The following is a 48548-nucleotide window of genomic DNA, read 5'->3' on the forward strand; positions in this document are numbered from 1 at the left end:
GATAGAACCAAAAGTTCGAACCTCACAAAACACCGAAAGCTGTCACATACCCAATTTGCTGAAGCGAGGCACATGCCGCGACTCAGTACCCGAATTTCTTGACGACCATAGAGCATTGGAACCACCTGATCCCATCCCGAACTCAGCAGTGAAACGATGCATCGCCGATGGTAGTGTGGGGTTTCCCCATGTGAGAGTAGGTCATCGTCAAGATTAAATTCCGAAACCCCGTTTGCGAAAGCAGATGGGGTTTTGTTTTGGGCGGGCGAAAAGTCCCGAAAAGCCCGGAGTGACCGCTTCCATAGGCGTTTTCAGCTCTGCATTAGTAAGGGTTTTTTATAAGGGGCAGCAGCGCAGGCACTCAAATACGCTGAGCGCTCTCCAGTAGCTTCTAGAGGCACATGGGCGCGCGATGAATGGTAAGCGAGCATTGCGCTGACAGGGCGCGTCAGAGCGCGCCTGGAGAGGGGCTTGGAATGGTGCACCGCTCACAAAAGAGCAACTTTGCAGGTGACGCACTTTTCTACAGACGAAAAAAAAGACCTTGAATTTCAAGGTCTTTTTTAAGATGGTGCCCCGAGGGAGACTCGAACTCCCACTCCTTTCGAAAACGGATTTTGAATCCGCCGCGTCTACCAATTCCGCCATCAGGGCTCAATGGCGGCGAAGTATAGAGATGAGATTACCGTTGGTCAATCACCTTTCATGGTCAATTTTCACTATTTCCGCTAGACTTCCCGGCCCTGCTAGACGAACTCCATCATGCGCGTTGCTGACTTTACTTTTGAACTCCCTGATTCGCTGATCGCTCGCCATCCTTTGGCCGAGCGTCGCGCCAGTCGACTGCTGACCCTGGACGGGGTGAGTGGCGCCCTCGCACACCGTCAATTCACTGATTTGCTTGAGCATTTGCGCCCAGGCGATCTGATGGTGTTCAACAATACCCGGGTGATTCCGGCGCGGCTGTTTGGCCAGAAAGCTTCCGGCGGCAAGCTGGAAATTCTGGTGGAGCGGGTGCTGGACAGTCATCGCGTACTGGCTCACGTGCGCTCCAGCAAGTCGCCGAAGCCGGGTTCCAGCATCCTCATCGATGGCGGTGGCGAAGCCGAGATGGTTGCGCGTCATGATGCGCTGTTCGAACTCAAGTTTGCCGAAGAGGTATTGCCGCTGCTGGAGCGCGTCGGCCATATGCCGTTGCCGCCCTATATAGACCGCCCCGACGAAGACTCGGACCGCGAACGCTATCAGACGGTGTACTCCCAGCGCCTCGGCGCCGTTGCCGCGCCGACTGCGGGCCTGCACTTCGATCAGCCGCTGCTGGATGCGATTGCCGCCAAGGGCGTCGAGACCGCCTATGTGACCCTGCACGTGGGGGCCGGTACGTTTCAGCCGGTACGTGTGGATAACATCGAAGACCACCATATGCACAGCGAGTGGTTGGAGGTCAGCCAGGACGTCGTGGACGCTGTCGCGGCGTGCAAGGCGCGTGGTGGGCGAGTAGTCGCCGTGGGAACCACCAGCGTGCGCTCGTTGGAAAGCGCGGCGCGTGACGGCGTGCTCAAGCCGTTCAGCGGCGACACCGATATCTTTATCTTCCCAGGCCGGCCCTTCCATGTGGTCGATTGCCTGGTGACCAACTTCCATTTGCCCGAATCTACGCTGTTGATGCTGGTGTCGGCATTTGCCGGTTACCCGGAAACCATGGCCGCTTATCAAGCCGCCATCGCCAACGAGTACCGTTTTTTCAGCTACGGTGATGCGATGTTTATCACCCGTAACCCGGCGCCACGCGGCCCAGAGGAACAATCATGAGTCGTATGTCGTTTGAACTGCTGGCCACTGACGGCAAGGCCCGACGCGGTCGCCTGACCTTCCCGCGCGGCACCGTCGAGACCCCGGCCTTCATGCCGGTTGGCACCTACGGCACCGTCAAGGGCATGCTGCCGCGCGACATCGTCGCCACCGGCGCCGAGATCATCCTCGGCAACACCTTCCACCTGTGGCTGCGCCCGGGCACGGAAGTGATCAAGAAGCACGGCGACCTGCATGACTTCATGAAGTGGCAAGGCCCGATCCTGACCGATTCGGGTGGTTTCCAGGTGTTCAGCCTGGGCGCCATGCGCAAGATCAAGGAGGAGGGCGTGACCTTCGCCTCGCCGGTGGACGGTTCCAAGGTGTTCATGGGGCCGGAAGAGTCGATGCAGGTGCAGCGCGACCTGGGTTCCGACATCGTGATGATTTTCGACGAGTGCACGCCTTACCCGGCTGACGAAGACGTCGCACGAATTTCCATGGAGTTGTCCCTGCGTTGGGCCCAGCGTTCGAAGAATGCCCACGGCGACAACACCGCTGCGCTGTTCGGTATTGTCCAGGGCGGCATGCACGAAAGCCTGCGCAAACGCTCGCTGGAAGGCCTCGACAAAATCGGCTTTGACGGCCTGGCCATCGGCGGTTTGTCGGTGGGCGAGCCCAAGCACGAAATGATCAAGGTGCTGGATTACCTGCCGGGCCTGATGCCGGCTGACAAACCTCGTTACCTTATGGGCGTTGGCAAACCGGAAGATCTCGTAGAGGGTGTGCGCCGCGGTGTGGACATGTTCGATTGCGTGATGCCAACCCGTAATGCCCGCAATGGGCATCTGTTCATCGATACAGGCGTGCTGAAGATCCGTAACGCGTTCCATCGCCATGATGATTCGCCGCTGGATCCCACCTGTGATTGCTACACCTGCCAGAACTTCTCCCGTGCTTATCTGCACCATCTGGACAAGTGTGGGGAAATGCTGGGTAGCATGTTGAATACCATCCACAATTTGCGTCACTACCAAGTCCTGATGGCTGGTTTGCGCGAGGCTATTCAACAGGGTACATTGGCCGCCTTCGTCGATGCCTTCTATGCCAAGCGCGGGCTTCCTGTGCCGCCCTTGGACTGAGTTTTCCGACCCTAAGATTCACTATTTGCAACTGGAGTGCTAAATGAGCTTTTTTATCTCTAACGCCATGGCTGATGCCGCTGCGCCTGCTGCCGCCGGCCCTATGGGCGGTGGTTTCGAGTGGATTTTCCTGGTCGGCTTCCTGGTCATCTTCTACCTGATGATCTGGCGCCCACAGGCCAAGCGTGCCAAAGAGCAGAAAAATCTGCTGGGCAGCCTGCAGAAAGGTGACGAAGTTGTGACCACCGGCGGCATCGCTGGCAAGATCACCAAGGTTTCCGATGCTTTCGTGGTACTGGAAGTTTCCGACACCGTAGAAATGAAGTTCCAGAAGGGCGCCATCGCCGCCACGCTGCCAAAAGGCACGCTCAAAGCGATCTGAGTAACAACCTTTACCAATCGACGGGGCGCGCAAGGCGCCCCGCGTTATAAGCGGGCGGCGTGATGCTGAACAAATACCCTCTGTGGAAATACGTACTGATCCTGGCGGTGCTGGCGATCGGTTTTATTTATTCCGCTCCCAATCTCTATCCTGATGACCCGGCGATCCAGATCACTGGCGCCAGTACTTCGCTGCAGGTCAATCAGGCCGATCTGGAACGCGCGAGCAAAGCGCTCACTGACGCGGGTATCCAGGTCAAGGCGGCAACATTGGCTGCTGATGCGAAAGGCGGTTTGTTGCGCCTGACCAAGCAAGAAGACCAATTGCCGGCCAAAGACGTCGTGCGCAAGGCCATGGGTGACGACTACGTCGTCGCACTCAACCTGGCACAGACCACGCCACAATGGCTGCGCAGCATTGGCGCGCACCCGATGAAGCTGGGTCTGGACTTGTCCGGTGGTGTGCACTTCCTGTTGGAAGTCGACATGGACAAAGCCCTCGACGCCCGCCTGAAAGTCTACGAAGGCGATGTGAAGAGCCTGCTGCGTAAAGAGCGCCTGCGTTATCGCAGCCTGCCGCAGCTCAACGGTGCCATTCAGTTGGGCTTCTCTGATGAGGCTTCTCGTGAACAGGCCCGTGCGCTGATCCGTAAAAATTTCAACGATTTCGATATCGTGCCGGCTGACCTGAATGGCCAGGCTGTGCTGCGTCTGGCGATGAGCCCGGCGAAGATTGCGGAAATCCGCGAATACTCCATCAAGCAGAACTTGACCACGGTCCGTAACCGCGTCAACGAACTGGGTGTAGCCGAGCCGATCGTTCAGCGCCAGGGTGCCAACCGCATCGTGGTTGAGCTGCCGGGCGTACAGGACACTGCTGAAGCCAAGCGTATCCTGGGTAAAACCGCCAACCTGGAATTCCGTCTGGCGGCTGAGCCGGGTGCTACCCGTGCGACTGCCGAAGAATTCGAGTTCCGTGAAGGCAACCGTCCTCCAGCGCTGATCGAGCGTGGCTTGATCATCACCGGTGACCAGGTGACTGACGCCAAGGCTGGTTTCGGCGAGCACGGTACCCCTGAAGTGAACATCCGCCTGGATGGTCATGGCGGCGAACTGATGAGCCGCGCCACGCGCAGCAACGTCGGTCGCAGCATGGCGGTGATCTTCATCGAGCAACGCCCGGTGACCACCTACACCAAGCAAATGGTCAACGGTGTCGAAAAAGACGTGCCGGTACAGACCTTCAAGGAAGAGAAGAAGATCATCAGCCTGGCGACCATCCAGTCGCCGCTCGGTGCTCAATTCCGTATCACCGGCCTGAACGGCCAGGGCGAATCCTCGGAACTGGCGCTGCTGCTGCGTGCCGGTGGCCTGGCTGCCCCGATGTACTTCGCTGAAGAGCGTACCATCGGTCCGAGCCTGGGCGCCGACAACATCACCAAGGGTATCGACGCGGCCTTGTGGGGCATGCTGTTCGTGTCCCTGTTCATCATCGCCATCTACCGCTTCTTCGGCATCATCGCCACCGTGGCCCTGGCGGGCAACATGGTCATGTTGCTGGCCCTGATGTCGCTGCTGGGCGCTACGCTGACCCTGCCAGGTATCGCCGGTATCGTACTCACCATGGGTATGGCGGTAGACGCCAACGTACTGATCTTCTCGCGGATCCGTGAAGAGATCGCGGCGGGCATGACCGTACAGCGTGCAATCAACGAAGGCTTCGGCCGGGCATTTACCGCGATTCTCGACTCCAACCTGACCACACTGTTGGTCGGCGGGATTCTCTTTGCCATGGGCACCGGCCCGGTCAAAGGTTTTGCGGTGACCATGTCCCTCGGTATCTTTACCTCGATGTTCACGGCCATCATGGTGACCCGCGCAATGGTCAACCTGATCTTTGGCGGGCGTGACTTCAAGAAGTTGTGGATTTAAGGGGCTGCCATGTTACGTACAATCAACTTCATGGGCGTTCGCAACGTTGCGTTCGGCGTCACCGTGCTCCTTACCGTTCTGGCGTTGTTCAGCTGGTTCCATAAGGGCCTGAACTACGGTCTGGACTTCACTGGCGGTACGCTCATCGAGCTGACCTACGAGAAGCCGGCCGATGTGACCCTGGTGCGCAATGAGCTGGTCAAGGCCGGCTATCACGAAGCCGTCGTGCAGAGTTTTGGTGCGACCACCGACCTGCTGGTGCGTATGCCAGGAGAAGACCCGCAACTGGGTCACCAGGTAGCCGAGGCCTTGCAGAAGGTCGGCGGCGACAACCCGGCATCGGTCAAGCGCGTCGAGTTCGTAGGCCCGCAGGTCGGTGAAGAGCTGCGCGACCAGGGCGGCCTCGGCATGCTTCTGGCGCTGGTCGGTATCATGATCTACCTGGCGTTCCGCTTTCAGTGGAAGTTCGGTGTCGGCGCCATCGTGTCGCTGATCCACGACGTGATCGTGACCGTGGGCATCCTGGCGTACTTCCAGGTGACCTTCGACCTGACCGTACTGGCGGCCGTGCTGGCGATCATTGGTTACTCCCTCAACGACACCATCGTGGTATTTGACCGGGTTCGCGAGAACTTCCGTGTACTGCGCAAGGCGTCGCTGATCGAGAACATCAACATCTCCACCACCCAGACTCTGCTGCGGACCATGGCCACATCGATCTCCACCTTGCTGGCGATCGCAGCGCTTATGATCTTCGGTGGTGACAACCTGTGGGGCTTCTCCCTGGCGCTGTTCATCGGCGTTCTGGCGGGTACCTACTCGTCGATCTACATCGCCAACGTGGTACTGATCTGGCTGAACCTGAACAGCGAAGACCTGATCCCTCCGGCCAGCACTGGCAAGGAGGTCGACGACCGTCCTTGATGGGCGTTTGTTGATCCGCTGAGACAAGAAAGGCGCGAGTATTGAACTCGCGCCTTTTTTTTTGCTCCAAGGCTGGGTATAGCGCGGACGTTTCGGTCCGCTTGTGATGGTCAGGAGGTTCACGTGAACAAGTCGTTGCTGGTTGGTGCGGTATTGGGTGCTGTCGGTGTGACTGCCGGGGGTGCTGTTGCCACCTACAGCCTGGTAAAAAGCGGCCCTGAGTATGCGCAAGTGCTGGCGGTGCAGCCGGTTAAAACCCAGATAAAAACTCCCCGTGAGGTCTGCAAGGACGTCACCGTGACCCGGCAGCGTCCGGTGCAGGATCAGCATCAAATCGCCGGTACGGTCGTAGGTGCCCTGGCGGGTGGCTTGCTGGGCAACCAGATCGGTGGTGGTAACGGTAAGAAGCTGGCCACAGTGGCCGGTGCTGTCGGTGGTGGTTATGCCGGTAACAAGGTTCAGGAAGGCATGCAGAACCGTGACACCTACACCACCACGCAAACCCGTTGTAACACCGTTAACGACATCAGTGACAAGGTGGTCGGGTATGACGTGCGTTACAACCTGGATGGCAAGGAAGGTTCGGTGCGTATGGAGCGCGACCCAGGCAGCCAGATTCCAGTCGACAAAGAAGGTCGTTTGATCCTGGGTCAGAACCAGCAGTAACCGGTTCTACAGGCATAAAAAAAGCACCCCTTGGGGTGCTTTTTTGTGCTCGCTCGCTTAGCGCTTCAGCGAAGCCGGCAGGTGCGGCTGGATCGCCGTCAGGACTGCCTTGAAGCATTTGGTGTTGCCCGCAACCACGTGGCCTTTCTCAAGGAAATCGTGACCGCCGGTGAAGTCGCTCACCAAACCGCCCGCTTCCTGGATCAGTAGCGCGCCCGCAGCCATGTCCCACTCGGACAGGCCCGACTCCCAGAACGCATCGAAGCGACCAGCGGCAACGTAAGCCAGGTCCAGGCTCGCTGCGCCCGCGCGACGGATGCCGGCAGTCTGGCCAACCAGGGCGCGGAACATGCCCAGGTAGTTTTCCAGGTTGTCCATCTGATCGTCCCGGAACGGGAAGCCGGTGCCCAGCAGGGCGCCGTCCAGGCTGGTGCGACCGCTGACGCGCAGGCGACGACCATTCAGCTGGGCGCCACGGCCACGGCTTGCGGTGAATTCTTCCTGGCGAACTGGGTCCAGAACCACGGCGTGTTCCAGGCGACCACGGTATTTGCACGCAATGCTCACGGCAAAGTGCGGGATGCCGCGCAGGAAGTTGGTGGTGCCATCCAGTGGGTCGATGATCCACAGATAGTCTTCGCCTTCACCGCTCCCTTTGTGCAAACCGGTTTCTTCGCCGAGGATGCCATGGGTAGGGTAGGCCTTGCGCAGCGCGTCGATGATTTTCTGTTCGGCGGCGCGATCCACCTCGGATACATAATCCTTGGCGTCTTTTTCGTCGACCTTGATGGTATCCAGGCGCTCGATGGAGCGGAAGATCAATTCACTGGCGCTGCGGGCGGCGCGCAGCGCGATATTCAGCATGGGCTGCATGGATGTGTCACCTAAGGTTGTTAAAGAAAGCCGAGCATTCTAGCAGAAACTTTCTTCAGGTGAAGGACGACGTTAGCTTTCATGGCATAACCTTAGGCTGTTCTGTAAGATTTGCTCCCCTTTCCCGTGTCCGAGAGCGCCTCCCTTGCTGCAAAACATTCGTGTCGTCTTGGTCAATACCAGTCATCCCGGCAACATCGGCGGGGTGGCGCGAGCCATGAAAAACATGGGGCTGACGCGTCTGGTGCTGGTAGACCCGCGCGTGTTCCCGCACCACGAGGCCGATGCCCGCGCATCCGGCGCCAATGACCTCCTTGAAAAAGCCCAGGTCGTCGCCACCCTGGAAGATGCCTTGGTCGGCTGCAACCTGGTGCTCGGCACCAGTGCCCGCGACCGTCGTATCCCCTGGCCCTTGCTGGATCCGCGTGAGTGCGGCACCAAAGTGGTCGAGGAGGCTGCCGGCGGCGCTGAAATCGCCTTGGTATTTGGCCGTGAAGACTCCGGCCTGACCAATGAAGAGCTGCAGCGATGTCATTACCACGTGCACATCCCATCAGACCCTGAATTCAGCTCGCTGAACCTCGGGGCGGCGGTGCAGGTATTGACCTACGAAGTGCGTATGGCTTGGCTGGCCGCTGCGGGTCAGCCGAGCAAGGTTGAGAAGGACGAGGTCGCGTCGACCAAAAGTGGCGAGTTGGCCACCATGGACGAGCTGGAGCGGTTTTATGAGCACCTGGAGCAAACCCTGGTGGCCATTGAGTTCCTCGATCCGGAAAAGCCACGGCACTTGATGGCACGCCTGCGTCGTCTTTACGGACGTAGCTCGGTCAGCCGGGCTGAAATGAATATATTGCGTGGCATCCTCACGGAAACCCAGAAAGCGGCCCGTGGCGAGCTTCTTAAGCGGAAGGATTAAAAATGTTCGAGCGTTTGCGAGAAGATATCCAGAGTGTTTTCCACCGTGACCCGGCGGCGCGCAACGCCTTTGAAGTGCTGACCTGCTACCCAGGCATGCACGCCATCTGGATCCATCGCCTGTCCGGTGCTTTGTGGGGCATGGGCTGGAAATGGCTGGCGCGGTTAGTGTCGAACTTCGGTCGCTGGCTGACTGGGATCGAGATTCATCCAGGCGCCAAGGTCGGCCGTCGCTTCTTCATCGACCATGGCATGGGCATCGTGATTGGCGAGACTGCCGAGATCGGCGATGACGTGACCCTTTACCAGGGCGTGACGCTTGGCGGCACCAGTTGGAACAAGGGCAAGCGCCACCCAACCTTGGGTGATGGCGTGGTGGTCGGGGCGGGGGCCAAGGTGCTTGGCCCGTTCACCGTCGGCGCGGGCGCCAAGGTCGGCTCCAATGCGGTAGTAACCAAAGCTGTGCCGCCGGGTGCAACCGTTGTGGGTATTCCTGGGCGGATCATCGTCAAGCCGGAAGTTGGCGACGAGCAGGAAGCCAAGCGCAAGGCCATGGCTGAGAAGATTGGCTTCGATGCCTATGGCGTCAGCGAAGACATGCCCGACCCCGTGGCGCGCGCCATTGGCCAGTTGCTGGATCACCTTCAGGCAGTAGATGGCAAGCTGGACGGCATGTGCGGCGCGTTGAAGGACTTGGGCAGCCCCTACTGTGCGAAAGATCTGCCGGAGCTTCGCGAAGAAGACTTCGCCGAAATCAAGGACGAAGCCTCCACCAAGGCAGGCTAAGTGTTTGCTGTTGATCGGCGCAGCCCCGGTTGCGCTGGTCGATCCCACCCCATCCTGCTATGATTCGCGCGCCCTTTTTACGGGTAATCCTGACTAAAGTACTAGGTCTTATAGTTGACTTAAATACTCGGGAATCGCATACTTGCCCCCATTCTGAAACACCTTGGTACTTGTCCATGAGACTGACTACAAAAGGCCGATACGCGGTGACTGCCATGCTCGACCTGGCTTTGCATGCGCAAACTGGGCCGGTGTCCCTGGCCGATATCTCCGAGCGCCAAGGCATTTCCCTGTCCTATCTCGAGCAACTGTTCGCCAAATTGCGTCGTAGCAACCTGGTTTCCAGTGTTCGCGGTCCAGGCGGCGGCTATCAGTTGTCCCGCGACATGCAGGGTATCCAAGTGGCTCAGGTGATCGATGCGGTCAACGAATCCGTCGACGCTACCAAATGCCAGGGCCTGGGTGACTGCCACGCCGGCGACACCTGCCTCACACACCACCTGTGGTGTGACTTGAGCCTGCAGATCCATGAGTTTTTGAGTGGTATCAGCTTGGCTGATCTTGTGACTCGCCGTGAGGTGCAAGAAGTAGCCCAGCGTCAGGACCAGCGCCGTTGCAACACCAAGGCGCCGCGTCTGGACAAGATCGAAGCGTCCGCCGTCGAGTGACAGCCGAAGAGCTAACGGCACGCCAGCCAGCCTGATTTAGGAGAAAGTCCATGAAATTGCCGATTTACCTTGATTACTCAGCGACCACCCCGGTTGATCCGCGTGTCGCGCAAAAGATGAGCGAATGCCTGCTGGTTGACGGAAACTTCGGTAACCCGGCCTCCCGTTCCCACGTATTCGGCTGGAAAGCCGAGGAAGCGGTCGAAAACGCTCGTCGCCAGGTCGCTGACCTGGTTGGCGCAGACCCGCGTGAAATCGTCTGGACCTCCGGTGCTACCGAGTCCGACAACCTGGCTATCAAGGGCGCGGCGCATTTCTACGCGACCAAGGGCAAACACCTGATCACCACCAAGATTGAGCACAAGGCTGTCCTCGACACCATGCGCCAACTGGAACGTGAAGGTTTCGAGGTCACCTACCTTGAGCCAACCACCGACGGTATCGTCACCCCGGCCATGATCGAAGCGGCCCTGCGTGAAGACACCATTCTGGTTTCCGTGATCCACGTGAACAACGAAATCGGCACCATCAACGACATCGCGGCCATCGGCGAGCTGACTCGCTCGAAGGGCATCCTGCTGCACGTCGACGCTGCTCAGTCCACCGGCAAGGTCGACATCGACCTGTCGAAGCTGAAAGTCGACCTGATGTCGTTCTCTGCCCACAAGACCTACGGCCCTAAAGGCATCGGCGCCCTGTACGTGAGCCGCAAGCCTCGCGTGCGCATCGAAGCCACCATGCACGGCGGCGGTCACGAGCGCGGCATGCGTTCGGGCACCCTGGCGACCCACCAGATCGTCGGCATGGGCGAAGCCTTCCGCGTAGCCAAGGAAGACATGGCTGCCGAAAACATCCGCATCAAAGCCCTGAGCGACCGCTTCTATAAGCAGGTCGAAGGCCTTGAAGAGCTGTACATCAACGGCAGCATGACCGCCCGTGTACCGCACAACCTGAATTTGAGCTTCAACTACGTTGAAGGCGAGTCGCTGATCATGGCGCTCAAGGACCTGGCGGTTTCGTCCGGTTCGGCCTGCACCTCGGCGTCCCTTGAGCCTTCGTACGTACTGCGCGCCCTGGGCCGCAACGACGAACTGGCGCACAGCTCGATCCGCTTTACGTTCGGCCGCTTCACCACCGAAGAACAAGTCGACTACGCCGCGCAAAAAGTCTGCGAAGCCGTCAACAAGCTGCGCGTTCTGTCGCCGCTGTGGGACATGTACAAAGACGGCGTCGATATTTCCAAGATCGAGTGGGCGGCACACTAACTATAGAAGCCGCCACCCCAGCTCTGTAGCAACGTGGCGGAAAACGCAGGCGTTTCTACAGGGTTCCAGAGCGGCCCTGATGAGTGAGGATTCAGTACCATGGCTTACAGCGAAAAGGTCATCGACCACTACGAAAACCCGCGCAACGTCGGCAAGATGGACGCGGAAGACCCAGATGTCGGCACCGGCATGGTCGGCGCCCCGGCGTGCGGCGATGTGATGCGCCTGCAGATCAAGGTCAACGACGCTGGCGTTATCGAAGATGCCAAGTTCAAGACCTACGGCTGCGGTTCCGCCATCGCCTCCAGCTCCCTGGCGACCGAATGGATGAAAGGCAAGACCCTGGATGAGGCTGTCACCATCAGCAACACCCAGCTGGCCGAAGAGCTGGCCCTGCCGCCAGTGAAAATCCACTGCTCGGTACTCGCAGAAGACGCCATCAAGGCGGCCGTTCGCGACTACAAGCAGAAGAAAGGCTTGATCTAAGCATTTGGCGACGAGTAAGGAGTCAACGATGGCTATCAGCATGACAGAAGCGGCTGCACAGCACATTCGCCGCTCCCTGAATGGGCGCGGTAAAGGTGAGGGGATTCGCCTGGGTGTTCGCACCACAGGCTGCTCCGGCCTTGCCTACGTGCTGGAGTTTGTCGACGAGGTGGTTGCGGAAGACCAGGTGTTCGAAAGTCACGGCGAGAAAGTGATCATCGACCCTAAAAGCCTGACTTACCTGGACGGCACCGAACTCGATTTCGTCAAGGAAGGGTTGAACGAAGGCTTCAAGTTCAACAACCCCAACGTGCGCGGTGAATGTGGCTGCGGCGAAAGCTTCAACATCTGAGGCTATTCGTGGGTACTCCTTGTCATTTCGCTTTATTCGAGCTGCAGCCGAGCTTTCGCCTGGACCTTGAGCAGCTTGCCACGCGCTACCGAGAATTGGCGCGTGGGGTGCATCCAGACCGTTTTGCTGACGCCTCCGAGCGCGAGCAACGCGTTGCTCTGGAGAAGTCGGCCAGCCTCAACGAGGCCTATCAGACCCTGAAAAATCCGCCCAAGCGCGCGCGTTATCTGCTCGCGATGAACGGTGGAGAGTTGCCGCTGGAAGTCACGGTTCACGATCCCGACTTCCTGATGCAACAGATGCAGTGGCGCGAAGAACTTGAAGACTTGCAGGACGAAGCCGATCTTGCTGGCGTCGCGGTCTTCAAGCGTCGTCTGAAAACGGCCCAGGATGAGCTCAACGAAAGCTTCGCAGCTTGTTGGGATGATGCAGCGCAACGTGAACAGGCCGAACGCCTGATGCGGCGCATGCAGTTCCTCGACAAGCTCACCTACGAAGTGCGCCAGCTAGAAGAGCGCCTCGACGATTAACCCCGTGTGCTGCCCGTGATGCACGCCTGATAGACAGATAAGACCTGATTACCATGGCCCTACTGCAAATCGCCGAACCCGGCCAAAGCCCTCAACCGCACCAGCGTCGCCTGGCGGTCGGGATTGACCTGGGCACCACCAATTCCCTGGTTGCTGCCTTGCGCAGCGGCCTGTCCGAGCCGTTGCCCGACGCTGACGGGCAGGTGATCCTGCCGTCTGCCGTGCGCTACCACGCTGATCGCACTGAAGTCGGTGAGTCGGCCAAGTTGGCGGCGTCTACCGATCCTCTGAATACCGTGTTGTCGGTCAAGCGCTTGATGGGTCGTGGTCTGTCCGACGTCAAGCAATTGGGCGACCAGCTGCCGTATCGCTTTGTCGGCGGTGAATCCCACATGCCGTTCATCGACACCATCCAGGGCCCGAAAAGCCCGGTGGAAGTGTCGGCCGATATCCTCAAGGTGCTGCGCCAGCGCGCGGAAAAAACCCTGGGTGGCGAACTGGTTGGTGCGGTGATCACCGTTCCGGCTTATTTCGACGACGCGCAGCGCCAAGCCACCAAGGATGCGGCGAAACTCGCCGGCCTGAATGTGCTGCGCCTGCTCAATGAGCCGACTGCGGCGGCCGTGGCTTATGGCCTCGACCAGCACGCAGAAGGCCTTGTCGCTATTTACGACCTAGGCGGCGGTACCTTTGATATTTCGATCCTGCGCCTGACCGGCGGCGTCTTCGAAGTGCTGGCCACCGGTGGCGACAGCGCCCTGGGCGGCGATGACTTCGACCACGCCATTGCGGGCTGGATCATCAGCAGCGCCGGTTTGTCGGCCGATCTGGATCCGGGCGCGCAGCGTAACCTGCTGCAAACCGCCTGCGCCGCCAAGGAAGCGCTGACGGAGGCTGCAACCGTTGGAGTTTCCTACGGCACCTGGTCGGCCCAACTGACGCGCGAAGCCTTTGATGCGTTGATCGAACCGATGGTTGCCCGCAGCCTGAAAGCTTGCCGCCGTGCCGTGCGTGACTCCGGTATCGAGTTGGAAGACGTCGGCGCCGTGGTCATGGTCGGTGGCTCCACCCGTGTGCCGCGCGTGCGTGAAGCCGTTGCTGAAGCGTTCGGTCGCCAGCCGCTGACTGAAATCGACCCGGATCAAGTGGTCGCCATTGGCGCTGCAATCCAGGCCGATACCCTGGCGGGCAACAAGCGCGACGGCGGCGAATTGCTGCTGCTCGACGTGATTCCGCTGTCCTTGGGACTGGAAACCATGGGCGGCTTGATGGAGAAGGTGATTCCACGCAACACCACCATCCCCGTCGCCCGCGCCCAGGACTTCACCACGTACAAAGATGGCCAGACGGCCATGATGATCCACGTGCTGCAAGGTGAGCGCGAGCTGATCAGCGACTGCCGCTCCCTGGCGCGTTTTGAATTGCGCGGTATCCCGGCGATGGTCGCGGGTGCGGCGAAGATCCGCGTGACCTTCCAGGTCGACGCCGATGGCCTGTTGAATGTGGCCGCGCGTGAGCTGGGTTCAGGCGTTGAGGCGAGCATCCAGGTCAAGCCGTCCTACGGCCTCACCGACGGTGAAATCGCCAAGATGCTCAAGGACTCGTTCCAATATGCCGGTGACGACAAGGTCGCCCGTGTATTGCGTGAGCAGCAAGTCGACGCCCAGCGCCTGCTCGAAGCGGTGCAGGGCGCCCTGGATGCTGACGGCGAGCGCCTGTTGGATGCCGAAGAGCGCATGGTCATTGACCTGCAGATGCAGGAACTGGCCGAACTGATGAAAGGCGACGATGGTTATGCCATCGAGCAACAGACCAAGCGCCTGTCGCAAGTGACCGATGCTTTTGCCGCCCGTCGTATGGACCAGACGGTCAAAGCCGCCCTGGCGGGACGCAACCTGAATGAAATCGAGGAATAATTAATGCCGCAGGTCATTTTTCTGCCACACGCCGAGCATTGCCCGGACGGTATGGTCGTGGAGGCTGAGACCGGCAAGTCCATCCTCGAAGTTGCCCATGACAACCACATCGAGATCGAAAGCGCCTGCGGCGGTGTGTGCGCTTGCACCACGTGCCACTGCGTCATCCGCGAGGGCTTCAACAGCCTTGAAGAGGCTGATGAGCTGGAGGAGGACTTTCTCGACCGCGCATGGGGCCTTGAGGCGACTTCGCGTCTAAGCTGTCAGGCAAAGGTCGGCACGGAAGACATCACTGTCGAAATTCCGAAATATTCCCTCAACCACGCCGCCGAAGCGCCGCATTGATTCAAGGAAGTGTCATGAGTCTTAAATGGGTTGATGTGCAAGAGATCGCTATCCTGTTGGCGGATGCCAACCCGGATCTGGATCCTTACTCCCTGAACTTTGTAGCTTTGCGTGACATGGTCATGGCGTTGCCAGGGTTCGAAGATGAGCGTGATCGCGGCGGTGAGAAGGTTCTGGAAGCTATCCAGACTGCCTGGAAAGAAGAACAGGACTGACGCCTCCCTTTACGCAGTTAGGCAATACCCAATAACCCGCGTATAATTCGCGGGTTTAATTTTTCGTAAATTACCGTTTCTGGAGTTACACCATGGCTGTTCAACGTACTTTCTCCATCATCAAGCCTGACGCTGTTGCAAAAAACGTCATCGGCGAGATCACCACTCGTTTCGAAAAAGCCGGCCTGAAGGTTGTAGCTTCGAAACTCAAGCAACTGTCCAAGGCTGAAGCTGAAGGCTTCTACGCTGAGCACAGCGCTCGTGGTTTCTTCGGCGACCTGGTTGCCTTCATGATCTCCGGTCCTGTTGTTGTTCAGGTTCTGGAAGGCGAAAACGCTATCGCTCTGAACCGTGAGCTGATGGGCGCTACCAACCCTAAAGAAGCGGCTGCCGGCACCATCCGTGCTGACTTCGCTGAATCCATCGACGCCAACGCTGTACACGGCTCGGACTCCGAAGCTGCCGCTGCTCGCGAAATCTCGTACTTTTTCGCTGCTACTGAAGTAACCGCTCGCTAAGCATCGGCTTAAAGAGTGAGGGTGAATCCATGACTACATCGACTGTTAAAACCAACCTGCTGGGTCTGACTCAGCCGGAAATGGAGAAATTCTTCGACTCAATCGGGGAGAAGCGTTTCCGTGCCGGTCAGGTAATGAAATGGATTCACCACTTTGGTGTCGATGATTTCGATGCCATGACGAACGTCAGCAAGGCCCTGCGCGACAAGCTCAAGGCCATTGCTGAAGTGCGTGGTCCCGAAGTGGTCAGCGAGGACATCTCCAGCGACGGCACCCGTAAGTGGGTGGTGCGCGTGGCGTCCGGCAGCTGCGTCGAGACCGTGTACATTCCCCAGGGCAAACGCGGCACCTTGTGCGTTTCGTCCCAGGCAGGCTGTGCCCTGGACTGCAGTTTCTGCTCCACCGGCAAGCAAGGCTTCAATAGCAACCTCACCGCCGCCGAAGTCATCGGCCAGGTGTGGATTGCCAACAAATCCTTTGGCAGTGTCCCGGCGACCGTCGACCGTGCCATCACCAACGTGGTGATGATGGGCATGGGTGAGCCGCTGCTGAACTTCGACAACGTCATTGCGGCCATGCACCTGATGATGGACGACCTGGGCTACGGCATCTCCAAGCGCCGTGTAACCCTGTCGACCTCCGGCGTGGTACCGATGATCGATGAGCTGGCCAAGCACATCGACGTCTCCCTGGCGTTGTCGCTGCATGCACCGAATGACGCATTGCGTAACCAATTGGTGCCAATCAACAAGAAGTATCCGCTTAAGATGCTGCTCGAATCTTGCCAGCGTTACATGGCAACCTTGGGCGAAAAACGCGTGTTGACCATTGAGTACACCATGCTCAAGGACATCAACGACAAGGTCGAACACGCGGTCGAGATGATCGAATTGCTCAAGAACACCCCGTGCAAGATCAACCTGATTCCGTTTAACCCGTTTCCACATTCTGGCTACGAGCGGCCGAGCAACAACGCAATCCGCCGTTTCCAGGATCAACTGCACCAGGCCGGCTACAACGTCACCGTCCGCACCACCCGTGGTGAAGACATCGATGCCGCCTGTGGTCAATTGGTCGGGCAGGTGATGGACCGTACCCGCCGCAGCGAACGTTATATCGCCGGGCGTGAGTTGAAAGCCGTTGACGATTTACCGCTGATTGCTGTGAATCGAATCTGAGAGAGGATCTCTATGCCCTTGCGCCTTGCGCTGCTCTTGCTTGTTACCGGTCTTGCGGCCGGTTGTGTTTCATCGGGCCATGAGAGCCCTTTGCAAACCGGTAAAGGCCGTGACGAGGCGCGGGTTGCCTATGTGCAACTGGGCTTGGGTTACCTGCAACAAGGCATGAGCGAGCAAGCCAAGGTGCCGTTGAAAAAGGCGCTGGAGCTGGACGGCGACGATGCCGACGCCAATGGCGCACTGGCCCTGGTGTTTCAGGCCCAGGCCGAGCCTGAACTGGCCGAACAGTATTTCCACAAGGCCCTGGCCTCCCGTCCTGCCGACCCGCGGCTGCTGAACAATTACGGCAGCTTTCTGTTCGAGCAGAAACGTTATGACCAGGCTGCCCTTTATTTCCAGCAAGCCAGCGCCGATACCCTCTATCCTGAGCGTTCACGGGTGTTCGAGAACCTTGGGGTGACCTCGATGCGCCTCGGTCAGCGCGACAGCGCCCGCCAGCAACTGGAAAAAGCCCTGCATTTGAACGGTCGCCAGCCTCGGGCGTTGCTCGAAATGGCTGAGTTATCCTTTGATGACAGGCATTATGTGCCGGCACGTGACTATTACGAGCGTTTTAGCCTGCTCAGCGGGCAAAATGCACGTAGTCTATTGCTCGGTGTGCGCCTGGCGACGGTTCATGAAGAACGCGACACGGCCGCACGTTTTGGCCAGCAACTCGAACGACTCTATCCCGGTACGCCGGAATATCAGCAATACCTGTCGGAGCAATGATGAAAGCGGCGCACCCGGAAGTTGTAGCAGCTAATCGCGTAAACCCAGGCGACACCTTGCGTCAGGCCCGCGAAAGCAATGGTTGGTCGCTGGCGGAAGTGGCCCTCAAGCTCAATTTGACCACGACGTCCCTGGGCAACCTGGAAGCTGGCGCGTTCGATAAGCTGCCTGGGCACACCTTTGCCCGCGGCTATATCCGCGCCTACGCCAAATTGCTGGGGATCGACCAGGCCATACTGGTCCAGGAGTTCGACCAATTCACCGGCACCGACTCCCAGGGCAGCAATGTCCACGGCCTGGGGCGTATCGAAGAGCCAGTGCGGGTTTCCCACACGATTTTGCGCATTGTCAGCCTGTTGCTGCTGATCGCGGTCATTGGTGGCGGTTTCGTCTGGTGGCAAGACCAGACCTCCCAGCGCACCAAGGACCTGACCAGCAACGCCATGGAGCACGTTGAGGTCGAAAGCGCTGACGGCACCACCCAGATTCATCCGCTGGACGAGCCGGAAGACCAGGCTGTTGCCGAAAGCCAGGCTGCGCCTGAAGCACCGGCGGCCACCGATCAGCCAGCACCGGAAACTGCGCCAGCCGCGACTGCTGCGGTACCGGCCCCTGCGACACCCGCTACGCCGGTCCACACTCCGGCTGCCCCGGTTGCTCAGGCCCATACCCCGGGCGCACCCGTGCAGGCGCCGACAACTACGCCGACAGCCCCTGCGATTTCCCCGCCCACCACCCCTGCGTTGATCGCCGGTGATGGCCGTGTACAGATTACCTTCGTCGCTGACTGCTGGACGCAAGTCACCGATGGCAACGGCAAAGTGCTGTTCAGCGGTCTGAAGCGTAAGGGAGATACGCTCGACCAGGGCGGCAAGCCTCCTTTGACGCTGCGTCTGGGCTTTGCCCGTGGCGCGCAAGTGGCCTACAACGGCCAGCCTGTGGACGTGGCGCCGTTCACCAGTGGCGAGACCGCTCGCCTGAAGTTGGGACAATAGTCATGCACGGCGAATCTCCAATCAAACGTCGCGTATCGCGCAAGATCTGGGTCGGCTCGGTGCCGGTGGGTGGCGATGCCCCCATCGCGGTACAAAGCATGACCAACAGCGACACCAATGACGTGGCCGCCACCGTTGCCCAGATCAACCGTCTGGAAGCTGCGGGCGTGGACATCGTGCGCGTCTCCGTGCCGGACATGGACGCTGCCGAAGCCTTTGGCCGCATCAAGCAGCTGGTCAAGGTGCCATTGGTTGCCGACATTCACTTCGACTACAAGATCGCTTTGCGCGTGGCCGAACTGGGTGTGGACTGCCTGCGTATCAACCCGGGCAATATCGGTCGTGAAGACCGTGTGCGTGCGGTGGTTGATGCTGCCCGCGACCGTGGCATTCCAATCCGTATCGGCGTCAACGCCGGTTCCCTGGAAAAAGACCTGCAAAAGAAATACGGCGAACCGACTCCGGCGGCGCTGGTTGAATCGGCGCTGCGCCATGTTGAACACCTTGAACGCCTGAATTTCCAGGACTTCAAGGTCAGCGTAAAGGCCTCCGACGTGTTCATGGCAGTAGAAGCCTACCGCCTGTTGGCCAAGGAAATCGTGCAGCCGCTGCACCTGGGTATCACTGAAGCAGGCGGTTTACGCTCAGGCACAGTGAAATCTGCGGTGGGTCTCGGTATGCTGCTCGCCGAAGGGATTGGCGATACCATCCGCATCTCGCTGGCAGCAGACCCTGTAGAGGAAGTGAAAGTCGGTTACGACATTCTCAAATCCCTGCGTTTGCGTTCCCGTGGCATCAATTTCATTGCCTGCCCGAGCTGCTCGCGGCAGAACTTCGACGTGGTGAAAACCATGAACGATCTGGAATTGCGCCTTGAAGACCTGCTGGTGCCGCTGGATGTTGCGGTGATCGGCTGTGTGGTCAACGGGCCGGGTGAGGCCAAAGAGGCCCATGTGGGCCTGACCGGTGGTACGCCGAACCTGATCTACATCGACGGCAAGCCGTCGCAGAAGTTGACGAATGACAATCTGGTGGATGAGCTGGAAAAGCTGATCCGCGAGAAAGCGGCCGAAAAGGTCGCGGCTGACGCAGCGCTGATCGCGCGCGGCTGATTGAACGAATTTAAGGATTTGATGTGAGCAAGTCTCTGCAAGCCATTCGTGGCATGAACGACATCCTGCCGGAACAGACGCCTCTGTGGCGCTATTTCGAGGGCACTGTCGCGCGTCTGCTGGATAACTACGGTTACAAGCAGATCCGCATGCCGATCGTCGAGTTCACCGAGCTGTTCAAACGCTCCATCGGTGAAGTGACAGACATCGTCGAAAAAGAGATGTACACCTTTGAAGACCGCAACGGCGACTCCCTGACCCTGCGTCCGGAAGGCACCGCTGCGTGCGTGCGTGCCGTGCTTGAGCATGGCCTCACCGGTGCAGGCCAGCCGCAGAAATTGTGGTACATCGGCCCGATGTTCCGTCACGAACGCCCACAGAAAGGCCGTTATCGCCAGTTTCACCAGATCGGCCTGGAAGTGTTCAACATCGACGGCCCGGACATCGACGCCGAGCTGATCGTGCTGACCTGGCGCCTTTGGGGCCTGCTGGGCATCCGCGACGCGGTCAAGCTTGAACTCAACAGCCTGGGCACCAGCGAATCCCGTGGTCGCTACAAAGTGGCCCTGGTCGAGTACCTGTCCGCCCACCTGGACAAGTTGGACGAAGACAGCCAGCGCCGTCTGAAGACCAACCCGTTGCGCGTCCTCGATACCAAGAACGCCGACACCCAGGCCGTGCTGGTCAACGCGCCGAAAATGGCTGATTACCTGGACGACGAGTCCCGTATCCACTTCGAGGGCCTCAAGGCTCGTCTGGAAGCGGCCGGTATTCCGTTTGTGATCAACACCAAGCTGGTGCGTGGCCTCGATTACTACAGCAAGACCGTATTCGAATGGGTCACCGATAAACTCGGCGCCCAGGGCACCGTGTGTGCCGGTGGCCGTTACGACGGCCTGGTCGAGCAGATGGGCGGCAAACCGACCACCGGCGTGGGCTTCGCCATGGGCATCGAGCGGCTGATCCTGCTGCTGGAAACCCTGGAGCAGGTCCCGGAAGAGATCGCCCGTCAGGTGGACGTTTACCTCTGCGCCTTTGGCGAGGCCGCCGAACTGGCTGCCCTGGCCCTGAGCGAAAAGGTCCGCGACCAACTGCCAAACCTGCGCCTGCAGGTCAATGCCGGTGCCGGCAGCTTCAAGAGCCAGTTCAAGAAGGCCGACAAGAGCGGTGCGCTGTATGCGCTGATCCTCGGCGAAGACGAACTGGCCCAGCAAGTGATAGGTTTCAAACCCCTGCGTGGCCAGGGCGAGCAACAGAACATTGCCTTTGATGCGCTCGCTGCGCACTTGGCCACCTGCGTTGTGCAGGGTTGAAGCTGTCGAACAGCCGAATTTAGCGATTAAGGAGTATTGGGGTGTCGAGTTCTGATGATGATCAACTGGCCGAGTTCAAGGACTGGTGGCAGCGTAACGGCAAGCCCCTGGTTACTGGCGGTCTGCTGGCTTTAGTGGTGGTGTTCGGCTGGCAAGCCTGGACCAAGTATCAGGCCAACCAGTCCCAAGGCGCCTCGATCCTCTATCAGCAATTGCTGGAAACCACCCTGACGCCGGACGGTAAGCCCGATCCTGCGCAGGTTGCAGACCTGGCCGGCAAGCTGAAGAACGAATTCGGCGGTAGCACCTACGCCCAATACGGCAGCCTGTTCGTCGCGAAAGTCGCGGTCGACACCGGCAAGCTGGACGACGCCGCTGCAGAGCTGAAGGCTATCGCCGACAAGCCGACCAACCCGACCCTGGGTGAAATCGCACGTCAGCGCCTGGCTCAGGTACTGGCGGCACAGAACAAGGCTGACGAAGCACTCAAACTGCTCGACGGCGATGCTGACAAGGCATTTGTAGCCACTCGCGAAGAGCTCAAGGGCGACCTGTTGGTCCAATTGGGTCGTACCGACGAAGCCAATGCTGCGTACCAAAAAGCCAAGGCGGCGCTGTCTGATGAAGCGGCGGTCGGTGGCTTACAAATCAAGCTGGACGACTTGGCCAAAGGGGATGCGTGACGTGATCCGTTGGAAACATGCAGCATTGCTGGCTCTGGCCGTTCTGGCCGCGGGTTGCAGCAGCAACAGTAAAAAAGAACTGCCTCCGGCCGAGCTGACCAGCTTCAAGGAAGAAGTGATCCTGCAAAAGCAGTGGAGCCGCTCCATCGGTGACGGTCAGGGCGAAACCTACAACATGTTGGTCCCGGCAATCGACGGTGACAACATTGTGGCCGCTGACGTGACTGGCGTGGTGATCTCCATGGATCGCATGAACGGTGACGTGAAGTGGAAGAAAGACCTCGAATTGCCAGTCTCCGGCGCCGTCGGCGTGGGTTACGGCATGGTGATGCTCGGCACGCTGAAAGGCGAAGTCGTGGCCCTGGACTCCAGCACCGGTGAAGAGAAATGGCGCGCTCGCGTGACCAGTGAAGTCCTCGCACCGCCTGCTACCAACGGCGATATCGTCGTGGTGCAAACCCAGGACGATCGTGTAATCGGCCTCGACGCCGGCACCGGCGAACAGCGTTGGTTGTATGACAGCACTCCAGCGGTGCTGACCTTGCGCGGTACCAGTGGTCCGATTGTGACCAACAATCTGGCCGTTGCAGGTCTGTCGACCGGTAAAGTGGTCGCCCTGGATACCCAGAACGGCGTGCCGGCCTGGGAAACCCGTGTGGCCATCCCGCAAGGTCGTTCCGAGCTGGACCGTGTAGTGGACATCGACGGCGGCCTGCTGCTCTCCGGTGAAACCCTCTACGTCGCTACCTACCAGGGCCGTGTTGCGGCACTGGACCTGCAGAGCGGCCGTGTGAACTGGCAGCGTGATGCTTCCAGCTACGCCGGTGTCGCCCAAGGGTTTGGCAGCGTCTATGTAAGCCTGGCGTCCGGCACCGTTGAAAGTGTCGACGAACGCTCCACTACCGCGCTGTGGAGCAACGACTCCCTGGCTCGCCGTCAACTGTCGGCACCGGAAGTGTTCTCCAGCTACGTCGCAGTCGGTGACTTCGAAGGCTACCTGCACCTGCTGAGCCAGGTGGACGGTCGCTTCGTAGGTCGCGAGCGTATCGACAGCGACGGCCTGCGTGCGCGTCCGCTGGTCGTGGGTAACATGCTTTATGTGTTTGGCAACAGCGGCAAGCTGGAAGCCCTGACCATCAAGTAAGAACTATGCTTGGGGTAACACCCAGGCGGCCCCGCTTCGGCGGGGCATGCGGCATTTGATTATGCTGCCCCGAGCACCAGCCGCTGCCCTGCAGCGGCTTTTGTATTTTCTGAAATAACGAAGTGGAGAGCCGCATGGTTCCCGTAATCGCCCTGGTGGGCCGACCTAACGTCGGCAAGTCCACCTTGTTCAACCGCCTGACCAGGACTCGCGACGCCATCGTCGGCGACTTGTCCGGTCTGACCCGTGATCGCCAATACGGTGAGGCAAAGTGGCAAGGGCGCTCCTACATTATTGTCGACACCGGTGGTATCTCCGGTGACGAGCATGGCATGGACGAAAAGATGGCCGAGCAGTCGCTGCTGGCCATTGAAGAAGCCGATGTCGTGTTGTTCCTGGTGGATGCCCGTGCGGGCTACACCGCTGCTGACCAAATGATTGGCGAGCACCTGCGCAAGCGCAACAAGCGTTCCTATCTGGTCGCGAACAAGATCGACAACATCGATCCTGAAGCGGCCCGTGCCGAATTCAGCCCGATGGGCCTGGGCGATGCGATTCCGGTCGCCGGTGCCCACGGTCGCGGTATCACCCAGATGCTGGAAATTGCCCTGCGCGATTTCCCTAAGGATGATGTCGAGGAAGAAGAGGGCGAAGAGGAAATCGTTGCCGAAGGTGAGGAAGCCAAGCGCATTCCTGGCCCGAGCGAAAAAGACGGTATCAAGATCGCCATCATCGGCCGCCCTAACGTCGGCAAGTCGACCCTGGTCAACCGCATGCTCGGTGAAGACCGGGTTATCGTGTACGACCAACCCGGCACCACCCGCGACAGCATCTACATCCCGTTCGAACGCAACGAGGAAAAGTACACGCTGATCGACACCGCTGGTGTGCGCAAGCGCGGCAAGATCCACGAGGAAGTTGAAAAGTTCTCGGTGGTGAAAACCCTGCAGGCGATCAAAGACGCCAACGTGGTGATCTTCGTGATGGACGCCCGCGAAGGCGTGGTGGACCACGACCTCAACCTGCTGGGCTTTGCCCTGGAGGCCGGTCGGGCACTGGTGATCGCGATCAACAAGTGGGACGGCATGACGCCAAGCGAGCGCGATTTCGTCAAGATCGAGCTGCAACGTCGCCTGTTCTTCGTCGAGTTCGCCGATATCCACTTTATCTCGGCACTGCACGGCACCGGCGTGGGCAACCTCTACGCGTCCGTCCAGAACTCGTTCAAGTCCGCGGTCACCCGCTGGCCGACCAACCGTCTCACCCAGATCCTGGAAGACGCTGTTGGCGAGCACGCGCCGCCGATGGTCAACAACCGCCGGATCAAACTGCGTTACGCCCACTTGGGTGGTGCCAACCCGCCGATTATCGTGATCCACGGTAACCAGATCGAGAAGGTGCCGAAGTCCTATGTGCGTTACCTGGAAAACACCTACCGCCGTGTCTTGAAACTGGTCGGTACGCCGATCCGTATCGAGTTCAAGGGTGGTGAGAACCCATACGAAGGCAACAAGAACACACTGACTGACCGTCAGGTGAACAAGAAGCGTCGTTTGATGACTCACCACAAGAAGGCCGACAAGAAGCGCCGTGACAAGAAATAACGGCGGCTTCGAGTTGTGAGAGAGGGCTCCTTTGGAGCCCTTTTTTGTGCGCGGTGGTTTGTGCCTTGACCCGGTGCAGTTGGCAGCTTAAAACTTGGGGCTCACCTGCAGGGGCCTTTCGATGATCACCAGTAAGCTGCCGAATGTCGGCACGACCATTTTCACCACCATGTCGCAACTCGCTGCTGAAACCGGCGCGCTCAACCTGTCCCAGGGCTTCCCGGACTTCAATGGCCCCCAGGCTTTGCTCGACGCGGTGGGCAAGCACATCGCCCTCGGTCACAACCAATATGCCCCTATGACCGGTCTGCCGGTGCTGCGTCAGCAGGTGGCCGCCAAGATTGCCCGCAGTTACGGCGCCACGGTCAATGCCGACAGTGAAGTGACCATCACCCCTGGCGCCACCGAAGCGATCTTCTGCGCGATCCAGGCAGTGATTCGCACGGGCGATGAAGTGATCGTGTTCGACCCCAGCTACGACAGCTATGAGCCTTCGGTGGAGCTGGCGGGCGGTTGCTGCGTGCATGTGCAACTGAGCCTGAACGGCTTTACCCTCGACTTCGAGAAGGTCAAGGCGGCGCTGTCACCGCGCACGCGCATGATCATTCTCAATACCCCGCACAACCCTACAGGTGCCTTGATCAGCCGCGCCGAGCTGGACCAATTGGCCGAACTGATCCGTGACCGTGATATCTATCTGGTCAGCGACGAAGTCTACGAACATCTGGTCTTTGACGGCGTGGCCCATGTCAGCGTGTTGGCCCATGAAGAGCTTTATCAGCGCGCGTTCGTGGTCAGCTCTTTCGGCAAGACCTACCACGTCACCGGCTGGAAAACCGGCTATGTCGTCGCACCGCCAGCCCTCACCGCCGAATTGCGTAAAGTGCACCAATACGTCAATTTCTGCGGCGTGACCCCACTGCAATACGCGCTGGCCGACTTCATGGCCGAACACCCGGAACACGTCGACGAATTACCGGCGTTCTACCAGGCCAAGCGTGACCTGTTCTGCGACCTGTTGGCGCCGTCCCGTTTCAGCTTTACCCGAGTGACCGGTACCTACTTCCAACTGGTGGATTACTCACAGATCCGCCCGGACCTGGATGACGTCGCCATGTCCTTGTGGATGACCCGCGAACACGGTGTGGCCACCATCCCGGTTTCGGTGTTTTACCAGACCCCACCCCAAGGCCAGCGCCTGGTGCGCCTGTGCTTTGCCAAACGCGAGGAAACGCTGCGCCAAGCGGCGGAAAAACTATGCGTGATCTGAGTGCACTGCCGAACCTGAACATCGCCCTGGTCCAGACCAGCCTGGCCTGGCATGACCGCCAGGCCAACCTCGAACATTTCGAACTGCTGTTGGAGCAAGCCAAAGGCGCCGACCTGATTGTGTTGCCCGAGATGTTCACCACAGGCTTCTCGATGGAGTCGCAAGCCCTTGCAGAGCCTGAAAACGGCCCGACCCATCATTGGCTCCAGGCCCAGGCGGCGAAGTACAACGCGGTGATTACCGGCAGTGTGATCATCCAGGCCGCCGACAGCAGCCACCGCAACCGCCTGCTGTGGGCGCGGCCGGATGGCGAGGTGCTGCATTACGACAAGCGCCATCTGTTCCGCATGGCGGGTGAGCATAATCACTACACGCCGGGCGAACGCCAGGTGCAGTTCGAATTGAAGGGTTGGCGTATTCGCCCGTTGATTTGCTACGACCTGCGTTTCCCGGTATGGAGCCGCGACGCCCAGGACACCGACCTGCTGCTGTACACCGCCAACTGGCCGGGTGCGCGGCGTTCACACTGGAACCGGCTGCTGCCGGCGCGGGCTATTGAAAACCTGTGCTACGTGGCGGCAGTGAATCGGGTGGGCACGGATGGGAAGGGCTTTGCTTACACTGGGGACAGCCAGGTGTTGGACTTCCAGGGTGAGACCTTGTTGAGTGCGGGGGAGGCGGATGGGGTGTTTCAGGTGAGCCTGGATGCGGCGGAACTGGCTGCGTATCGCAGCCGGTTTCCAGCCAACCTGGATGCCGATATTTTTCAGTTTGTCTGAAGCACCGCCTTCGCGAGCAAGCCCGCTCCCACACTCGACCGCGTTTATCCTGTAGGAATGCGGTCAAAATGTGGGAGCGGGCTTGCCCGCGAAGAGGCCATCAGCATCACCCACAACCCAAAGCAAAAAAGGCCCCAGGATTCTCATCCAGGGGCCTTTCGCATTTCAGCAGCCAGTTACGCCGCTTTGGCTTCCTGCTGGCTCAACGACCGGTTCAGCGCACTGAACAGCGCCTTGAAGCTGGCCGTGGTGATGTTTTCATCAATACCCACGCCATGCACCGGACGCTCACCGTTCACACGCAGCTCGATGTAGGCCGCTGCCTTGGCGTTGGTACCTGCACCGATTGCATGTTCGTTGTAGTCCATGATTTCCACGCCAATCGGCAGGCCAGCCACCAGCGCTTCCAGCGCACCGTTGCCTTTGCCTTTCCAGTGCAGATTGGTTTCGCCCTGGCCCTTGCCCGAGACTTCCACCTCGACAAAGCTGTTGCCGTTTTCTTCCTGCAGACGATGGCTGACCAGCGCGTACGGGGTGTTGGCTTGCAGGTATTCACGCTGCAGCAAGGCGTAGATCTGCGGCGCCGTCATCTCCAGGCCCACGCGGTCGGTTTCGGCCTGTACTACCTGGCTGAATTCGATCTGCATGCGCCGCGGCAAGCTGATGTCGTATTCCTGCTCCAGCAGGTAGGCGATGCCGCCTTTGCCCGACTGGCTGTTCACGCGAATCACCGCCTCGTAGCTGCGGCCGATGTCGGCCGGGTCAATCGGCAAGTACGGTACTTCCCACAGTGCGTCGTCTTTCTGCTGGCTGAAGCCCTTGCGGATGGCGTCTTGGTGGGAGCCAGAGAACGCGGTGTGCACCAGGTCGCCAACGTACGGGTGACGCGGGTGAACCTGGATCTGGTTGCACTCCTCGACGACCTTGCGCACGCCGTCGATGTCGGAGAAGTCCAGCTGCGGGTCGAGGCCCTGGGTGTACATGTTCAGGGCCACGGTGACCAGGTCGACGTTACCGGTACGCTCGCCGTTGCCGAACAGGCAACCTTCGACACGGTCGGCGCCGGCCATCAGGCCCAGCTCGGTGGCGGCTACGCCAGTGCCACGGTCGTTGTGGGTGTGCAGGCTGATGATCACGCTGTCACGACGGTTGATATGGCGACCGAACCACTCGATCTGGTCGGCATAGATGTTCGGCGTGGCGCATTCCACGGTAGCCGGCAGGTTGAGGATCATCTTGTGCTCAGGCGTCGGGTTCCACACCTCGATCACCGCGTCACACACTTCCTTGGCGAACTCCAGCTCAGTGGCGCTGAAGGTCTCCGGAGAGTATTCGAAGGTCCACTGGGTTTCCGGCTGCTGGGCGGCGTACTTGACGAACAGCTTGGCCGCGTTGACCGCGATGGCCTTGATGCCGTCCTTGTCCTGGTTGAACACGATGCGGCGGAAGGACGGCGAGGTCGCGTTGTACAGGTGCACGATGGCCTTCTTGGCGCCGCGCAGGGATTCGAAGGTGCGTGCGATCAAGTCTTCACGGCCCTGGGTCAGCACCTGGATGGTGGTGTCCTCGGGGATATGGTTGTCTTCGATCAGGGTACGTACGAAGTCGAAGTCGGTTTGCGAGGCGGCTGGGAACGACGCTTCGATTTCCTTCACGCCGACGGCAACCAGGGTCTTCCAGAAACGCAGCTTTTTCACCGCATCCATCGGCTCGATCAGCGACTGGTTGCCATCACGCAGGTCGGAACTGCACCAGATCGGCGCTTCGGTGATGGTCTTCGACGGCCAGGTGCGGTCCGGGATGTCGATGGTCGGGAACGCGCGGTACTTCGAAGACGGGTCTTTGAGCATGCTCATCGGGAAATCCTTTGTTGTAGGGGCCGAGAAAAGGCGGCCTGCCGTAGAACTGTTTTTGGGGATAAAACGTAAAGACGAGGCAGATCGATTCAGCCTGGCAGTCGTGCGCTGACAAGGCACAGGCTGCGGTGCTGGCGGAGCTGAATGAGGGTGTGAGAGGTTTTCATAAGCCCAACCCTAACCGTCGGGGTGAAAGATGGCAAGCAGTCGCTAAAAATTGAGAGAAGTTCTGCTATCTACGTAGGAAACGAGATTTTGTGCCTAAGGATGTGTCGAGGGCTTGTTTTAATTGCGCGCCCATTATCAGGCGCGCAATCGAGCGTTTCAGGGTTGGAATGCGCCGATAAAGATCGCCGGGTCGACCCGTGCGTCGTTCAGGCTGACGTTCCAGTGCATGTGCGGCCCGGTCGCGCGGCCCGTGGCACCGACTTTACCCACCACCGCGCCACGCGTGAGCTGGTCACCGACTTTCACGTCGATCTTCGACATGTGGCAGAACATGCTGATAAAGCCCTGGCCGTGGTCGACGAACACGGTATTGCCGTTGAAGAAGTAGTTGCCCACCAGAATCACTTTGCCGTTGGCCGGCGTCTTGATCGGCGTACCGGCCGGCACGGCAAAGTCCAGGCCCGAATGGGGATTGCGCTCTTCACCGTTGAAGAACCGTCGCACGCCGAACTTGCTCGACAGCGGCCCGTTTACCGGTTTGTCCAACACCAGGTTGCTCGGCAGGTTAGGGCTGAAACTGCGGTAAGCCTTGATCTGCACCGCCAGCTCCGCCTCGATGCGTTTCAGCTGTGCCGGGTCGGGGTTGACCTGGCTTTTGTTTTTCAGGGTGATGCGCTGTTCCGGGTACTTCTTGTAGCCGACGATAAACGGCAGGTTGCGCCCGCCGCTGCTGATGCGTTCGTTGCCGGGCTTGACCGTCAACGGGATGCCAACAATCGCCAGCCAGGTGTTCGCTTCCTTCACCACCAGCACTGGCTTGCCCAGGTACGTGGCCTTGGGCGCGGCGGCGGAAGGGCCCAGTTCGACCACGGCAACGCCGCCCGGCACCGGCTTGTTCAAGGTGCGGGTGATGTAGCTATCGGCATGGGCATTAAAGGCAAGGCACAGCAGCATCAACACACTAAAGAGACGTGGCATCAATCAATCCAATAACGAAAGGGTGACGGGTGTCAGGTGGTTGTCTTCCACCCGCACTTGCAATTGGCCCTCACCGAGACGCGCGGTGAGGCGCTGGCCGGTGTGGGTCTGCGCGGCGTTGCGAATGGCCTGGCCACGCTCGTCGAGCAAGATGCTATAGCCACGGCCCAGGGTCGCCAATGGGCTGACCACGTGCAGCGTCTGCATCTGGCTTTGCAGTTGCAGGCGTCGCGCCTTGAGGCCTTCGCGCATGGCACGGGGCAGACGTTCGGCAAGGCTGTCCAGGCGTTGGCGCAGCAGCGCCAGTTGGCGGCCGGGGTGTTGGCCGGCGAGGCGGGTTTCCAGGCGGATAAGGCGCTCGCGGCGGGTATTGAGGCTACGTTCGAAGGCGCGGCGCAGGCGCATGTCCAGGTCGTCCAGGCGCTGGGCTTGCTGGCGCAGACGTTCGCCAGGATGACGCAGACGTCGCGCCATGCCTTCCAGGCGCAGGCGGTCATGGCTCAGGCGATTGCGCATCAGCATCACCAGGCGGCGGTGCAGGTTTTCAACCTGACGCACCAGATGACTGGCGTCCGGCGCGAGCAATTCGGCTGCGGCGGAGGGCGTAGGGGCGCGCACGTCGGCCACGAAGTCGCTGATGGACACATCGGTCTCATGCCCGACGGCGCTGACGATTGGCGTGACGCACGCATCCACCGCACGGGCCACGGCTTCTTCGTTGAAGCACCAGAGGTCTTCAAGCGAACCGCCGCCACGGGCCAGGATCAGCGCATCGAAGCCGCGTGCATCGGCCAGTTTCAGTGCGCGCACAATCTGTGGGATGGCTTCGCGGCCTTGCACGGCGGTGGGGATGAGGGTCAGTTCAATGTTTGGCGCGCGGCGACGGAACACGCTGATGATGTCGCGGATCACCGCGCCGGTCGGCGAACTGATGATGCCGATGCGCCGAGGGTGCGCTGGAAGTGGCACTTTGCGTTCAGCGCTGAACAGGCCTTCGGCGCTGAGCTTTTCCTTCAGCGCGTCGAACGCCAGGCGCAACGCGCCATCACCGGCCGGCTCCACGGTATCGAGGATCAGTTGGTAATCACCACGCCCTTCGAATAGCGAAACCTTGCCGCGTACCTTCACCGCCAAGCCATCTTTCAATGCCTGCCGTACTCGCGCGGCGTTGTTGCGAAACAGCGCGCAACGCACTTGGGCGCCGCTGTCCTTGAGGGTGAAATACACATGGCCGGAGGCCGGGCGGGCGAGGTTGGAGATCTCGCCTTCGACCCAGATATTGGTGAACACGTCTTCCAGCAACACCCGCGCACGGCCGTTGAGCTGGCTGACAGTCAGGACTTCGCGGTCCAGGCCCAGACGGGCAAAAGGATCTTTAATCATGGCGGCAGTTTATAGGCATTCGTGCAAGGTTTGGCAGAATTGCTCCACCAGCGCGCTCGGCTTCTGCGCGCAGGCCAGGGCCACGGTGCTGAGGCAGTCCGGGTCGGCCAGGGGCAAAAAGTGCACAGTGGCAGGGGCGATGTCCTGCATGGATTTTGGTAACAAGGCAATACCAAAGCCGGCCTGGATCAACTGCAACTGGGTGGTCTTGCGCGACATCACCCGCGCGGCCTTGGGGAAAAATCCTGCTCGCATGCACAGCTCGGCTGAAAGATAACTCAAGCCGCCCCGCTGGGGATGGGGGATCGAGATAAACGCTTCGTCCTTCAATTGCCCCAGTTCGACAGGCGCATTGCTGCGCGCCAGCCCATGATTCGGCGGCACCGCCAGCAACAATTGCTCGCGATATAAAGGCACGACTCGCACGCCCTCGCGCTGGCGCAACACGGGCAAGCGCAACAGCCCGACTTCCAGCCGACCGTCGGCGATTTCTTCCAACTGCGCTTCGGAGGACAGTTTGACGATGTCCATCGACACCCCAGGGCAGCGTTCCAGCCAGGTGCTGATGCCTTGCAGCAACGGGCCGCTCATCGGCACAGTGCTTGAATGGCTCAGGCGCAGCGTGCCCAATTCGCCGTTGCCCACTTGCGTTGCCATTTCACTGGCCCTGAGCAGCTCGTTCAGCAGGTTGCGCGCTCGCGGGTAGAAGGCTTCTCCCGCGGCGGTGAGTCGGGGTTGGCGTGCGGTGCGTTCGAACAGGAGCGTTTGCAACTGGGTTTCCAGCTCCTTGATCTGTCGGCTCAAGGCGGACTGCGCCACAAACAGGCGCTCGGCGGCGGCACTGAAGCTGCCGCTGTCGGCGATTTCGACGAAGTAACGCAGTTGGCGAGTGGAAATCACACGTCATGCCTTTTCGAGATGGGTGGAGGGCTTTGAAGATATTAGTCGCATCCCTCGCCGCTGGCTAAAGTGATGGCTATCTCTAATAAGGAATCACCCATGAGCCCGGTTGAGCTGATGAGTCAATGGTCGTTTGGTGGTGTGGATTGGCTGGTGATCGGCCTGGGCGTCGTCGTGGCCTATATCGTGTTCGGTATTGCGGGCTTTGGTACCGCGTTGGTGGCGGGGCCGCTGCTGATCCTGTTCATGCCGCTGTCGAAGATCATCCCACTGCTGGTGTTGCTGGATTTTGTCGCGGCCTTTGGCAACCTGCTGCAATCGCGACGCGATGTGAACAAGCTCGAGCTGCTGAGATTGCTGCCGTGCATGGCCATCGGTTGCACCCTGGGCGTGGTGTTTTTGCTCAACCTGCATTCGGATTTGTTGCTGTTGCTGATGGGCTTGTTCATCAGTGCCTACGCCCTCTACAGCCTGGCGGTAAAGGCTCGGCCGACGCAGATGGCGGCGGGTTGGTCGGTTCCCATGGGCACCGTCGGTGGTTTATTCGGCGCATTGTTTGGCAGTGGCGGCTTTCTCTATGCGATCTATCTGAACAGCCGCCTGCCCAAGGACGCGGCGCGCGCCACCCAAAGTGCGTTGATCAGTTGCAGCACGGTGGTGCGCCTGAGCCTGTTTTTGATCGCTGGGGTGTATGCGGATTTGCCGTTGTTGATGTTGGCGCTGTGTCTGTTGCCGGCGATGGCCCTCGGGCTGTGGTGTGGGCGCAGGCTGACGATGCGCATGTCCCGTGAGGCGTTTGTAAGGTTGGTGACGTGGTTGGTGCTGGCGAGTGGGATTGCGTTGATTGGGCGTTACTTGAGCACTTGACCTGATTTCTTCAGGGATTAAGCTGCCAGCCTTCAGGGCCTCTTCGCGAGCAAGCCCGCTCCCACATTCGAGCGCATTTCTCCTGTAGGAATGCGGTCACCTGTGGGAGCGGGCTTGCCCGCGAAGGCGTCAGACGCCACACCGCAGGACTCTCATGAACTCCCAAAGCATCCTTGTCCCGAAAATCTCCACCTTGCCCGTCCACGAACCCCGCGCCCGGGCGATCGTGCGTTGGCTGGTGCGCAAGAACATCATCAAGGAAGAACTCACCACCTGCGGTCGCACCGGCAACCGCATGGGCTATGCCCTGGCCGATGGCGCCCGCGCCGTGGTGTTGTACCCCGAGGCGCTGCCGTTCAATGAGCCGATCAACGGCCTTGAGATCATCTACAAACGCTGCATCTACACACCCGCCAAGGGCTTTCTCGAAGAAGCCGGTTGCCCGGAATGCCGCAAGGAAGTCGGCGAAGCCCTGTTCGAAAGCCTCGAAGACTGGATGCCTGGCCACACCGACAACTTCACCTGCCCGCTGTGTGGGCATGAAGACGACATCAACGGGTTCCTGTTCCTACAGGAATGCGGGTTTTCCAACCTGGGATTCATCTTCAACAACTGGGCTGAGGCCGGGTTCAAGCAGGGTTTTATCGACGAATTTGCCGATTGGCTGGACCAGAAGATGAGTTGGGTCAAAGTCGAACTCTAATCCATCTATCAGTATTACCAAGTTTGTCAGAGTTTTACATTGAGCCCGGCAGGGTGCATGTATATAATGGCGCGCTTCCATTTTCCCGCTCGGGAGCCCCCGCGATGCTGCGTATCAGCCAAGAAGCTCTGACATTCGACGACATTCTCCTAGTGCCCGGTTATTCCGAGGTGCTTCCTAACGAAGTCAGTCTCAAGACCCGCCTAACCCGTGGCATCGAGCTGAATATTCCCCTTGTTTCCGCTGCCATGGACACTGTCACTGAAGCCCGTCTGGCCATCGCCATGGCTCAGGAAGGCGGCATCGGCATCATCCACAAGAACATGACCATCGAGCAGCAAGCTGCCGAAGTGCGCAAGGTCAAGCGTTACGAAGCCGGTGTGGTGAAAGATCCGATCACCATCGAAGCCGACGCCACCGTGCGTGACCTGTTCGACCTGACCCGCCTGCACAACATCTCCGGCGTTCCGGTGCTGCACGATGGCGACCTGGTCGGCATCGTCACTTCCCGTGACGTGCGTTTCGAGAACCGTCTTGAAGTTACCGTCCGTGAAGTGATGACGCCCAAAGAGCGTCTGGTCACTGTCAAGGAAGGCGCCGACAAGAACGATGTGCGCGAACTGCTGCACAAGCACCGTATCGAGCGCGTGCTGATCGTCGACGACAAATTCGCCCTCAAAGGCATGATGACCGTCAACGACATCGAAAAAGCCAAGGCTTACCCGCTGGCCAGCAAGGATGACCAAGGTCGTCTGCGTGTTGGCGCGGCAGTCGGCACCGGTAAAGACACCGGCGACCGTGTTTCGGCCCTGGTCGCTGCCGGCGTTGACGTGGTGGTGGTCGATACCGCCCACGGTCACTCCAAAGGCGTGATCGACCGCGTGCGTTGGGTCAAACAGAATTTCCCTGACGTGCAAGTGATCGGCGGCAACATCGCCACCGGCGCTGCGGCCAAGGCCTTGGCCGAAGCGGGCGCGGATGCGGTCAAGGTCGGTATCGGCCCTGGCTCGATCTGCACCACCCGTATCGTTGCCGGTGTGGGCGTGCCGCAAATCAGCGCCATCGCCAACGTCGCCGCTGCCCTTGAAGGCACGGGTGTTCCGTTGATCGCCGATGGTGGCATCCGTTTCTCCGGTGACCTGTCCAAGGCCATCGTCGCCGGTGCTTCCTGCGTGATGATGGGCTCGATGTTCGCCGGTACTGAAGAAGCGCCAGGCGAGATCGAACTGTTCCAGGGCCGTTCCTACAAGGCTTACCGCGGCATGGGTTCGCTGGGCGCCATGTCCCAGGCGCAAGGTTCTTCCGACCGTTACTTCCAGGACTCCTCGGCAGGCGCCGAGAAGCTCGTTCCGGAAGGCATCGAAGGCCGTGTGCCGTACAAAGGCACCCTGAGCGCGATCATCCATCAACTGATGGGCGGCCTGCGTTCCTCGATGGGCTACACCGGCAGCGCCGACATCGAAGAAATGCGCACCAAGCCAGAGTTCGTACGGATCACCGGCGCCGGCATGGCTGAATCCCATGTCCACGACGTGCAGATCACCAAGGAAGCGCCAAACTACCGCGTAGGTTGATGCTTCCAGCAAACTGTTAAGTAACCGGGGCTGTTCTTCAGCCCCGAGTTGTTTCTGATTCATTAGACGAGACTGACTTCATGGCCCTCGACATTCACGCCCACCGTATCCTGATCCTCGATTTCGGTTCCCAGTACACCCAGCTGATCGCCCGCCGCGTGCGTGAAATCGGCGTGTACTGCGAACTGCATCCGTTCGACATGGACGACGAAGCGATCCGCGAATTCGCACCGAAAGGCGTCATCCTCGCCGGTGGCCCAGAGTCCGTGCACGAAGCCAACAGCCCGCGCTGCCCACAAGCCGTATTCGACCTGGGCGTCCCGGTCTTCGGCATCTGCTACGGCATGCAGACCATGGCCGAGCAACTGGGCGGCAAGGTTGAAGGTTCCGAGTTGCGTGAATTCGGTTATGCCCGTGTGGATGTGGTCGGCAAGAGCCGCCTGCTGGACGGCATCGAAGACCACGTCGACGCCGACGGCCTGTTCGGCCTCGACGTGTGGATGAGCCACGGTGACAAGGTCACCAAGATGCCGGAAGACTTCCACATCCTGGCCAGCACCCCGAGCTGCCCGATCGCCGGCATGTTCAGCGACGAGCGTCGTTACTACGGCGTGCAGTTCCACCCGGAAGTGACCCACACCAAGCAAGGCGGCCGCATCCTGTCGCGCTTCATCCTCGACATCTGCGAGTGTGAAGCCCTGTGGACCCCGTCGAAAATCGCTGAAGACGCCATCGCCCAGGTGCGCGCCCAGGTCGGCACCGACAACGTACTGCTCGGCCTGTCCGGCGGCGTTGACTCCTCCGTGGTAGCGGCCCTGCTGCACAAAGCCATCGGCGACCAACTGACCTGCGTCTTCGTCGACAACGGCCTGCTGCGCCTGCACGAAGGGGAGCAAGTGATGGCCATGTTCGCCGAGAACATGGGCGTCAAGGTGATCCGCGCCAACGCTGAAGATCAGTTCCTGAACAACCTGGCCGGCGAGTCCGACCCAGAGAAGAAGCGCAAGATCATCGGCCGCACCTTCATCGACGTGTTCGATGCCCAGTCCAACAAACTGGACAACATCAAGTACCTCGCCCAGGGCACCATCTACCCTGACGTGATCGAGTCGGCTGGCGCCAAGAGCGGCAAGGCCCACGTGATCAAGTCCCACCACAACGTGGGTGGCCTGCCTGAGGAAATGAACCTCAAGCTGGTAGAACCGCTGCGCGAACTGTTCAAGGACGAAGTCCGCCGCCTGGGCCTGGAGCTCGGCCTGCCGTACGACATGGTCTACCGCCACCCATTCCCAGGCCCAGGCCTGGGCGTGCGGATCCTGGGTGAAGTGAAGAAGGAATACGCCGACCTGCTGCGTCGCGCCGACCACATCTTCATCGAAGAACTGCGCAAGGCCGACTGGTACCACAAAGTCAGCCAGGCATTCGTGGTATTCCAACCGGTGAAATCGGTGGGCGTGGTTGGCGATGGCCGTCGTTACGCCTGGGTTGTGGCCCTGCGTGCGGTAGAAACCATCGACTTCATGACTGCCCGCTGGGCGCACCTGCCGTACGAGCTGCTGGAAACCGTCAGCGGTCGTATCATCAATGAAATCGAAGGTATCTCGCGCGTTACTTACGACGTGTCGAGCAAGCCGCCGGCGACGATTGAGTGGGAGTGATCCCGCAGCGCTGTATGAAAAAACCGGCCTAGGCCGGTTTTTTCATTTCAGGCGAAGGCGTTGATCAGAAGTCGTAACGCACGTTCGCGGTGAAGGTGTCGGCGTCGAAACCGCTGCTGGTCAGGTAGTTGTACGACCCTCCCACGCTCCAGGCGCCGACGCGGTAGTTAGCGCCCAGTCCCAGCTCGTAGCTATCGCGCGCCGGCGTTGCGCCGGTGGTGGTGAAGGGGGTGCCGCCTAGCACAAAGGTGGAGGTGGTGCTGGCCTTGTCGCCGATGAAGTCGTGCCAGGCCATCAGCTTGGCTTCCGGTTCGAAGCTGCCCACACCCACATCGAAAGCGGCCGCCAGACGGGCGCCCAGGCCCATTTCGCCGATTTCATAGCGCTGGCTGCCGACCTTGAGGGCCGCCGAGCTGCCTTTTTCACGGTACGAATCAATCGAGATGTTGGCATAGCGCGCACCGACCTGCGGTTCCAGCAGCCACTGCTTGTCGAGCTGGAACGTATAGCCTGCCAGGGCGTTGACGCCGAAGATCTCGCTGTCGTAGTCGGCCTTGGCACGGGTGCCGGCGATGTAGCGTTTGGACTCGTTGTCGTTCCAGCCGTACATCAGCGAGGTGTCGACAAAGAAGTTGTCGCGGGCCCAGTTGCCGTACAGGGTCAGTGCATGGCCGTTGACGTCGGTCTTGCTACCCAGGTCGGATTTGACGTCGCTGGTCATGTAGCTGTAAGCCAGGCCCACGGTTGTCTGGGCATTGAGCTTGCCGTCGGCACCCACGGCAATGCCGTTGGTGTTGGCGTCGTAGCCGTCGACACCGTGGCGGCTGTCTTGGTTGGCATCGCTGGACAGCGCTTGCAGCCATACGCCTTGTTCTGCCAGGACGTCACCGGAGGACAGGCCGCTACGCGCTTTGCTGGCGCGGCGGTTGATGGCACCTGCGACCAGGTTCTGGCTATTGGTGGCGGCGTTGATCGCTCCGCGGCTGACGTCCGGGGTCAGGCTTTCGGCCAGTTTGGCCAGCTCTTCACTGGTGGCGGCGTTGGCGAACTGCTGGAATACCGGGTCGCTTTCGTCCATCAGGCCCATGACCGTGTTCTTGAACGGCTTGATGGTGTTCACCGCGTTGCGCGAGCCACTGGCACCCAGCAGGTCTTGCGTGATCACCTCATCACTGCGGGTGGCCACCAGTGCTTTCACGTCCTGGCCTTCAATGCCGAAGTTCTTTACCTCGAGCAGCGCCGAGGAGGACACCACGGACAGGTTCTGCGGGTCTTCCCAGGTACCGGAGTTGATGAGGGTGTAGCGGGTGCCCCCGGCCGATGTGCGGAAGTCGTCGGAGCGCGCCTGCAGTTCGATCTGGCTGCCGGGAGAGAAGAAGGTGTTGCCAGTGACTTTCAGGATCGGCGTGTTGGGCAGTGTGTTGTTATCTAGCAGCAGGCGCAGGCGCGCAGTGTCGCTGTCCATGTCGAGGTCGCCCACAATCGTGGTCTGCGGGCGAAGGAGGGTCAAGCGGCCGCCGTCGATATCGACGAAACCGGCGCGGATGGTCGAGCCATCGAACATCGCGTCCCCTTGCACCAGCACACCGCTGAGGCCCAGCAGGTCACCCTTGACCTGGCCACCCTGCCAGTAGAAATACGACGGGGAGCTATTGTCGTCCGCCAGAATGGCGGCGGTGCCGCCTTCGATCAGGCCACCTGTCTGCCTGACCGAGAAGATCCTGAAGCCGTCGGAGGTGTCGAGACTGCGAAAGCGGATACCGATCCCGTCGGCGGAGATAGTCCCGCTGTTGTTGATATCACTCAGGAAGGGCGCGCCTGTCATCTGACCCGTAAAGACTGCCTTCTCGATGTCGATCCCCTCAGAGTCGATACCCCGCGCGATGATAGTGCCCGAGTTATTGATGCGCGCCTGGGTCGAGGTGATCAGCATGCCTTCGGCATTTGCGCCCGTCACAGTGATGTTGCCGTTATTGCTCACTTCACCCGCGATCTTCGCCTGGTACAGGTCCAGCCCGACGACGGCGTTGCCGCTCACCGTAATGTCGCCGTTATTGATCAGGTCGCCACCGACGTTGGAGTTGAGGGTCATGGCGATACCCGACGGGAACTCGGTGGGGTTCGCAGCCGTTCGGTTGATTTGGCCCTGGTTGATCAGGTTGCCCGCCAAGGTCACGTTGGTCAGCTCTACACCTGCGTTTTGCGACGTTCCGGTGAAGGTGGCGTTATTGAACACATCACCGAAGCTGCTGTAGGCCCCTGTGCTCAGGTCGTAGTTGAAGTCGGGTGCGGGTGCGGCATGGGCCGCGGCAGTGGTCGCCGCGACGGACAGCGCCAACAACGAGCGGCGCAGGTGGGAAGTGTTCAAGGCAGTATCCTTACAGGGCAGAAACTGGCAGGGAACAACCCACGCGTCAGCGTCTGTTTTAGGCATCCCTGCCAGCTTGTCAGTGAATGGCTGATTCAAGCGCGTGCGAATCTACACGATGCTTGTAGGACAATTCATCATAAAAAGCGTCGCTGAAGATAAAAAAGCTAAGAAATGCGACGTTGCCGTTATTTTTTGCGGTTATACGAGGCTGATCAGCAATAAATGGAACTTTTAGCTCGTCGTTGTGGTCACGCAAGGATTGGGCGCTAGTGGGAAAGGTATTCGGATGTTTTCAAGCGGCCCTGCTTGTCCTCAATCTCAGTATTTTCATGGATCAATGGGGTTTTAACCCATCGACTCCAAGCCGCTTCCCACCCTTTATCATGGCTTGCTCCCCGTATATGCACGTATTCGGAGAAGGGCGAATCAAGCGCCTGTTGGTATCTATCCGCGAGCCCACTTGGAATAATCGGGTCTGCTTCGCCGATGAGGTGACGCTGGGGTAACAAGGCGAGCCGCTCACGGTAGTCCAGCGGATCCAGTGAACCGTCGAGTGGCGACAGCCCTTTCATTGTCGCCCACAGACGTGGACTGAGATTGCCAGCCAGGGTTTGCACCTGGGTCACATCATTGCGTTGCGCCGCTAACAATAGGGCGAGAGCGGCGCCACCTGAATACCCCACCAGTTCGAACTCGCTATTCCCGTACCGTTGTTTTAATTGGTCCAGCGCCTGGCTGAGGCGAGTGACCACTTCCTGAGAAAATCGGCGATGGGTCCAGAGTGCCGACTGACAGGCTGCAGCCATGACGAACTGGCAGGGGCGTGCCAGGTACGCATTCGGTGTCGGGTCATCGACTGCCAGCCGTGGTACCAACAGATTGTGCGGGCTCGGATCCAGGCTGGGTTGGGTGGCCGTCGACCAGGCATGGCCATCACCCTCCAGATAGACCCGCAGGCGAGTTGTCTTTTCTGCGGTTTGCGGCGCAAGTATGAGGAGGGGAAAGTCCTGCCCCGGCAGGGCCTCCACTTGCCGGCCGTGCGCTTGCGCCAGTTGTTGCAGTGCCTCGCGCGGCGACTGGCAGGCGACAAGAAGCGCACAGACCATCACCACCCAGGCTTTGTAGAAACCAGCCAATATCTGTCGATAGCGCAAGTGTCTACTCATCATAGGGAGCTGTCGGCATTGGCGGCGTAGTTCCAGGTTAAGTCTGAGCGGAGACGGCAGCAGGTTTGTATTTCTGGTGTGTGAACGCTCAGCTAAGAACCACGTGCGCATAAAGCGCTATTCACAATGAAGTGCATCATATATGGTGCATTTGTGCGGAATTATTAATTTTTGCATTGTATTGGATGCAATTTGGTATGAACGATTTAGGATTGCTGATCAAAAGCCTCCGCAAAGCCGCAGGCCTCTCACAAACCCAGCTCGCGCTACGGCATGGTATGAGTCGCGCCACTATCTCCGGGATTGAGAACAATACCATCCCGGAAGTGGGACTTCGCAAGGTCGCAGCCATTCTTGAGGGCTTGGGATATGAGTTGACCGCCATTCCCAAACGTCGGCGCATGACCCTTGATGAGCTGAAATCGGAGAACATCCATGACCCGTCAAAGTGAGCGGCTCTATATCGGTGCTGGCGGCGTGCCTGCTGGGACGCTCGGGCGGGGCGGGGAGAACCGGCGCGATACGGTTTTCTCGTATAACGAAACGGTCGGCGAAGAGAATGCCGTATCCCTGACGATGCCGGTGCGCCTGGAGAGTTACAACTGGGAGTACGGGATCCATCCTCTGTTCGAGATGCACATCCCCGAGGGGTATCTCAAGGATGAGCTGGTGCGACGCTTCAGCAAGTCAGTGCGCGGCTTTGACGACTTCGCTTTGCTGGGGATTGTAGGTCCACACCAGTTGGGACGTATCAGCGTTGCTCATGACGCGGGTGGTGAGTCATTGCCTGAGGTCAAGCTCTCCGAGCTGTTGGTCTATGACGGGGCGAAAGACCTGTTTGACGACCTTCTGAAAACCTACGCAGCCTACTCGGGAGTGTCGGGTGTTCAACCCAAGGTTTTGGTGCGCGATGTTGACGACATGGCCCCCGGTATTGAGCGTCTCACCCATCGGGGCGCGACTCACCTAGTGAAGGCGTTCAATGAATCTGACTTTCCACAATTGGCGGCCAATGAGTTTTTCTGCATGCGTGCGGCATTCCATTGTGGCCTCGACGTGCCTGAGTTTCAGCTCAGCCAGCACGGGAAATTCCTGGTGGTAAAACGGTTCGACATCAGTGAAAGCGCCTACCTCGGGTTTGAGGACATGTGCGTTTTATCGGGATGGGGAACTGCCAAAAAGTACGACGGAAGCTACCAGGGATGCGCGAAGCTGATCAGGTCATTTGTTACGCCCAGCCGTGTCGCCAGAACGCTGGAAGACTTCTTCTTGATGGTGGCGCTTTCTGCCGGCATCCAGAACGGTGACGCACACCTGAAAAACTACGGCTTGTTGTACGAGAATTGCGCAGAGGACGCGGACGTTTGGCTGGCACCTGCTTACGATCTGGTGACCACTACCGTGTACAGCAGCAATGACATCATGGGCTTGCTGCTCGGCGGTTCGAAGGCCTGGCCGAAGCGCAAGATGCTGGTCCAGTTCGGACGCAGTGCGTGCAGCTTTACTGAATCGCGCTGCAACGAACTGCTTGCCAGAGTGCAAGACGGCATGACCCGCGCGATGACGGAGCTTTCAGAATACCGAAGCACTCACCCAGAGTTCGAGGTGGTTGGGGAGAAGATGACCGCAGCCTGGTCGGCAGGGCTGGCGAAAAGCATCGCAGTACAATGATCTTCCCGACGGATGCTTACCGTCGCGCAATATCCGAAAAGTAAAACTTATCCAACGTATGCCGCGACTCGGTGTACTCGAACTGCCGCCCATCCTGCAAGAATGTCTGGTTACTCACCACGATCACATGGCTCTGACCTTCGAGGTCGAGGTGTGTCTGGTCGTCCTTGCCGCGTGGCAGGGCTTCGATGGTGCGTTGGGCGTAGGCGATTTGCAGTTGCAACGTCTGTTCGATAAACGCGTAGATCGACTGTTCGGCGATGTCGCGGTCCAACCCCGGAATCACCTCGGCAACGAAATGGTTGATGTCGAGGATCACGCGCTTGCCGCCGATGCGCCGTACCCGTTTGATGCGGGTGATCAGGGTGCCGGGTTCGGCTTCGATGTGTTGCAGCAGCGAACCTTCCAGCGGGAACTGCGTGAATTCGACCACTTCGGTGCGTACGTCATCGCCCAGGTCGGCGTGGGTTTCGTGGAAGCTGACGATGCCGCCCAGTTGGAACTCGATCGGGTTGGGCGACAACACGAAGGTGCCCTTGCCGTGGATCTTTTGCGCAAACCCACGCTCCTGCAACTGCTCGATGGCCCGGCGCACGGTGCCTCGGCTGGCCTGGTAGCTGTCCATCAATTCGGTTTCGGAGGGAAGGCGTGTGCCGCGCTGCAGGCGTTCGGTGGTGATGCTGGCAAGCAGATCCGTGTAGATCTGGTTGTATTTGCTCATGGGGATGGCTCTGTGCCGGGGTTGCGGTCAAGGCAGGAACCTTAGTGGCAGAGCGGCTGTTTGTCCATTAGACCCTTGGATTTATGCGGGTTGTAGGGATGCGCTTGCCTACAAAAAATAAACAATGTGTAACTCGTACAGACGAGTTGTTGCTTTAACTCGTACAGACGAGTACTTTTGCCCTCGGCGTGCTGCCAATGACTGCCCCCCAAATAAAAAAATCAAAGTGGAAACCAAGCATGAGCCACGACTATTCGACTATCGCCCGCGAGATTCTCGAGAACCTCGGGGGCACAGACAACCTTGAGCAAGCTGCCCACTGCGTCACCCGCCTGCGCCTGGCGCTCAAGGACCCGAGCCTGGTCAACGGCAGCGCGTTGAACCAGGTGGATCTGGTCAAGGGCTCGTTCTTTACCGGCGGCCTGTTCCAGGTGGTGATCGGCCCCGGTGAAGTGGAGAAGGTCTACGCCGCCCTGCGCGAGCAGACCGGCCTCGCCGCCGCCACCATCGCCGACGTGAAGAAGAAGGGCGCCGACAAGACCAACGCCATGCAGCGTCTGGTGCGGGTGTTCTCCGACGTGTTCATGCCGATCCTGCCCGCGCTGATCATCGCCGGCCTGTTGATGGGCGTGAACAACCTGATGGGCGCCAAGGGCATGTTCATCGAAGGCAAGACGCTGCTGGAGGCCTATCCGAACCTGGATGGCCTGTGGAGCCTGATCAACCTGATGGCCAACACCTCGTTCGTGTTCCTGCCGGCGCTGGTGGGTTGGTCGGCGGCCAAGCGCTTTGGCGGCAGTGAAATCCTCGGCATCGTGCTTGGCCTGATGCTGGTGCATCCAGACCTGCTCAACGCCTGGAACTACGGCAAGGCGGTCGCCGGTCTCGACGGCCAGAGCCTGCCGTACTTCGATATTTTCGGTTGGTTCAAGATTGAAAAAGTGGGTTACCAGGGGCAGATCCTGCCGATCCTGATGGCCGCCTATGTGATGAGCGTGATCGAGAAATGGTTGCGGGCGCGAGTGCCCAATGCGATTCAATTGCTGGTCGTGCCGATCACCACCATCGTCGTTACCGGCGTGCTCGCCCTGGCGATCATCGGCCCGGTGACCCGTCACCTGGGCATCCTGATCACTGAAGGCGTGGTCACCTTGTTCGACCTGGCCCCCATGGTCGGCGGCGCGATTTTCGGCCTGCTGTATGCACCGTTGGTCATCACCGGCATGCACCACATGTTCCTCGCCGTGGACCTTCAGCTTATTTCTACTCAGGGCGGCACTTTCATCTGGCCGATGATCGTCATGTCCAACCTGGCCCAGGGCAGCGCCGCGCTTGGCGTGTTCTACATGACCCGCAATGCGCGGGACAAAAGCATGGCGTCCACTTCCGCGATTTCTGCGTACTTCGGCATCACCGAGCCGGCGATGTTCGGCGTGAACCTGCGCTTCAAGTTCCCGTTCTATGCCGCGCTGCTGGGCTCGGCACTGGGCAGCATTTTCCTCTCGCTGAACAAGGTGCAGGCGTCGGCAATCGGCGTCGGTGGCTTGCCTGGCTTCATCTCGATCATTCCGCAGTACATCCCGAGTTTTGTGATCGGGATGGTCATCGCGATCGTGGTGCCGTTTGTTCTGACCTGTGCGTTGAGCATGAAGATCGTGCGGCCTGGGTACAGGGTTGCCTGATCCATCACATTCGCGAGCAAGCCCGCTCCCACATGGGAATGCATTTCAAATGTGGGAGCGGGCTTGCTCGCGAAGAGGCCCGCAAAGCCAGCACAAAACATTATTGAAGGAATCCCCATGCAAAACTGGCAACACTCGGTGATCTACCAGATCTACCCCAAAAGCTTCCACAGCCACGCGGGTAACGCCACCGGTGACCTGCTGGGCATCGTGGACAAACTCGACTACCTCAAATGGCTGGGCGTCGACTGCCTGTGGATCACCCCGTTCCTGCGCTCGCCGCAACGCGACAACGGCTACGACATCAGCGACTACTACGCCATCGACCCCAGTTACGGGACCATGGCCCATTGCGACCTGCTGATCAGCGAAGCCGGCAAGCGCGGCATCAAGTTGATGCTGGATATCGTGGTCAACCACACGTCCATCGAACACGAATGGTTCCAGCAGGCACGCAGCAGCCTCGACAACCCCTACCGCGACTTCTACATCTGGCGCGACCAGCCCAACAACTGGGAATCCAAGTTCGGCGGTTCGGCCTGGGAGTACGAGGCGCAAACCGGTCAGTACTTCCTGCACCTGTTCGACCACACCCAGGCCGACCTCAATTGGGACAACCCCAAGGTGCGCGCCGAAGTGTTCAAGCTGATGCGCTTCTGGCGTGACAAGGGCGTGGGCGGTTTCCGCCTGGATGTGATCAACCTGATCTCCAAACCCGCCGATTTTCCCGAGGACAACACCGACGGCCGCCGCTTCTACACCGACGGCCCGAACGTGCACGAATACCTGCAGGAAATGCACCGTGAAGTCTTCGAAGGGCATGACCTGATCAACGTCGGCGAGATGTCGTCCACCAGCCTGGAACACTGCATTCGCTACTCGCGGCCGGAGTCGAAAGAACTGTCGATGACCTTCAACTTTCATCACCTGAAAGTCGATTACCCGAACCTGCAGAAGTGGGTGAAAGCCGATTTCGACTTCCTGCAACTCAAGCAGATCTTCTCTGACTGGCAGTTGGGCATGCAGGCCGGTGGCGGCTGGAATGCGCTGTTCTGGTGTAACCACGACCAGCCACGGGTGGTCTCGCGTTTCGGCAATGACGGCGAGCATCGGGTGGTCTCGGCCAAGATGCTCGCGACGGCGCTGCACTTTCTCCAGGGCACACCGTATGTGTACCAGGGCGAAGAGCTGGGCATGACCAATCCGGGCTTCGACAGCATCTCGCAGTATCGCGATGTGGAGACCTTGAACATCTTCCGCCTCAAGCGCGATGCGGGGGAGTCCGAGGCGTCTAGCATGGCGGCGATCATGCAGAAGTCCCGCGACAACGGCCGTACGCCGATGCAGTGGAGTGCCGGGGAACACGCCGGTTTCAGCAGCGGTGAACCGTGGATCGGCATTCCGGCCAACGCGGCGCAGATCAACGTCGAAAGCCAATTGGATGACCCGGATTCAGTGCTGCATCACTACCGCGCGCTGATCGCCTTGCGTCGTCACGAACCGCTGATCCAGGAAGGCGTGTATCGCCAACTGTTGCAAGACCATTTGCAAGTCTGGGCCTACCTGCGCGAGGGCCATGGCGAACGCCTGCTGGTGCTGAACAACTTCTACGGCACACCGTGCGAAATCCAGCTGCCGGACAACCTGATCAACCCGGCCAGCGAACAGCGCCTGCTGATGAGCAACTACCCCGACTGCCCGCAACGCACCGCCACGGTAACGCTGCGCCCCTACGAATCGTTTGTGCTGCACCTCAAGGACTGAGACCTGCTGCAACCCCGTGTGGGAGCACGGGGCGCTTCAAAAACCATAATAAAAATATCGGAGTGCTTCATGAAAACAACTATAAAGCTGGGCCTCGTTGCGTCTTGTCTAAGCCTGCCGTTTGGCGCTCAAGCCCTGGAATTTGCCGGTTACCTGCGCAGCGGCGCAGGCACCTCGACGGGCAGCGGTCCACAGCAATGTTTCCAATTGCCGGGGGCGCAATCCAAATACCGCCTGGGTAACGAATGCGAACAGTACGCCGAGCTGGAGCTGCGCCAGGACTTGCTCACCCTGGATGACGGTTCGGTACTCAGCGTCGATGCCATGGCGTCGCTCTACAACAAGTACGACCGCGCGCTGAAGTTCCAGGGCGAGAACAACGGCTCGGCGCGCATGCCGCAGATGTATGCGCAGTGGTCCAACCTGCCCAGCCTCAATGGCGGTTCGCTGTGGGCCGGCCGGCGTTACTACAAACGAAACGACATCCATATCTCCGACTTCTACTACTGGAACCAGAGCGCCACGGGCGGCGGTATCGAGGACGTGCTGATCGGCGACCTCAAGTACAGCTACGCGATTTCCCGCAAGGACAACCTGTACCAGAAAGAATACGCCACCCGTCACGACTTCAACGTCGCGGGCTTCAAGACCAACCCCGGCGGCGAGCTGGAACTGGGCTTGAGCTATATCGAAAAAGCCGGCGGGCGCGACACCAACAGCGGTTGGGCGATCACCGCGCAGCACGTGCAAAAACCTTTCCTCGGCGGCAAGAACAAGTTCGCCTTGCAGTACGGCGAAGGCCCCGGCACCGGCCTGGGCTACACCGGCAACACCTTTCTCGACAACAGCAGCAAGAGTTACCGCGCCGTGGAGTTTTTCGACTGGCAGGTGACTCCGCGTTTTGGCGGCCAGGTCGAAGCGGTGTACCAGAAGGACATCCGTCCTGGCAGCCAGGACCAGACCTGGATGTCCATCGGCGTGCGCCCGGCGTACGCCATCAGCGAGCAATTCAAACTGGTCACCGAGCTTGGGCATGATCAGGTCGATGCCACGGGCGGAACGCGCAAGCTGAGCAAATTTACCTTCGCTCCCACATGGTCGCCCAAAGGCCCGGATTTCTGGGCGCGGCCGGAAGTGCGCTTGTACTACACCTATGCAACCTGGAACGAAGCGGCCAAGCGTGCGGCGAATGAATTGGCGGCGGGGTCGGCGTTGTCCGATACCGGCTCCTATGGCACGGCGCGGCATGGGTCGAACGTTGGTGTGCAGGTTGAGTACTGGTGGAAGTAATCCTTCCTCCGCTCAATGATATCTACAGAACAAAACAGCAGGTGAAGTCATGACCACAACTCAACCCCTGGAATTGCTGGCACCCTTGTCGGGTGTGCTGCTGGCGCTGGACAAGGTGCCGGACCCGGTGTTCTCCAGCCGCCTGATCGGCGATGGCCTGTGCATCGACCCCACGTCGCAGACGCTGTGCGCGCCGCTGGCCGGGGTGATCAGCAACATCCAGGACAGTGGGCATGCGGTCAGTGTCACCGACGATAACGGCGTTCAGGTGCTGATGCATATCGGCCTGGACACCGTGAACCTGGCAGGCCAGGGCTTCACCCGGCTGGTGCAGGAAGGCCAGCGGGTGGAGGCCGGGCAGCCGTTGATCGAATTCGATGCCGACTACGTGGCGCTCAACGCACGCAGTTTGCTGACCTTGATGCTGGTGGTCAGCGGCGAGCCCTTCAGCCTGTTGGCGGACGGCCTGGTGGAAACGGGCCAGCCGCTGTTGCAGTTATCCCCAGGTGAGGCCGTGCAAGCAGCGGACGAAGAGGAGGGCGATGCACTGTTCTCCAAGCCGCTGACCTTGCCCAACGCCAACGGCCTGCACGCGCGCCCGGCCGCGGTATTCGCCCAGGCGGCGAAAGGTTTCAACGCCAGCATCTACCTGCACAAGCAAACCCAGAGCGCCAACGCCAAATCGCTGGTGGCGATCATGGCGTTGCAAACCGTACAGGGCGATACCTTGCAAGTGAGCGCGGCGGGCGATGAGGCTGAGGCGGCAATCACTGCGCTGGTTGCTTTGTTGGCTGAAGGCTGTGGCGAGGGAGTGGCGAGTGTTGCCGAGCCAGCTGCAACGCAGTCGTCGGCGACCTTGCTGCGGGGCGTGTGTGCATCGCCGGGCTCGGCGTTTGGCCAGGTCGTTCAAGTGACCGAGCCCGAACTGGTCATCACGCAGCAAGGCGTGGGCGAAGCAGCGGAACGTGCGGCTTTGACCCGTGGCCTGCTCGCCGCCACTGAAGCGTTGCAGGTGTTGCAGGACAAAGCGGCTGGCAGCGCCCAGGCCGAGATTTTCCGCGCCCATCAGGAACTGCTCGAAGACCCGACCTTGCTGGAACATGCCCACCGCCTGCTGGCGGAAGGCAAGAGCGCGGCCTTTGCCTGGAACAGTGCAACGCTTGCGACCGTCAAACTCTTCGAGGGCTTGGGCAATGCGTTGATCGCCGAGCGTGCGGCAGACCTGGCCGACGTCGGCCAGCG

The 48548-nt window shown here is 59.7% G+C and carries 45 protein-coding genes, 1 tRNA gene and 1 rRNA gene; 38 read left to right on the forward strand and 9 right to left on the reverse strand.

The features are described from left to right. The first annotated feature begins 97 nt into the window (after positions 1 to 97). Positions 98 to 213 (forward strand): 5S ribosomal RNA (gene rrf / locus HX812_RS29265). A gap of 356 nt (positions 214 to 569) precedes the next feature. On the opposite strand, the gene HX812_RS29270 is transcribed toward rrf, so the two are convergent. Further along, positions 570 to 654 (reverse strand) — tRNA-Leu (locus HX812_RS29270). A 108-nt stretch (positions 655 to 762) separates the two neighbouring features. Between HX812_RS29270 and queA the strand changes: the two genes are divergently transcribed. The 6 genes from queA (at position 763) to HX812_RS29300 (ending at position 6836) form a co-directional block, all read left to right on the forward strand. Continuing rightward, positions 763 to 1812, forward strand: coding sequence for a tRNA preQ1(34) S-adenosylmethionine ribosyltransferase-isomerase QueA (gene queA / locus HX812_RS29275; protein WP_016977658.1), 1050 nt, complete (start codon positions 763 to 765; stop codon positions 1810 to 1812). A gap of 5 nt (positions 1813 to 1817) precedes the next feature. Then, positions 1818 to 2933 (forward strand): tRNA guanosine(34) transglycosylase Tgt, encoded by a 1116-nt coding sequence (gene tgt / locus HX812_RS29280; RefSeq protein ID WP_003175976.1) that lies wholly within the window; start codon positions 1818 to 1820, stop codon positions 2931 to 2933. 43 nt (positions 2934 to 2976) lie between these two features. Then, positions 2977 to 3315: a preprotein translocase subunit YajC gene (gene yajC, locus HX812_RS29285; protein WP_003175975.1), complete on the forward strand. Its 339-nt coding sequence runs from the start codon at positions 2977 to 2979 to the stop codon at positions 3313 to 3315. A 62-nt stretch (positions 3316 to 3377) separates the two neighbouring features. Next, positions 3378 to 5246 carry a protein translocase subunit SecD gene (secD, locus tag HX812_RS29290; RefSeq protein ID WP_038848819.1) on the forward strand — a complete coding sequence of 623 codons (1869 nt, stop codon included), beginning with the start codon at positions 3378 to 3380 and terminating at the stop codon, positions 5244 to 5246. 9 nt (positions 5247 to 5255) lie between these two features. After that, positions 5256 to 6170 (forward strand): protein translocase subunit SecF, encoded by a 915-nt coding sequence (gene secF, locus HX812_RS29295; protein WP_038848816.1) that lies wholly within the window; start codon positions 5256 to 5258, stop codon positions 6168 to 6170. Positions 6171 to 6293: 123 nt separating this feature from the next. Continuing rightward, the gene (locus HX812_RS29300; RefSeq protein ID WP_010207894.1) at positions 6294 to 6836 is read left to right on the forward strand and encodes a glycine zipper 2TM domain-containing protein; all 543 of its coding nucleotides are present in this window, start codon (positions 6294 to 6296) and stop codon (positions 6834 to 6836) included. Between the two features lie 57 nt (positions 6837 to 6893). Here HX812_RS29300 and suhB read toward each other — a convergent pair whose 3' ends face one another. Next, positions 6894 to 7709, reverse strand: coding sequence for an inositol-phosphate phosphatase (gene suhB / locus HX812_RS29305; RefSeq protein ID WP_003175971.1), 816 nt, complete (start codon positions 7707 to 7709; stop codon positions 6894 to 6896). A 145-nt stretch (positions 7710 to 7854) separates the two neighbouring features. On the opposite strand from suhB, the gene trmJ reads away from it, so the two are divergent. The 21 genes from trmJ (at position 7855) to HX812_RS29410 (ending at position 26554) form a co-directional block, all read left to right on the forward strand. Further along, positions 7855 to 8625 (forward strand): tRNA (cytosine(32)/uridine(32)-2'-O)-methyltransferase TrmJ, encoded by a 771-nt coding sequence (gene trmJ / locus HX812_RS29310; protein WP_092249224.1) that lies wholly within the window; start codon positions 7855 to 7857, stop codon positions 8623 to 8625. Positions 8626 to 8627: 2 nt separating this feature from the next. Then, positions 8628 to 9410, forward strand: a complete 783-nt coding sequence (cysE, locus tag HX812_RS29315; RefSeq protein WP_033898636.1) for a serine O-acetyltransferase — start codon at positions 8628 to 8630, stop codon at positions 9408 to 9410. A gap of 176 nt (positions 9411 to 9586) precedes the next feature. Continuing rightward, a complete protein-coding gene (gene iscR / locus HX812_RS29320) occupies positions 9587 to 10078 on the forward strand; it encodes a Fe-S cluster assembly transcriptional regulator IscR (RefSeq protein ID WP_003194020.1) in 492 nt (163 codons plus the stop codon). Positions 10079 to 10128: 50 nt separating this feature from the next. Then, positions 10129 to 11343 carry an IscS subfamily cysteine desulfurase gene (locus tag HX812_RS29325; protein WP_016971998.1) on the forward strand — a complete coding sequence of 405 codons (1215 nt, stop codon included), beginning with the start codon at positions 10129 to 10131 and terminating at the stop codon, positions 11341 to 11343. Positions 11344 to 11442: 99 nt separating this feature from the next. Next, complete coding sequence (iscU, locus tag HX812_RS29330) at positions 11443 to 11829, forward strand: Fe-S cluster assembly scaffold IscU (protein WP_028617851.1); 387 nt, start codon at positions 11443 to 11445, stop codon at positions 11827 to 11829. A gap of 28 nt (positions 11830 to 11857) precedes the next feature. After that, positions 11858 to 12181, forward strand: a complete 324-nt coding sequence (gene iscA, locus HX812_RS29335; protein WP_003175963.1) for an iron-sulfur cluster assembly protein IscA — start codon at positions 11858 to 11860, stop codon at positions 12179 to 12181. 8 nt (positions 12182 to 12189) lie between these two features. After that, positions 12190 to 12711, forward strand: coding sequence for a co-chaperone HscB (gene hscB, locus HX812_RS29340; RefSeq protein ID WP_038848811.1), 522 nt, complete (start codon positions 12190 to 12192; stop codon positions 12709 to 12711). 53 nt (positions 12712 to 12764) lie between these two features. Then, a complete protein-coding gene (hscA, locus tag HX812_RS29345) occupies positions 12765 to 14627 on the forward strand; it encodes a Fe-S protein assembly chaperone HscA (protein ID WP_038848808.1) in 1863 nt (620 codons plus the stop codon). Positions 14628 to 14630: 3 nt separating this feature from the next. Then, the gene (gene fdx, locus HX812_RS29350) at positions 14631 to 14972 is read left to right on the forward strand and encodes an ISC system 2Fe-2S type ferredoxin (protein WP_015885743.1); all 342 of its coding nucleotides are present in this window, start codon (positions 14631 to 14633) and stop codon (positions 14970 to 14972) included. 14 nt (positions 14973 to 14986) lie between these two features. Next, entirely contained in the window at positions 14987 to 15187 is a 201-nt protein-coding gene (gene iscX, locus HX812_RS29355; protein ID WP_016977667.1) for a Fe-S cluster assembly protein IscX, read from the forward strand. 92 nt (positions 15188 to 15279) lie between these two features. Continuing rightward, a complete protein-coding gene (gene ndk / locus HX812_RS29360; protein ID WP_003175956.1) occupies positions 15280 to 15705 on the forward strand; it encodes a nucleoside-diphosphate kinase in 426 nt (141 codons plus the stop codon). 29 nt (positions 15706 to 15734) lie between these two features. Then, positions 15735 to 16883, forward strand: a complete 1149-nt coding sequence (gene rlmN / locus HX812_RS29365; protein WP_177128146.1) for a 23S rRNA (adenine(2503)-C(2))-methyltransferase RlmN — start codon at positions 15735 to 15737, stop codon at positions 16881 to 16883. 12 nt (positions 16884 to 16895) lie between these two features. Continuing rightward, entirely contained in the window at positions 16896 to 17654 is a 759-nt protein-coding gene (gene pilW, locus HX812_RS29370) for a type IV pilus biogenesis/stability protein PilW (RefSeq protein WP_038848804.1), read from the forward strand. After that, complete coding sequence (locus tag HX812_RS29375; protein ID WP_038848802.1) at positions 17654 to 18649, forward strand: RodZ family helix-turn-helix domain-containing protein; 996 nt, start codon at positions 17654 to 17656, stop codon at positions 18647 to 18649. Before pilW ends, HX812_RS29375 begins: the two co-directional genes overlap by 1 nt. Before the next feature lie 2 nt (positions 18650 to 18651). Further along, entirely contained in the window at positions 18652 to 19761 is a 1110-nt protein-coding gene (gene ispG / locus HX812_RS29380) for a flavodoxin-dependent (E)-4-hydroxy-3-methylbut-2-enyl-diphosphate synthase (RefSeq protein WP_003175952.1), read from the forward strand. A 23-nt stretch (positions 19762 to 19784) separates the two neighbouring features. Continuing rightward, positions 19785 to 21074, forward strand: coding sequence for a histidine--tRNA ligase (gene hisS, locus HX812_RS29385; protein WP_038848797.1), 1290 nt, complete (start codon positions 19785 to 19787; stop codon positions 21072 to 21074). 41 nt (positions 21075 to 21115) lie between these two features. Further along, positions 21116 to 21757, forward strand: coding sequence for a tetratricopeptide repeat protein (locus HX812_RS29390; RefSeq protein ID WP_016977673.1), 642 nt, complete (start codon positions 21116 to 21118; stop codon positions 21755 to 21757). Further along, entirely contained in the window at positions 21750 to 22901 is a 1152-nt protein-coding gene (gene bamB / locus HX812_RS29395) for an outer membrane protein assembly factor BamB (protein ID WP_038848795.1), read from the forward strand. Before HX812_RS29390 ends, bamB begins: the two co-directional genes overlap by 8 nt. A 134-nt stretch (positions 22902 to 23035) precedes the next feature. Continuing rightward, positions 23036 to 24505, forward strand: coding sequence for a ribosome biogenesis GTPase Der (der, locus tag HX812_RS29400; protein WP_016977675.1), 1470 nt, complete (start codon positions 23036 to 23038; stop codon positions 24503 to 24505). 121 nt (positions 24506 to 24626) lie between these two features. Then, positions 24627 to 25775 (forward strand): pyridoxal phosphate-dependent aminotransferase, encoded by a 1149-nt coding sequence (locus HX812_RS29405; RefSeq protein WP_038848793.1) that lies wholly within the window; start codon positions 24627 to 24629, stop codon positions 25773 to 25775. Then, positions 25763 to 26554 carry an amidohydrolase gene (locus tag HX812_RS29410; RefSeq protein ID WP_038848790.1) on the forward strand — a complete coding sequence of 264 codons (792 nt, stop codon included), beginning with the start codon at positions 25763 to 25765 and terminating at the stop codon, positions 26552 to 26554. The genes HX812_RS29405 and HX812_RS29410 overlap by 13 nt, the downstream gene beginning before the upstream one ends. A 176-nt stretch (positions 26555 to 26730) precedes the next feature. Here HX812_RS29410 and leuA read toward each other — a convergent pair whose 3' ends face one another. From leuA to HX812_RS29430, 4 genes are all read right to left on the reverse strand, one after another. Further along, positions 26731 to 28410 carry a 2-isopropylmalate synthase gene (gene leuA, locus HX812_RS29415; RefSeq protein WP_016977678.1) on the reverse strand — a complete coding sequence of 560 codons (1680 nt, stop codon included), beginning with the start codon at positions 28408 to 28410 and terminating at the stop codon, positions 26731 to 26733. Between the two features lie 324 nt (positions 28411 to 28734). Continuing rightward, complete coding sequence (locus tag HX812_RS29420; RefSeq protein WP_038848787.1) at positions 28735 to 29556, reverse strand: M23 family metallopeptidase; 822 nt, start codon at positions 29554 to 29556, stop codon at positions 28735 to 28737. 3 nt (positions 29557 to 29559) lie between these two features. After that, positions 29560 to 30939 (reverse strand): exodeoxyribonuclease VII large subunit, encoded by a 1380-nt coding sequence (gene xseA, locus HX812_RS29425; protein WP_033898617.1) that lies wholly within the window; start codon positions 30937 to 30939, stop codon positions 29560 to 29562. A 9-nt stretch (positions 30940 to 30948) separates the two neighbouring features. After that, positions 30949 to 31839: a LysR family transcriptional regulator gene (locus tag HX812_RS29430; RefSeq protein ID WP_038848786.1), complete on the reverse strand. Its 891-nt coding sequence runs from the start codon at positions 31837 to 31839 to the stop codon at positions 30949 to 30951. Positions 31840 to 31938: 99 nt separating this feature from the next. Here HX812_RS29430 and HX812_RS29435 point away from each other — a divergent pair, with 99 nt between their 5' ends. From HX812_RS29435 to guaA, 4 genes are all read left to right on the forward strand, one after another. Then, entirely contained in the window at positions 31939 to 32706 is a 768-nt protein-coding gene (locus HX812_RS29435; protein ID WP_038848785.1) for a sulfite exporter TauE/SafE family protein, read from the forward strand. Between the two features lie 154 nt (positions 32707 to 32860). Then, on the forward strand, positions 32861 to 33409 hold the full coding sequence (locus HX812_RS29440; protein ID WP_038848783.1) for a hypothetical protein: 549 nt from the start codon (positions 32861 to 32863) through the stop codon (positions 33407 to 33409). 104 nt (positions 33410 to 33513) lie between these two features. Next, positions 33514 to 34983 (forward strand): IMP dehydrogenase, encoded by a 1470-nt coding sequence (guaB, locus tag HX812_RS29445; protein ID WP_016977684.1) that lies wholly within the window; start codon positions 33514 to 33516, stop codon positions 34981 to 34983. Between the two features lie 80 nt (positions 34984 to 35063). After that, the gene (gene guaA / locus HX812_RS29450; protein ID WP_016977685.1) at positions 35064 to 36641 is read left to right on the forward strand and encodes a glutamine-hydrolyzing GMP synthase; all 1578 of its coding nucleotides are present in this window, start codon (positions 35064 to 35066) and stop codon (positions 36639 to 36641) included. Between the two features lie 64 nt (positions 36642 to 36705). Here the strand turns inward: guaA and HX812_RS29455 are convergent, their stop codons facing one another. Both HX812_RS29455 and HX812_RS29460 read right to left on the reverse strand, forming a co-directional pair. Continuing rightward, a complete protein-coding gene (locus tag HX812_RS29455) occupies positions 36706 to 39009 on the reverse strand; it encodes an autotransporter outer membrane beta-barrel domain-containing protein (protein ID WP_038848779.1) in 2304 nt (767 codons plus the stop codon). 269 nt (positions 39010 to 39278) lie between these two features. After that, positions 39279 to 40178: an alpha/beta hydrolase gene (locus HX812_RS29460; protein WP_080642419.1), complete on the reverse strand. Its 900-nt coding sequence runs from the start codon at positions 40176 to 40178 to the stop codon at positions 39279 to 39281. 197 nt (positions 40179 to 40375) lie between these two features. On the opposite strand from HX812_RS29460, the gene HX812_RS29465 reads away from it, so the two are divergent. Next, positions 40376 to 40630 (forward strand): helix-turn-helix transcriptional regulator, encoded by a 255-nt coding sequence (locus HX812_RS29465; RefSeq protein WP_038848777.1) that lies wholly within the window; start codon positions 40376 to 40378, stop codon positions 40628 to 40630. Beyond that, positions 40614 to 41849 carry a type II toxin-antitoxin system HipA family toxin gene (locus tag HX812_RS29470; RefSeq protein WP_038848774.1) on the forward strand — a complete coding sequence of 412 codons (1236 nt, stop codon included), beginning with the start codon at positions 40614 to 40616 and terminating at the stop codon, positions 41847 to 41849. Before HX812_RS29465 ends, HX812_RS29470 begins: the two co-directional genes overlap by 17 nt. A gap of 16 nt (positions 41850 to 41865) precedes the next feature. On the opposite strand, the gene treR is transcribed toward HX812_RS29470, so the two are convergent. Further along, the gene (gene treR, locus HX812_RS29475) at positions 41866 to 42570 is read right to left on the reverse strand and encodes a trehalose operon repressor (RefSeq protein ID WP_028617833.1); all 705 of its coding nucleotides are present in this window, start codon (positions 42568 to 42570) and stop codon (positions 41866 to 41868) included. A gap of 239 nt (positions 42571 to 42809) precedes the next feature. On the opposite strand from treR, the gene treP reads away from it, so the two are divergent. The 4 genes from treP to HX812_RS29495 all read left to right on the forward strand — a co-directional run. Next, a complete protein-coding gene (gene treP, locus HX812_RS29480) occupies positions 42810 to 44252 on the forward strand; it encodes a PTS system trehalose-specific EIIBC component (RefSeq protein WP_038848771.1) in 1443 nt (480 codons plus the stop codon). Positions 44253 to 44369: 117 nt separating this feature from the next. After that, positions 44370 to 46016 (forward strand): alpha,alpha-phosphotrehalase, encoded by a 1647-nt coding sequence (treC, locus tag HX812_RS29485; protein WP_038848769.1) that lies wholly within the window; start codon positions 44370 to 44372, stop codon positions 46014 to 46016. Between the two features lie 69 nt (positions 46017 to 46085). After that, entirely contained in the window at positions 46086 to 47306 is a 1221-nt protein-coding gene (locus HX812_RS29490; RefSeq protein WP_038848766.1) for a carbohydrate porin, read from the forward strand. A gap of 49 nt (positions 47307 to 47355) precedes the next feature. Next, a partial coding sequence (locus HX812_RS29495) for a glucose PTS transporter subunit IIA (protein ID WP_178949143.1) occupies positions 47356 to 48548 on the forward strand: 1193 nt, incomplete at its 3' end.

It is taken from the genome of Pseudomonas sp. IPO3749 (assembly GCF_013386605.1).
Lineage (GTDB): Bacteria > Pseudomonadota > Gammaproteobacteria > Pseudomonadales > Pseudomonadaceae > Aquipseudomonas > Aquipseudomonas azotoformans_A.

Coding starts and splice junctions, on each gene's coding strand:
- queA (WP_016977658.1), top strand. CDS start 763: ATGCGCGTTGCTGACTTTACTTTTGAACTCCCTGATTCGCTGATCGCT.
- tgt (WP_003175976.1), top strand. CDS start 1,818: ATGTCGTTTGAACTGCTGGCCACTGACGGCAAGGCCCGACGCGGTCGC.
- yajC (WP_003175975.1), top strand. CDS start 2,977: ATGAGCTTTTTTATCTCTAACGCCATGGCTGATGCCGCTGCGCCTGCT.
- secD (WP_038848819.1), top strand. CDS start 3,378: ATGCTGAACAAATACCCTCTGTGGAAATACGTACTGATCCTGGCGGTG.
- secF (WP_038848816.1), top strand. CDS start 5,256: ATGTTACGTACAATCAACTTCATGGGCGTTCGCAACGTTGCGTTCGGC.
- suhB (WP_003175971.1), bottom strand. CDS start 7,709: ATGCAGCCCATGCTGAATATCGCGCTGCGCGCCGCCCGCAGCGCCAGT.
- cysE (WP_033898636.1), top strand. CDS start 8,628: ATGTTCGAGCGTTTGCGAGAAGATATCCAGAGTGTTTTCCACCGTGAC.
- iscR (WP_003194020.1), top strand. CDS start 9,587: ATGAGACTGACTACAAAAGGCCGATACGCGGTGACTGCCATGCTCGAC.
- HX812_RS29325 (WP_016971998.1), top strand. CDS start 10,129: ATGAAATTGCCGATTTACCTTGATTACTCAGCGACCACCCCGGTTGAT.
- iscU (WP_028617851.1), top strand. CDS start 11,443: ATGGCTTACAGCGAAAAGGTCATCGACCACTACGAAAACCCGCGCAAC.
- iscA (WP_003175963.1), top strand. CDS start 11,858: ATGGCTATCAGCATGACAGAAGCGGCTGCACAGCACATTCGCCGCTCC.
- hscA (WP_038848808.1), top strand. CDS start 12,765: ATGGCCCTACTGCAAATCGCCGAACCCGGCCAAAGCCCTCAACCGCAC.
- fdx (WP_015885743.1), top strand. CDS start 14,631: ATGCCGCAGGTCATTTTTCTGCCACACGCCGAGCATTGCCCGGACGGT.
- iscX (WP_016977667.1), top strand. CDS start 14,987: ATGAGTCTTAAATGGGTTGATGTGCAAGAGATCGCTATCCTGTTGGCG.
- ndk (WP_003175956.1), top strand. CDS start 15,280: ATGGCTGTTCAACGTACTTTCTCCATCATCAAGCCTGACGCTGTTGCA.
- rlmN (WP_177128146.1), top strand. CDS start 15,735: ATGACTACATCGACTGTTAAAACCAACCTGCTGGGTCTGACTCAGCCG.
- pilW (WP_038848804.1), top strand. CDS start 16,896: ATGCCCTTGCGCCTTGCGCTGCTCTTGCTTGTTACCGGTCTTGCGGCC.
- HX812_RS29375 (WP_038848802.1), top strand. CDS start 17,654: ATGAAAGCGGCGCACCCGGAAGTTGTAGCAGCTAATCGCGTAAACCCA.
- ispG (WP_003175952.1), top strand. CDS start 18,652: ATGCACGGCGAATCTCCAATCAAACGTCGCGTATCGCGCAAGATCTGG.
- bamB (WP_038848795.1), top strand. CDS start 21,750: ATGCGTGACGTGATCCGTTGGAAACATGCAGCATTGCTGGCTCTGGCC.
- der (WP_016977675.1), top strand. CDS start 23,036: ATGGTTCCCGTAATCGCCCTGGTGGGCCGACCTAACGTCGGCAAGTCC.
- HX812_RS29405 (WP_038848793.1), top strand. CDS start 24,627: ATGATCACCAGTAAGCTGCCGAATGTCGGCACGACCATTTTCACCACC.
- HX812_RS29410 (WP_038848790.1), top strand. CDS start 25,763: ATGCGTGATCTGAGTGCACTGCCGAACCTGAACATCGCCCTGGTCCAG.
- leuA (WP_016977678.1), bottom strand. CDS start 28,410: ATGAGCATGCTCAAAGACCCGTCTTCGAAGTACCGCGCGTTCCCGACC.
- HX812_RS29420 (WP_038848787.1), bottom strand. CDS start 29,556: ATGCCACGTCTCTTTAGTGTGTTGATGCTGCTGTGCCTTGCCTTTAAT.
- xseA (WP_033898617.1), bottom strand. CDS start 30,939: ATGATTAAAGATCCTTTTGCCCGTCTGGGCCTGGACCGCGAAGTCCTG.
- HX812_RS29435 (WP_038848785.1), top strand. CDS start 31,939: ATGAGCCCGGTTGAGCTGATGAGTCAATGGTCGTTTGGTGGTGTGGAT.
- HX812_RS29440 (WP_038848783.1), top strand. CDS start 32,861: ATGAACTCCCAAAGCATCCTTGTCCCGAAAATCTCCACCTTGCCCGTC.
- guaB (WP_016977684.1), top strand. CDS start 33,514: ATGCTGCGTATCAGCCAAGAAGCTCTGACATTCGACGACATTCTCCTA.
- guaA (WP_016977685.1), top strand. CDS start 35,064: ATGGCCCTCGACATTCACGCCCACCGTATCCTGATCCTCGATTTCGGT.
- HX812_RS29460 (WP_080642419.1), bottom strand. CDS start 40,178: ATGAGTAGACACTTGCGCTATCGACAGATATTGGCTGGTTTCTACAAA.
- HX812_RS29465 (WP_038848777.1), top strand. CDS start 40,376: ATGAACGATTTAGGATTGCTGATCAAAAGCCTCCGCAAAGCCGCAGGC.
- HX812_RS29470 (WP_038848774.1), top strand. CDS start 40,614: ATGACCCGTCAAAGTGAGCGGCTCTATATCGGTGCTGGCGGCGTGCCT.
- treR (WP_028617833.1), bottom strand. CDS start 42,570: ATGAGCAAATACAACCAGATCTACACGGATCTGCTTGCCAGCATCACC.
- treP (WP_038848771.1), top strand. CDS start 42,810: ATGAGCCACGACTATTCGACTATCGCCCGCGAGATTCTCGAGAACCTC.
- treC (WP_038848769.1), top strand. CDS start 44,370: ATGCAAAACTGGCAACACTCGGTGATCTACCAGATCTACCCCAAAAGC.
- HX812_RS29490 (WP_038848766.1), top strand. CDS start 46,086: ATGAAAACAACTATAAAGCTGGGCCTCGTTGCGTCTTGTCTAAGCCTG.